Consider the following 56,169-nt stretch of genomic DNA (forward strand, 5'->3'; position numbering starts at 1 on the left):
CGCGGCGATGCCGCACTCGGCCCACGTCCGGCCCAGCGTCGCGGCGAAGGCGTCGTCGCCGCCCGCGACGCCGGCCACCGAGGCGGCCACCAGCGAGGGGTCCACGCCGTCGAGCGCGCGGCGCAGGGCCTGCCCGATCGCCAGGCGGGCCGCCTCAGGGCCGTGCGCGGCCGGGTTGCCGGGGCCGGCGGCGCCGTGCCCGAGCCTGGTGCCGTCCGCCGCGTGCACGGCGGCGCGGGTGGTGGTGCCGCCGGCGTCCACCCCGGCGAAGAGCGTCACCGGACCAGCCGCGCCGCGCCGGGCGCGAGCATGACGGTGGCGCCGCACGCCTGGTACGAGCCGGTCGCCGGGTCGAACGCCTGCGTGATCCCGTCGAGCGTGACCTCCGCCGGCCGGTCGAAGCGGGCGTTGCAGACCAGCCGCCGCTCGCCGTAGTGGCCGATCAGGACGTCGCCGGCGTGCTCGGCCGACGTCCAGCCGGTCAGCTCGGCCGCCACCGGGCGCAGCCAGCGGGTGTTGAGGTCGCGCACGACGCCGTAGCGCTCGGTCGGCACGCCGTCGCCGCCGATGAGCGCCGGCTGGAAGCCCTCGCCGCGCGCCGGGTCGGGCGTCCAGTAGGTGAAGTACTGGATGCCGGTGTACCCGTAGGCCAGGGCGGTGTTGACCTGCCAGGCCAGCTCGGCGGCCGACGGCTCGCGGTGGCCGTCGTAGGCCAGCGTCTGGACGTACATCCAGGCCGGCAGCCCGGCCCTGCGGGCGTGCTCGCGCACGGTGGTCAGGTCGGCGAGGTAGCCCTCGTCGAACCTGCCGGCCAGGAACGGGTACCGGTCGAAGGACAGCACGTCCGGCCGGACGACCCGGGCGAACTCCCCCACGTACGCGTCGTAGGGGCCGGTGGCGTGGCTCGGCAGCAGGTTGGCGTAGGCGAACGCGCCGGCCGCCCGCGCGGCGGCGACCCCGGCCGCCAGCCGCGGGAACTGCTCGGCCGTCGGCTCGTCCATGAGGCTGAGGCCGCGGAAGGAGCGGAACGGGCGGTAGTCCTCGACGACCTGGGCGATCAGCGGCGCCGGGTCCACGTCCAGGTCGCGCATGAGCACCTCCACCCGCGGGTCGGAGGCGACCAGCACGCCGAGCCCGGCCTCCTCGGCGCGGGCCAGGGCGTGCCGCAGGATCACCTGGTCGCCCAGGTAGTTGCCGGTGATGACCAGGTCGATCCCGGCCTCGGCGATCTCGCGGTAGCGGGCGGCCGTCGTCTCGTGGGGCGGGGGCGGCCAGAAGGCGGCGATCGTCAGGCTCACAGCGCGCCCGTCCTGATGCGGCCGGCGTAGCGGGCCACCAGGGCGTCGTTGTGCGCGTCGGAGCCGGGGATGTTGGCCGACAGGTAGACCGGCGGGACCGTGCCGTCCGCCTGCAGCTCGCCGATCGCCTCGGCCACCATGAGCTGCACGATCAGCGCCGAGGTGATCGAGGAGATGCCGCAGACCGGGCCGTGCCCGGTCGTCAGGACGGCGTCCCCGTAGGGGGCCAGGTTGTCGATCACGATGTCGGCCAGCTCGAACAGCCGCTCCCCCGACGGATGCCGCGAGGTGATGGCGGTCGAGTGGGCCAGCGAGGTGATCGCGACGAGCGGCAGGCCGCGCTCCTTGACCAGCCGGGCCATCTCCACGGTCGAGCCGTTGCCGCCGGAGTTGGAGGCGATCACGAACGCGTCGGAGTCCTCCACCGTGTGCAGGGCCAGCACCTGGTGGGCGGTGCGCGGGTCACGCTCGGCCAGCGGGTCGAACGCGCCGGGATCAGCCGAGCCCAGCACCACCGGGTCGCGCAGGGTGAGCCGGTTGGTCGGGATGAGCCCGCCCGCGCGCCCCGCCACCTCCAGCGCCACCGCCTCGGAATGTCCCGTGCCGTAGGCGTGCAGGACGCCTCCGGCGCGCACGGTCGCCGCGACCAGCGAGCCCGCGCGCCTGATGGCGGGCAGCTGCTCGGCCATCAGCCGGTCCAGCCGCGAGCGCGTCTCGTCGGCGAAGGCCATCACAAGATCCATCAAACTGTCCTCAACGGTTCATGCCGGCGGTGAGCCCGGCGACGATCTGGCGCGTGGCCAGGATGAAGAGCACGACCAGGGGGATCGTCGTCATCACCAGGCCGGCGAAGAGCGTGCCCCAGTCGTTCTGGAACTGGCCGAAGAAGTGGGTGAGGCCGACCGGCAGGGTCAGCTTGCTCTCGTCCCGCATCAGGACCAGGGGGTAGAAGAAGTCATTCCAGATCGGCACGAACTGGAAGACCACCACGGTCGCCAGCGCGGGCCGTACCAGCGGCAGCAGCACGTGCCAGAAGGTGGCGAAGGGGCCCGCGCCGTCCAGGGCGGCGGCCTCGTCGAGCTCGTGCGGGAGCTGGCGGAAGAACGCGGTCAGCACGAACACGTTGAACGGCACCGACCCGGCCGCGTAGACCAGCACCAGCCCGGCCAGCGAGTCCACCAGGCCCATGCTCTCCAGCAGGTAGAACAGCGGCAGCACACCCAGGTGGGCGGGCAGCGTCATGCCCGAGACGAAGTAGGCGGCGAACAGCCCGCGCCCCCGGAACTCCCGGCGCCCCAGCGGGTACGCCGCCAGCAACGACACCACCGCGCCCAGCAGCACCGAGCAGACCACGACGATCGCCGAGTTCACCACGTACGTGGAGAAGGAGGCGTCGGTCCAGGCCCTGGCGTAGTTGCCGAGCCCGCTGGGCCAGCCGAGCGGCTGGTCGAAGATCTCGCTGGTCGGCCGGAGCGAGCTGAGCAGCATGACCAGCAGCGGCGACATGGAGAAGACGGCGTAGCCCCACAGCAGGACCCGGATCGCCGCGGCCTTCACGGCTTCCTCCTCAGGACCCGTTCCAGCAGCAGCGTCGAGCCGAAGATGAAGGTGAACATGAAGACCGCCAGCGCCGAGGAGGTGCCCAGCGCGTTGACGTCGCCCGAGGCGAAGGCGGTCCGGTAGAACAGCAGGCCGAGCACGTCGGTCGCGCCCGCGGGGGCGCCGTTGGAGCCGCCCAGGGCGTAGACCAGGGCGAAGGTGCCCATGCTGCCGATGAAGCTGAGGATGGTCACGGTGGCCATGGCCGGCTTGAGCAGCGGCAGCGTGACGCGCCAGAACACCTGCCAGGAGCCGGCGCCGTCGGTCCTGGCGGCCTCGGCGTACTCCTGCGGGATGCCGCCGAGCGCGGCGCTGAACAACAGCATCGGGAAGCCCACCCACTGCCAGCTGGTGATCAGGATGACGGTCGGCAGCGCGGTGCCGGGGTCGCCCAGCCACGGCATCGCCAGGCCCATCGGCTTGAGCAGCGTGTTGACCGGGCCGAAGGCCGGGCTGAGCAGCAGGGTCCACAGGTAGCCGATGACCAGCGGGTTGACCAGGTACGGCAGCGCGAACATGGTCTGCAGGGCCCGCTTGCCACGCCGTACGCGGAACAGCGCCAGCGCGAAGGCCAGGCCCAGCGTGTTCTGCACCAGCATGGTGCCGGCGAACAGCAGGAAGTTGTGCCCGAGCGCCGGCAGCAGCTGGTCCAGGAAAGCGCCGGACAGCAGGTGCGCGTAGTTGTCCAGCCCGGCCGGCTGGTCGCGCAGGGTGCCCTTCCAGGAGAAGAAGCTGTAGGTCAGCCCGGTGAACAGCGGATAGACCACGAACGCCGAGTACAGGAGGAAGGCGGGGACCAGGAACACGTACGACGATCCCCGCCGGGCGGCTAGAGCCATGTGGCCACGCTCTTGTCGAGCTGCTCGGCGGCCTCCTCGGCGCTGATGCGGCCCAGCATCATCTCCTGCAACGCCTTGGAGAACACGGTGGCCGAGGTCGGGTTGCCGTAGGCGAACTCGTTCATGAAGTAGGTGCCGCCGTGCTGGGCGAAGGTGGCGGAGACCTCGTTGAGCAGCGGGTCCTTGGGGGTGACGCCGGGCACGGCGGAGAAGATGCGCAAGGTGTCGGTGTAGAGCTGGCCGTAGTCCTTGGAGGCCAGCCAGGCGGCGAACTTCAGCGCCTCGGCCTTGTGCCTGGTCTTGACGTTGACGCCGTACGAGCCGTCGGTGAAGCCGGGCATGACGCCCTCCCCCTCGGGCGCGGGCGGGGTGAAGACGCCCAGTTCGACGTCCTTGGCGTGCTCGCCGAAGAAGTTCAGCTCCCACAGGCCGCCGGGGAACATGGCCGCCTTGCCGGAGGAGAACAGGATCTGCGCGTCGGTGTAGGAGACGCCGGCCACGTCGTCGGGGAAGTACGGCTTGAGCTTGTTGAGCTGGTCGATGCCCTCGACGAAGCGGGGGTCGGCGAACTTCTTGCGCTTGGCCTTGACGTCGGCGATGAACGCGTCGCCGCCCCAGTGGGCGGTGCCGAAGATGCCGGCCACGATCGGCAGCATCCAGTCGTCCTTGCCGCCGAAGGCGAACGGCACGATGCCCCTGGCCTTGAGCTTGTCGGCCGCGGAGATCATGTCGGCGTACGTCTTCGGCGGGGTGAGGCCGTTGTCGGCGAAGATCTTCTTGTTGTAGATCACCTGGAGGGTCTGGACGGCGAACGGCACGCCGTAGACCTTGCCGTCCTTGTCGCCCTTGGCGTAGCGCAGGACCTTCTCGTCGTAGGCGGCCAGGCCGGGCACGTCCTTGGTGTCGAGCGGGAGCAGCCGGCCGGCCTCGACCAGCGGCTGGAGGTTGGCGCCGGCGCGCAGCCAGGCCAGGTCGGGGCCGCTGTCGCCGGCCAGGCCGGTGGACAGGATGGTGTCGTACTCGGTGGCCGTGGTGAACGAGCGGGCGTCGACGTCGATGCCGGGGTGGAGCTTCTCGTACTCGGCGAACATCTTGTCGTAGTTCGCCTCGGGGCCCCAGCCCCAGACCGAGAGGGTGATCTTGCCGGAATCGGCACTCGTCGTGGCGGAGGGGGCACAGGCGGTGACCGCCATCGCCAAGGCGACAGCGGCGGCGGCAAGGCGCATGGGGACTCCTAGCGTGGGGGCAGGCGGTGCTTGCTGACCGCGTCGGTGGCCGCGGTGAGCAACTGGTCGCTGGTCTCGTGGGTGCGCTGGACGACGCCGATGTAGAGGCAGTCCAGGACGAGCATCTGGGTGTGGCGGGCGGCCACGCCGCCGGCGCGGAAGGGGGTGTCCTGCGCGGCGGTGGTCAGCACGATGTCGGCCACCTCGGCCAGCGGGCTGCGGGGGAAGTTGGTGACCGCGACGGTGGTGGCGCCGCGTCGCTTGGCGATGGCCAGCGGCTCGACCACTTCGGCCGTGGTGCCCGAGTGGGAGATGCCGAGCGCCACGTCGTCGCGGTTGCGCGCGTTGGCGCTGCAGACGGCGCTGTGCACGTCGGTCCACAACGCGCCGGGGCGGCCGATGGCGTGCAGGCGCAGGTGCAGGTCCATGGCCACGCCCGCGCTGCCGGCGACCGCGAAGAAGTCGATGAACCGGGCCCGTACCAGGGCCTCGGCGGCCCGGTCCACGGCCTGGAGGTCGAGTTGGGCCGCCGTCTCCTCCATGGCGCGCAGGTCGCTGGCCAGCAGGCTGCGCAGCACCAGGCTCGCGGGGTCGTCCGGGGAGAAGGCGATCAGGCCCTGCTCGCGCGGGGCGGCGTCGTTGCGGCCCAGTTCGGCGGCGAGCGCCAGCCTGAGCTCGGGGTAGCCGGCCAGGCCGAGCTGCCGGCAGAAGCGGGTGACGGTGGTGAGCGAGGTGCCGCACCGCTCCGCCAGCTCCCCGATGGTCGAGGCGGCCACGGTGGCGGGCTCGGCGAGGATCGTCTCGGCGATGCGCCGGTGGGTGGCCGTGAGGGTGGGCTCGATCCCTCGGATTCTGGCCAGGATCGGTGACATGGGAGGAACCCTCCCGCTTCCCGCAAGGTATGTCAATAGTTCACATTCGACGTCCAATGTTAGAAAATTTCCCTCTTGTGTGACTCGATGGGACTATGTCACTTTCGTGGCCATGCGCAACCTCCTCATGGCGCTGGTGCTCGGCAGCACCAGCCTGCTGCCCGCCCGCGCCGACGCCGTGGACATCCAGTTACTGGCCTTCAACGACTTCCACTCCGGCTTCCCGACCAGCTTCGCCATGACGCCGTCCGGGCCGGTCGAGGCCGGCGGGGCCGAGTACCTGGCCGCCCACATGGACCGGCTCCAGCGCGACAACCCCGACGGCACGCTGCGGCTCTCGGCCGGCGACAACTACTCCTCCAGCACCATGAACGCCACCGCCCTGCACGACGAGCCGGGCGTCCAGGCGCTGAACATGATGCGCCTGGACGCCTCCAGCGTCGGCAACCACGAGTTCGACGAGGGCATCGCCGAGTTCCGCCGGATGGAGAACGGCGGCTGCCACCCGATCGACGGATGCGCGCTGCCCGGCTTCAAGGGCGCCGCGTTCCCCTACCTGGGCGCCAACATCGTCGACACCACCACCGGCAGGCCCGCGCTGACGCCCTACATCGTCAAGGAGGTCAAGGGCGTCAAGGTCGGCATCATCGGCGTCGACTACAAGAACGCGCTCAACGAGGCCCCCGGCCCCACCAAGCCGCTGGAGGGGCGCGACGAGGCCGAGGCGGTCAACACCTACACCGCCGAGCTCAAGGCCAAGGGCGTGCGCACGATCGTCGTCCTGATCCACCAGGGCGGCGGGCAGACCGGCGGCGGCCTGCCCAACGAGTGCAACAACCTGGCCGGGCCCATCAAGGACATCGTGCAGCGGTTCGACCCCGAGGTCGACGCCGTGATCTCCGGGCACACGCACAACCCGTACAACTGCCTGGTCAACGGCATCCCGGTCACGCAGACCTCCGCCCACACGCGCGAGCTCACCAAGGTCGTGCTGACCGTCGACCGGGCGACCGGCAACCCGACCTCCGCCAAGGCCGAGAACATCACCGTCACCCATGACATCAAGCCCGACGCCCGCATCGCCGCCCTGCGCCGCCGGACCGACGAGCAGGCGCAGAAGCTGCTCGACCGGCCGGTCGGCCTGCTCGCCCGCGACCTGACCGCCCAGCGCAACGCCGCCGGCGAGTCCACCGTCGGCCACGCCCTGGCCGACGCCCGCCTGTTCGCCACCTCCGCCGCCGAGAACGGCGGCGCCCAGATCGCCGTCCAGCCGCCCTACGGCGGCGGCATCGGCGGCGACCTGATCGTCAATCCCACCGGCAACGAGATGTCGAACCTGGTGACGCACGGCAAGGCGCTGCGCGTCCAGCCGTTCGGCAACATGCTCGTCACCATGACGCTCACCGGCGCCCAGCTCGAACGGCTGCTGGAGCAGCAGTGGTGCGGCCAGGGCACCGCGCGCGTGCTCGGCGTCTCCCAGGGGCTCACCTACACCTACGACAACGCCAGGCCCGCCTGCGACCGGATCGACCCGGCGAGCATCAAGCTCAACGGCGTCGTCGTCGACCCCGCCGCGAAGTACCGCCTGACCGCCAACTCCTTCATCGCGACCGGCGGCGACGGCTTCTCGGTGCTGACCGAGGGCACCGAGCGGGTGGAGAAGGTCCGCGACATCGAGGCGTTCGAGTCCTACATCCGGGCCAGGAGCCCGCTGCCCGCCCCGGCCCTGAACCGGGTCACCCGGGTGAACTGACCGCCTCCCCCGCTCCCGGCGGGCGCGGCTGCCGGCCGGGTGCACCCGTACGGCGGCGCGGGCGGCCTGCGGATGGAACGGGATGGAACGCCGCGGAACGCCCATGGTCTGAGGCGTCGTCGTCCGACGGCGCCCGGACCATGAGGAGGTCAGATGCAGCTCTCCATCCCGAGGAGGCTCGGCAGACGATCGCGGGCCGTCCTGGTGGCGGCCGTGGCGGCCGCCGCGCTCACGGCAGCCGTCCCGGCCCAGGCGACAGCACAGGCGACAGCACAGGCGGCGCCGCCCGCCACGCACGCCATCGCCTGGGGCAAGGGCGGTTTCGGGCAGCTCGGCGACGGCGGGTACGCCGACCAGCAGCTCCCCGTCAAGGTACGCGCCGAGGAGCAGGGCTTCACCGAGGTCGCCGGCAGCCTCACCCACTCCCTGGCCATCGCGGCCGACGGCTCGGTCTGGGCCTGGGGGCAGAACAACAACGGCCAGCTCGGCGACGGCGGTCACACCGACAGCAACGTCCCGGTCAAGGTCCAGGGCCTGACCGGGGTCGTGGAGGTCGCGGCGGGCTGGGGGTTCAGCCTGGCGCGCACCGGCGACGGCCACGTCTGGGCGTGGGGCGTCAACAACGACGGGCAGCTCGGGCTGGGCGCGTTCGGCGGCTCGTACGCCACCCCGCAGCCGGTCGGCGAGCTGCGCGGCATCACCCACATCGAGGCCGGCTGGTTCCACAGCATGGCGCTGCGGAACGACTTCAGCGTGCTGGTCTGGGGGGACAACTCGCGCGGCCAGCTCGGCGACGGCACGAACGCGGCGAAGGCGAGCCCCACCGTGCTGCCCGGCCTGGGCGGCGAGAGCGGGCCGGTCTACGACATCGCCGCCGGGTTCTCCCACTCGCTGGCCGTCCGCTCCGACGGCACGCTGCTGGCCTGGGGCGCCAACAACTCCGGCCAGCTCGGCAACGGCACCACCTCCGTCACCGCGTCCTACAGCCCGGTGCACGTCGTCGGCAGGTACGGCCAGGTGCGCGCGGTGGCCGCGGGCTGCCGGCACAGCTACCTGGTGGACGGGTCGGGCAACGTGTGGGGCTGGGGCGACAACACCGAGGCCCAGGTGGCCTTCACCGGCGCGCTCGTCAAGCAGCCGCAGCTCGTCCCGGGCCTGTCGGACGTCAAGGACGTCGCCGCCGGGTGCGCCTTCGGCCTGGCCCTGACCGGCGGCGGCGAGGCGTACGGCTGGGGGCAGTACAACTCCGGCCAGACGGGCACCGGCGTCCCGGTGCCGATGCCGCCGAGGCCGAACGCGTGGGGGCCGGGGCTCACGTTCATCGCCGCCGGCGGCGACCACGGCCTGGCCATCCGCAAGACCGGCTGAATCGCGGACGAACCCGCCGCCGATCTCCCGGGTCGGCGGCTCCGAGCCGCCGTGGGTCTTCGGCCACGACCTCAGAGCGCGTACTCCTTGAGCGGGACCGCGTCGTCGGCCTCGTCCGGCATGGGCTCGTCCGGCGTGCCGAAGAACCAGCGGGCCGCGGCCCGGCCGTGCCGCTGGTTGCGCTCGACGTAGTCGCGCAACCGGTGCTCGTAGGCGGCCAGGCCCGTGGCGTGGTCGGGCCCCTCGGCCAGCTCCCCGGCCAGCACGTACGCGCCGATCAGGGCTTGCGAGGTGCCGCGGCCGGAGGTCGGCGCCGCGCAGTAGGCCGCGTCGCCCAGCAGCGTGACCCGGCCGTTGGTCCAGGTGTCCATCACGACCTGGCCGGAGGAGTCGAAGAAGAACTCCTCGGCCTCCCGCATGGCCGCCAGCAGCCGGGGCACCTGCCAGCCCGCTCCCGCGTAGTGCTCGGCCACCAGGCGTTCCTGCTGGGCGCGGTCGCGCCGGTCGTAGACCAGGTCGTCGGCGGCGAACGACAGGCCGACCCGCAGTTCGGTGTTGCCGTGGGCGGTGAAGGCCATGGCGCTGCGGCCGGGGGTGTTGTGCATCAGGCCCGCGTCCCGCAGGTCCAGGATGTTGCCGGTGGTGAACAGCGCGCCGTAGATGCCGAGGCCGCGCACGTAGCGCGACTCGGGGCCGAAGGCGAGCGCGCGCACCTTGGAGTGCATCCCGTCGGCGCCGACCACCAGGTCGAACGCGCGCGGCGCGGCCTTCTCGAACCGCACCCGCACCTCCGCCGCGTCCTGGTCGAGGGCGGTGACGGTGTCGTCGAACAGGTACTCGACGGTGTCGCGGGTGGCCTCGTACAGCACCTTCGTGACGTCGGACTTGAGCACCTCCAGCTCGCCGGAGATCGCGGTGGCGGGCAGCACGGCCAGCGCGTCGCCGGCCTCGTCGACCAGCGTCATGGAGGTCATCGTGGTCGCGTGCCGGCGCATCTCGGCCAGCAGGCCCATGCGCTCCAGCACGCCCAGGGCCGAGCCGCGGAAGTCGATGGCCGCGCCGCCGCCGCGCGGGGCCGGGGCGCGCTCGACGAGGGTGACCTGGTGGCCGTGACGGTTCAGCCAGTAGGCGAGGGCGGGGCCGGCGACGCTGCCGCCGGAGATCAGGATTCGCATCGGGATGTCCTCTTTCGTCGGTGAACGCTCCCCACCGTACGCAGATTTTGGGCAAATGCGCAAGACCATCGTCTGATGCGTACGTGCTAGGCTTCCGGCCATGGGAAATCGCGAAGACCTGCTGGCCGGGGCGCGGCGCTGCCTGGAGGAGAAGGGCTGGGGGCGCACCACCGTCCGCGACATCGCCACGGCGTCGGGCGTGAGCATGGCCGCCATCGGCTACCACTTCGGCTCGCGCGAGGCGCTGCTCAACGCGGCCCTGGTCGAGGCCATGGGCGAATGGGGAGAGCAGGTCGGCGCGGCGCTGGCCGCCCTCCACGACCCCGGCAGGTCGCCCGCCGAGAGCTTCGAGGCGCTGTGGGAGCAACTGGTCGGCTCGGTCAACGAGCACCGCACGCTGTGGCTGGCCAACCTGGAGGCGCTGGTCCAGGCGGAGCACTCGCCGGAGCTGCGCGAACAGCTCGTGGCCGGTCAGCGCGAGGGGCGGCGCGGCATGGCCGCCCAGCTCACCGGGGTGCCGGAGGAGGAGATCGGCGACGGCGAGGTGCGCGCCGTCGGCTCGGTGCAGCTCGCGCTGCTGCTGGGGGTGATGGCCCAGTGGCTCAACGACCCGCAGGCCGCACCCTCGGCCGCCGACGTGGTCGAGGGGCTGCGGGCCATCACCACCCGGTTCGGGCTGGTCGGGTGAGCGCGGCGACGATCCCCCGGGCGGCCTTGGCGATCATCGCCTCCGGGGGCTGGGTGCGGTAGCCGGGGCGGCCTCGACAGCGGGACCGACCTGCTGCGCCGCTCCTGGTTCCCGGCCACCTGCCTGCCGGGCTGCGTCACCCGGTCGCCGCCGGGTTCGTCCTGCTCGGCCTGGCGATGTACGGCCTGGGCCGGTGGATGATCAGGCCGCGACCGTCCGAGCAGGTTTTGACACCCCCTACGGCTAACCGCTATCTATTGGCTAACCGTTAGGGGGGTGGGGCCGTGCAGGACGCGGTGCTGGCGATGCTCGCCAAGGAGCCGTCGCACGGCTACGACCTGCGCGCCCGCCTGCGGCACCACCTCGGCCCGCTGGGCGGGTCGATGAACCCCGGCCAGATCTACGTGACCCTGGCCAGGCTGGAGAAGGCCGGGCTGGTCGCCTGCGAACGGGCCGACGGCCTCCCCGAGCGGCCCGACCGCAAGGTCTACGCGCTGACCCCCGACGGCCAGCGCCGGGTGGCCGCCTGGCTCGCCGAGGTCGGCTGGCCGAAACCGGACCTGGCCGAGTTCCACCTCAAACTCGCCGCCGCCGCCGCGGCCCGGCTGGCCGACCCGGTCGAGCTGGTGGCGGCGCAGCGCCGCGAGCTGCTGCGCCGCCTGCGCGAGGTCCAGCAGGCGGCGCTGGACGAACCGCCCGGATCACCCGCCGGCCTGCTGCTGGAGGGGGTCGTGCTCCGGTTGCGGGCCGACCTGCGCTGGCTGGACGCCTGCGAACGCACCTGGTCCCGGGCCGAAGACGAAGACGAGGGCGCATGATCGTGTTAGGGGCCCGCGGCCTGCTGAAGACGCACGGCCACGGGCAGAGCCGGGTCCGCGCGGTAGACGAGGTCGACCTGGAGGTCCCCCAGGGGCAGACGCTGGCGGTGACCGGCCCCAGCGGCTGCGGGAAGTCCACCCTGCTGCACCTGCTGGGCGGCCTGGAGCGGCCCACCGGCGGCGAGGTGTGGCTGGCCGGCCGGCGCATCGACACGCTGAGCGAGCGAGCCCTGGCCCGCCTGCGACGCCGGTCAATAGGTTTCGTCTTCCAGGCGTTCCACCTGGTGGAGGAGCTGTCGGCGGCCGAGAACGTCGAGCTGCCCGCGCTGCTGGCCGGCCGCTCGCGCCGCCAGGCCAGGCGGCGCGCGGACGCGCTGCTGGACCGGGTCGGCCTCGCCGCCCGCGCCCGGCACCTGCCCTCGCAACTGTCCGGCGGCCAGCGCCAGCGCGTCGCCGTCGCCCGCGCGCTGGTCAACGAGCCGCTGGTGGTGCTGGCCGACGAGCCCACCGGCAATCTCGACAGCGCCGCCACCCTCGACGTGCTGAGGATCTTCGGCGAGCTGCGTTCCGCCGGGCAGACCCTCGTGATCGTCACGCACGACGAGCGGGTGGCGGCCACCGCCGACCGGCTGGTCTCGATGCGCGACGGCATGTTCGTCGACGACACCCACCTGGCCGCCGCCCGCCCGCGGGGGCTGGGCGGCCTGATCGGGCTGGAGGACTGAACGTCATGGGCACCGTCGTGCTCGTCACCCGGCTGGTCCTGGCCGACGTGCGGCGGCACCGCGTCCAGGCCGCGATGTTGCTGCTCGCGGTGACCGTGGCCACCGCGACGATGGCGCTGGGCCTGTCCCTGGGCGACGCCGGCCGGTCCCTGTACGCACAGACCCGCGCGGCCACCGCCGGGCCGGACGTGGTGGCGCTGTCCGGCGGCTCGGGCCGCGCGGCGACCTCCGCCCTGGCCTCGCTGGCCGACGCCCCCGACGTGGTCGCCCACCACGGCCCCTACCGCATCGTCTACGCCGACCTCACCGCGCGCGGCTCGACGTCGTCCCAGGTGGTGGTGCACGGCTTCGCCGAGCGGCCGGGCCCGGTCAACCGGCCGCTGGTGACCTCGGGCCGGTGGGTACGGCCCGGCGGAACCGTCCTCGAACGCGGCTTCGCCACCGCCCTGGACGTCGGGGTCGGCGACCGCGTCACCATCGCCGGCCGGCCGTACCCCGTCGTCGGGATCGCCGTCACCGCGGCCACCCCCGTCTACCCCTGGGCGGCGCAGATCGGGCCGGGCGGCGGCCCCAGCGACTACGCCGGCCTGGCCTGGCTGACCAGCGCGGACGCCCGCACGCTGGCCGCCGCCCGGCGCCTGCCGGTCACCACGGCCATCGACCTCAAGCTGCGCGACCCCGCCGCCACCGAGGCGTTCCGCGACGCGCACCGCGACCCGGAGCTGCCGGTCAACTTCCACTCCTGGCAGTTCACGGCCGAGCAGGACACCGTCATCCTCAAGGACAGCCAGCCGATCCTGGTGGTCGGGAGCTGGCTGCTCAGCTTCCTGGCCGTCACCGGGGTCGCGGCGCTGGCGGCCGGGCGCGCCGCCGCTCAGACGCGCCGGGCCGGGCTGCTCAAGGCCGTCGGCGCCACCCCCGGGCTGATCGCCACCGTCCTGCTCACCGAGTACCTGGCTCTCGCGCTGGCAGGCGACGCCCTGGGGCTGGCGATCGCCCGCCTGACCGCGCCCGCCCTGGCCGCCCCCACGGCCAGCCGGATCGGTGACGCGGCCGAGCTCGGCGGCTCCGTCGTGGTCACCGCGACCGTCCTCGCCGTGGTGGTCGCGGTGCTGTCCACGCTGCGTCCCACGCTGCGCGCCATGCGCACGGCCACCGTCACCGCGCTGTCGGCGACCGCGCGGCCGCCCCGTCACCGGCCCTGGATCACCGCCCTGTCGGCGCTGCTGCCCACGCCGCTCCTGCTCGGGCTGCGCCTGACCGCCCGCCGGCCCGGCCGGGCGGTGCTCCAGGCCTGCTCCACCGCCACCACGGTGATCGCGATGGTCGCCCTGCTGACCCTCCACGTCCAGCCGGAGCGGGGCTACGGCCTGGACGGCTCCTCCGTGCTGCCCAATCTGCGCGGCGAGCACGACCGCCGGCTGATGCTCGCCGTCACCGTCCTGCTGGTCGTCCTCGCCGTCGTGAACACCGTCACGCTCACCTGGACCACCGCCATGGAGGCGCGCGCCACCATGGCCGTCGCCCGCACGCTCGGCGCCACCCCCGGGCAGGTCGCCGCGGGCCTGTCCAGCGCCCAGCTGCTGCCCAGCCTGCCCGGCGCCGTCGTCGGCGTCCCCCTCGGCCTCGGCCTGCTCTCGCTCTTCGCGGCCGGCAACTCGGTGCAGGCCCCCTTGTCGTGGCTGGCCGGCGCCGCGCTGGCCACCCTCCTGACGACCGCGGCGTTCGTCGCCCTGCCCGCCCGGCTGGCGGCCCGCCGGCCGGTGGCCCAGGCACTCAGCGCCGAGACCGCGTGACCGGCCGCGCGGGAACCCGGTGGACGGCTTGCATGATCTGCGGCTAGGGTGTGGCGCGTGTCCGGTCCCGAGGCGTCAAGACGCTAGCCACCGATCGTCGGTGGCTTCTCGTGATGTCCTGCGGCCGCGCCGTCCCTAAGACCGCGCGTCCTTCCGGCATCCGATCACCTTCGTACGGACCGGTTCCTCCCGGCTGTTCCGCCACCGTCGTGGCGTCGAACCCGGGCCTTTCCTCCTCGCGGTAGCGCCCGCGCCTCGTTGTGCCGCCGGCGCGCCGCGTTCCTTCGTGCTGTTTTTGGAGTACCGCTCGTGCCTTTCGCCATCTACGTTCTCGGGCTGGCCGTGTTCGCCCAGGGAACGTCGGAGTTCATGCTGTCCGGGCTGGTTCCGGCCATCGCCGCCGACCTGGGCGTGTCCGTCCCGGCCGCGGGCGCGCTGACGTCCGCGTTCGCCGCGGGCATGGTCGTCGGGGCGCCGCTCATGGCGCTGCTCAGCCTTCGCTGGCCCCGCCGGCAGGCGTTGCTCGTCTTCCTCCTCGCCTTCGTGCTCGTGCACGTGGCGGGCGCGCTCACCACCGACTTCGCCGTGCTGCTGGTCACCCGCGTTCTCGGTGCGCTGGCCAACGCCGGATTCCTCGCCGTCGGCCTGGCGACGGCGGCCGGCATGGCCGCTCCCGACGCCAAGGGCCGGGCCACGTCCGTCCTGCTCGGCGGGATCACGCTGGCGTGCGTCGCCGGGGTGCCCGCGGGCGCCGTGCTCGGCCAGGCGTTCGGCTGGCGGTCGGCGTTCTGGGCGGTGGCGCTGGTGTCGCTGCCGGCTGTGCTCGCCGTCGTGCGGTCGGTGCCGGCCGGCGGGCAGGAGAGCGCCCGTCCGCGGGCCCGGCAGGAGCTGCGGGCGTTGCGCGAGCCGCGCCTGCTGGTCGCGCTGGCGCTGGGCGCGCTGGTCAACGCCGCCACCTTCTGCACCTTCACCTACCTGTCGCCGCTGGTCACCGAGGTGAGCGGCGTCTCCGACGGGTGGGTGCCGGTGCTGCTCGCGCTGTTCGGGCTGGGGTCGTTCGCCGGGGTGACCGCCGCGGGCCGGCTGTCGGACGCGCGGCCGGCGCTGGTCCTGGTCGCGGGCGGGCTCGCGCTGCCGGCCGGATGGGCGCTGTTCGCGGTCGCGGCGGACGTGCCGGCCGCGGCGTTCGTGCTGGTCTTCGTCCAGGGCGCGCTGTCCTTCGCGGTCGGCTCGACCCTGATCGCCCGCGTCCTGTACGCCGCCGCCGCGGCACCCTCGCTCGGCGGCTCCTTCGCCACGGCGGCGCTCAACGTGGGCGCCACCGCGGGCCCGGCGATCGGCGGCGCGGCCATCGCCGCCGGGCTGGGCTACCGGTCGGCGCTGTGGGTCAGCGCCCTGCTGGTGGTCGTGGCGCTCGCCGTGGCGGCCGTCGTCCACAGGTCGCCGGCGAGCGTCACGCCGCGCTGACCGGGGACGGGAAGATGGTCCGGCGGCAGTGACCAGACGCGGTCGCCGGGCCTGCTCTCGTGAATGCGACGACATGCCCGGTGATCGTGTCGCTGTTGCATAGCTTGTCCGGGCTTCAGGGTCGCATATGCGGAAGGTAGGGTGTGGGCTTGTGACGACGTTCCGGATCAGCGAGGCCGCGGCGCTGCTCGGGGTCAGCTCCGACACCGTCCGGCGGTGGGTCGACGCGGGCCGGCTGGCGGCCGAGCGCGACGAGCACGGCCACCGGCGGGTCGACGGCGCCGACCTGGCGGCCTTCGCCCGTGCGCAGATCGAGTCCGACGGCGAGGGCGGCCGCTCCTCGGCGCGCAACCGCTTCCGCGGGATCGTGACCGAGGTGATCCGCGACGCGGTGATGGCCCAGGTGGAGATCGCCGCCGGGCCGTTCCGCGTGGTGTCGCTGATGAGCCGGCAGGCGGCCGACGAGCTGGGCCTGCAGGTGGGGGTGGTGGCGGTCGCCGTGATCAAGTCCACCAACGTCGTCGTGGAGGTCCCCGGTCACGAGCGCGTGGCCAGTCAGGTGTGAGGAGCCCCCCTTGGTGTTCAGGCGTCTTTCGACGATCGCCCTGCCCGTCGCGTTCGCGCTGGCCGGCCTGGCAGGCTGCGGCTCGGGCACGCCGGCCACGTCCGCCTCGTCCGCTCCCGCCGCGTCGGCCGGCCGGGCCGCCGGGCAGGTGACGGTGTTCGCGGCGGCCTCGCTGACCGGCACGTTCACCGAGCTCGGCAAGAGCTTCGAGAGCGCCCATCCGGGAACGACGGTCAGGTTCAACTTCGGCTCCAGCGCCACGCTGGCCCAGCAGATCGTCCAGGGCGCCCCGGCCGACGTGTTCGCCGCCGCCAGCCCGGCCACCATGAAGACGGTCACCGACGCCTCCCTCGCGGGCGCCCCGGCCACGTTCGTCCGCAACAGGCTGCAGATCGCGGTGCCCGCCGCCAACCCGGCCAAGGTCGACGAGCTGAAGGACCTGGCCGACCCCGCGGTGAAGGTGGCGCTCTGCGCCGAGCAGGTGCCGTGCGGGGCCGCCGCGGTCAAGGCGCTCGGCGCGGCCGGCCTCAAGGTCACGCCGGTGACCCTGGAACAGGACGTCAAGGCCACCCTCACCAAGGTGCAATTGGGCGAGGTGGACGCCGCGCTGGTCTACCGGACCGACGTGATCGCCTCCGGCGGCAAGGTGACCGGCATCGACTTCCCCGAGGCCGCCCAGGCGGTCAACGACTACCCGATCGCGGCCCTGGCCAAGGCCCCGGCCGGCGCCCTGGCCAAGCAGTTCGTCGACCTGGTGCTGTCCCAGCAGGGCAAGGACGTCCTGGCCAGGGCCGGTTTCGAGGCCCCGTGACCGCCCGCCTCCGGCGTCCGGGCCCGGCGGACCCGCCCGCCGGGCGTCCGGCCGCGGGCCGTGAGATCTCCGGGCGGGCGCCGTGGATGCTGGTCGTGCCCGCGCTGGCGGGGCTGGCGTTCCTGGTGCTGCCGCTGGCCGGGCTGCTGATCCGGGCCCCCTGGTCCACGCTGCTCCGGCGGCTGGCCGAGCCGCACGTGCTGGAGGCGCTGCGGTTGTCGCTGCTGTGCGCCACCGTCGCCACGGTCTTCTGCCTGCTGCTCGGCGTGCCGCTGGCCTGGCTGCTGGCCCGGGTGTCGTTCCCGGGGCGGCGGCTGGTGCGCGCGCTGGTCACCGTGCCGCTGGTGCTGCCGCCGGTGGTCGGCGGCGTGGCGCTGCTGCTGGTGCTGGGGCGGCGCGGCCTGGCCGGGCAGTGGCTGGAGTCCGCCTTCGGCGTCACGCTGCCGTTCACGACGGCCGGGGTGATCGTCGCCGAGGCGTTCGTCGCGATGCCCTTCCTGGTGATCAGCGTGGAGGGCGCGCTGCGCGGCGCCGACCAGCGCTTCGAGGAGGCCGCCGCGACGCTCGGCGCCTCCCGCTGGACGGTGTTCCGCCGGGTGACGCTGCCCATGGTGATGCCGGGCGTGGTGGCCGGGGCCGTGTTGTGCTGGGCGCGGGCGCTGGGCGAGTTCGGGGCGACGATCACGTTCGCCGGCAACTTCCCCGGCACCACCCGCACGATGCCGCTGGCGGTCTACCTGGCGCTGGAGACCGAGCCGGAGGCGGCGATCGTGCTCAGCCTGGTGCTGCTGGCCGTCTCGGTGGTCATCCTGGCGAGCCTGCGCGACCGGTGGGTGAGCGCGCCGTGACCCTCGACGCCCGGCTGGTGGTCACCCGGCCGGCCTTCACCCTCGACGTCTGTCTGCGGGTCGCCGCCGGCGAGGTGGTGGCGCTGCTCGGCCCCAACGGCGCCGGCAAGACCACCGCCCTGCGCGCCCTGGCCGGGCTCACCCCGATGACCGGCGGGCACATCAGCCTGCGCGGCGCGCCGCTGCACACGCTGCCCGCCGAGGGCCGCCCGATCGGCATGGTCTTTCAGGACTACCTGCTCTTCCCGCACCTGTCGGCGCTCGACAACGTCGCCTTCGGGCCGCGCTGCCAGGGCGTGCCCAAGGCCGAGGCCCGCCGGACGGCCGCCGCCCTGCTGGAGCGGGTCGGGCTCGCCGCCCACGCCGCCCCCACGCCGCGGCGGCAGTCCGGCGGGCAGGCGCAGCGGGTCGCCCTCGCCCGCGCGCTGGCCGTACGGCCCGAGCTGCTGCTGCTGGACGAGCCGCTGGCCGCGCTCGACGCCCACACCCGGCTGGAGATCCGCTCCCACCTGCGCCGTCACCTGGCCGACTTCGCGGGCGCGACCGTGCTGGTCACCCACGACCCGCTCGACGCGATGGTGCTGGCCGACCGGCTGATCGTCATCGAGCACGGCACGGTCGTGCAGGAGGGCCCGCCGGCCGAGGTCGCCCGCCATCCGCGCACCGACTACGTGGCCCGACTGGTCGGGCTCAACCTCTATCGCGGCGTGGCCGAGGGCGTGCGGGTCAGGGTCGGCGAGGTGCTGCTGCACACGTCGGAGGAGCTCGACGGGCCGGCGTTCGTGGCCTTCCCGCCCGCCGCCGTGGCGTTGTACCGCAGCCGCCCCGACGGCAGCCCGCGCAACCTGTGGCACGCCCGGATCGAGGGCATCGAACGGCACGGCGACAACGTGCGCGTGCACCTCGACGGCCCCCTGACGGCCTTCGCCGACATCACCCCCGCCGCCGTCGCCGACCTCGACCTGACCCCCGGCCAGCGGATCTGGGCCTCGGTCAAGGCCACCGAGACGCACGCCTACCCGGCCTGAACGCCGGCGAGCCGAAGGGCCTTGCCGTTTCAGGAGTGCCGGCCGTCCTGGGACGGGTCGACGTACGTGATCTCCTGGATGGCGGCGACGTCGGCGAAGCCGGCGATCGTCAGGACGGGTTCGAGCACCGGGTTGGCGACGAGCCGGATCCGCGCGGCGTGCGTGAACAGCACGGTCAGGCCCGCGCTGTCCAGGTACTCCACCTCGCTCAGGTCGACCAGCACCATGCTGTCGCCGGTTTCGGCCAGCGCCTCCTCCAGGGCCCCGGCGTTGCTCATGTCGATCTCGCCGGCGGCGGCCAGGACCCGGGTGCCGTCCGGCCGCGTCGAGGCAGCAAGGGTCAGAGGGGTGGTCATGAGCTGATCCTCGCTTGCATGTCGACGGTGGTTCCGGCCGCGCCGGGTTCGATGGTGACCTCGTTCATCAGGGCCCGCATGAGCGCCACGCCCCGGCCCCGGTGCGGGTTCGCCTCCGGCTCAGGCGGCTTCCAGCGGCCGGTGTCGGCGACGGTGAGCCGCAGGTCGCCGGGGGTCGCGACGGCCCGCAGGCGGATCGTCCGGCCGGGGGCGTTGCGGTGGCCGTGCTCGATCGCGTTGGCGCACGCCTCCCCCGCCGCCACGAGCACGTTCTGCGCCAGCAACGGGGTGAGCTGGCAGCGGGCCAGCCACTCCCGCAGCGCCGAGCGCACGGGGGCGAGCTGGCTCGACTCGGCCGGGAAGTCCATCTCCAGCGGGGCGGGCTGGCGGTAGAGCAGCAGCGCGACGTCGTCGTTGAAGCCGCCGTCCGGGGTGAGGGACGACATGACGTCGCCGGCCAGCTCCTCGATCGGGGTGGACCGCCCGACCTGGACGGCGGTGCTGGCCTCGCCGATGCCCGCGGTCAGCGGACGCCGCCGCCGCTCGACCAGCCCGTCGGTGTAGAGCAGCAGGGTGGACCGGGGCGGCATGGTGCACCTGGCCTCGGTGCGCCCGCGGGCCGACCGTACGGCCAGCGGGGTCGAGCGGCCGCCCTCCAGCAGCTCGGTGCTGCCGTCGGCGTGGGCCAGGATGCCGGGGGGATGGCCGGCGCTGGAGTAGACGAGGTCGCCGGTGGCGGTGTCCAGGACGCCGCAGAAGACGGTGGTGCACTTGGCGCCCGGGATGAGCGCGGCGAACCGGTCGAGCGCGGTGAACACCTGGGCGGGCCCGGCGTCCTGGAGCAGCAGGGCCCGGCACGCGCTGCGCAGCTGTCCCATGACGGCCGCCGCCTCCAGCCCGCGCCCCACGCAGTCGCCGACGACGATCCCGATGCGCTGGCCGGACAGCGGCACGATGTCGTACCAGTCGCCGCCGACCTCCAGCGGGCGGCTGGCCGGCTCGTAGCGCACGGCGAAGCCGCTGGGCAGCCGGGACGGGCCGAGGATGGCGCGCTGGAGCGCCACGGCCGCCTCGCGCTGCTGGTCGAGCTGGTGCACCCGGTGCAGGGCCTGGCCCAGGTGGCCGGCCAGCAGCGCCAGCAGGGTCTGGTCCTCCTGGGTGAACGGCCGGTTCTGGCCCAGGTCGATCCAGACGGCGAGCAGGCCCTCGGGGTGGTCCAGGGTGATGCCGGCCCCGTCCGTCTCGGCGGCGACGGCCCGCAGGGGCGGCTGCTCGCGCAGGCCCGTGAGCCTGGCCCGCACCTGTTCCGGCAGGTCCTGCCAGGCCGGGCCGGACGGCGCGGTGACCACGCCGCGCGAGGCGTCCTCGTCCCAGACGACGGCTGCCACCTGGCGGGCGTGCCAGACCTCCTGGAGGGCGTCAAGGCCGCCGGCCAGGGCGTCGTTCAGGTTGTCGGCCTGCGAGACGCGCAGGCCGAGCGCGGCGAGCGCGCTCTCGCGCTGCACGAGGTAGTGCTCGGCGGTCACGTCCCGCAGGGTGCCCACGACGCGGCGCCGCCGGGTGTCGGGGTCGGTGACCGAGTTGAACGTGACCGCGACCCACACCTGGTGCCCGTCGCGGTGGGTGACGGGGATGACCGCGCTGCCCCTGCCCTCGCCGACGAGCCGGCCGAACGCCTCGGCGACCAGGCCGTGGGCCTGCGGGTCGCGCCGCTCGTCCGGCCACCAGGGGTGCCGGGGCCGGTAGGGCAGGCCGTCGGGGCCGTAGCCGAGGATGTCGGTGAACGCCGAGTTGATCTCGATCACCGCGCCGTCCTCGTCGGTCACGAAGAACGCCTCCTGCAAGGAGTCGATCATGGCGTTGCGCCAGCGGGCGTGATGGTTGCGCAGCCGCGCCAGCTCCACGTTGGCCCGTGCCCGCGCCAGCAGCTCGGCCGCGGAGAACGGCTTGACCAGGTAGTCGTCGGCGCCCGCCGCCAGGCCCTCGATCGAGGCCTCCTGCCCCGCGCGCGCCGACAGCAGCAGCACCGGCACGCCGGCGGTGCGCGGGTCGGCCCGCAGGGCCGCGACCAGGGCCAGGCCGTCCAGGCGCGGCATCATCACGTCGCTGACCACGAGGTCGGGCTCCTCGGCGTGCACGGCGTCCAGCGCCTGGAGACCGTCGCCGACGGCGGTGACGTGGTAGCCGGCGCCCTTGAGCAGCCGGGCCAGGTACTCGCGCATGTCCCGGTTGTCGTCGGCGATCAGCACCCGGGCCGGCGGGCCGCCGCTCGGCCCCGGCGCGCCGCCGCCGTCCGCCGAGACGTCCGAGGACGTGCCCGCGCCGGTGACGTCGTCCTCGGGCAGCCAGCGCAGCGCCTCCTGGACGAACGGCTCGGCGCCGGACGAGACCGGCTCCGCCGGGCGGGCCGGCACCAGGCTCCCGGCCGGGAGGTGGTCGGCGCCGAAGGGCAGCCGGATGGTGAAGGTCGTGCCCTTGTCCTCGGCGCTCTCGGCCGTGATCGTGCCGCCGTGCAGGCCGACGAGCTCCTGGACGAGGGCCAGCCCGATGCCGCTGCCCTCGTTGGAGCGCGAGCGGGCGCTCTCGATGCGGTGGAACCGTTCGAACAGCCGCGGCAGCTCCTCGGCCGGGACGCCGATGCCCGTGTCGGAGACGGTCACCACGGCCTGCCCGTCGCGCACGCCCACCTGGACGGCGATCGAGCCGTCGAAGGTGAACTTCAGCGCGTTGCTCAGCAGGTTGAGCACGACCTTCTCCCACATGGTCCGGTCGATGTAGACCGGTTCGTCCAGCGGCGGGCAGTCCACCTCGAAGGACAGGCCGGCCTTGTCGACCGCCGAGCGGAAGACGCTGGCCAGGTCGGCGGTCACCGCCGCCAGGTCGACCGGCTCGTAGCGGGCCTGCATGCGGCCGGCCTCGATCCGGGAGAAGTCGAGCAGCGTGTTGACGAGCCGGCCCAGGCGCAGGGCGTTGCGGTGCACGACCTCCAGGTCCTGGCGCACCTCGGGGGCGGCCCCGGCCAGCGTGTTCCGCAGCTCCTGCACCGGGCCCATGATCAGGGTGAGCGGCGTGCGGAACTCGTGGCTGATGTTGGAGAAGAAGACGGTCTTCGCCCGGTCGAGCTCGGCCAGTTCCTCGGCCCGCCGCTGCTGGGCCTGGTAGCTGCGGGCCGAGGAGATGCCGGTGGCGACGTGCCCCGCGGCCAGCTCGACGAACCCGCGGTATCCGTCGTCCAGGGCGCGGTAGCGGTTGAGCGCGGCCACCAGGAACCCGTACGGCATGCCTCCCTGCTGCAGCAGCGGCATCACCAGCGCGTGCGTGGGCGGCTCCGGCCAGTCCCCCGGCGGCAGCCCGGCGTACGGGGCCGCGTCGAGCGCCACGAGCGCCGGCTCGCCGCGGGCCGGGGCCTGGACCGGCCAGACCGCGTCCGGGTCGCCGGGCGGGAGGACGGCCGGGGCGGCCGGATGCCCGGCGGGCAGTCCGGTCGAGCCGGCCAGCCGCGCCCGGCCGTCGCCGTCGAACAGGTAGGTCAGGGTGAAGGGCAGGTCCTGAAGGTTGCGGCCGAGCTGGCGGCAGGCGAAGGCGAGCATCTCCTGCTCGGTGCGGACCACGCTGGGGTCGGAGCCGAGATCGCGCAGGGTGGCCATACGGCGTTCGCCGATGACCCGCTCGGTCTCCTCGCTGACCACGCAGAGCATGCCGACCACCGAGCCGTGGTCGTCGCGCAGCGGGCTGTAGGAGAAGGTGTGGTACGTCTCCTCCGGGTAGCCGGCCCGCTCCAGGAACAGCAGCAGCGCCTCGTCCCAGGTCGCCTTCCCGGTGGACAGGACGGCGTCGATCCGCGGGCTGATGTCGTCCCAGATCTCCGCCCACACCTCGCGGGCCGGCCGGCCCAGCGCCCACGGGTACTTCTGGCCCAGCGTGTCGCGGCGGTAGGCGGCGTTGCAGAAGAACGTCAGCTCCGGCCCCCACGCCATCCACATGGAGAACCGGGACGACAGCAGGATGCTGACCGCCGTCTGGAGGCTCTGCGGCCAGTGCTCCGGAGGGCCGAGCGGGGTGGCCTCCCAGTCGACGGCGGCCAGGTCGCGGCCGACCTCGTCGTCCACGGTGAAGATCCCGGCACCGGCCGCCGCCGGCCGCCGCTCACCGTGGTCGTCGTGTGTCATCCGGCTTCCCCCTTGTTCGCTGCGGGCGCGTCTACCCCGCCTCGCGCCGGTGATGCGGCCGCGGCCGTGGACCAGCAGGTCAGATATCACCTCGACCGTAGGTAGAATAGGGCAAATGACTCCGGGGGTCGGCCCTCCGCCCCTGCTCGGCGCCTGTGCCGGCGGAGCGAGCGGAAGGAGCCGGACGTCAGCACCGCCGATGACACGCACCGCGGGGCGGCCCTCCAGCGGCACGAACTCCCCGCCGTGCCGGGCCAGGCGACGCTCGACCGGGTGGCCTCGCTGGCGGCGCGCATGTTCCACGCCCCCATGGCGACCGTGACGTTCGCCGGCGACGAGGGGGTGCGCCGGATGGCCGCCCACGGCCCGTTCCCCGGCGGCTGCGCGGAGAGCCTGTACTCCGCCGTGCTCGCGCGGGGCGAGGTGTGCGTGATCCCGGACGTCACGGCCGACCCGGCGACGGCCGCCGATCCGCCCGGCGGGACCGGCGTGCGCTTCTTCGCGGCGGCCCCGATCACCGTCCCCGACGGCAGCTGCGTGGGCAGCGTCAACGTCATGGACGTCCGTCCCCGGCAGGCCGCCGACGAGGACGTCAGCGCTCTGCGGGACCTGGCCGCCCTGGTCACGGACGAGCTGGAGCTGCGCCTGGCCGCCTCGCGCACCCTGGCCACCGAGCGCGGGCTGCGCGCCGACGCCGAGCGCCTGGCGCGCACCCTGCAGCAGACGCTCGTCCCGCACACCCTGCCGGAGGTGCCGGGCCTGCGCGCGGCCGCCGCCTACCATCCCGTCTCGGTGGACGAGGTCGGCGGCGACTTCTACGACCTGTTCCCGCTCGACGGCAACCGCTGGGCGTTCTTCCTCGGGGACGTCTGCGGCAAGGGCGCCGACGCGGCCGTGCTGACCTCGCTCGTCCGCTACACCCTGCGCGCCGCCGCCGTCTACGACCCCGACCCGTGCGCGGTGCTGGCCAACCTGGACGCGGTCCTGCAGCAGGAGCACGCCGGTCAGGTCATGCCGCCGCCGTACTGCACGGCGGTCTTCGGGGTGCTCGACCCGGTGGACGGCGGCTTCGAGGTCACCCTGGCCGGCGGGGGACATCCGCCCTCGCTGGTGGTGCGCGCCGCGGGCGCGGTCGAGGCCGTCCATCCCGAGGGCGGGCAGCTCATCGGCATCCTGCGCGACCCGTACTTCGCCCAGGTGAGCACCCGTCTGGGGCCCGGCGACGCGCTCCTGCTCTACACCGACGGCCTGACCGAGGCGCGCACCGGCACCGGGGCCAGGCTCGACGAGGAGGGCCTGGCCGCCTACCTGGCCGCCGCCGCCCCCACCAGCGCCGACGGCCTGCTGGCCACGGTGCACAAACTGATCACGACCCTCGGCGACGGCGTGTCGGACGACACCGCGGTGCTCGCCCTGTCCGTCCCCGCCCGCTCGACGGGCGTCTCTTCTGAGGAGCCCCAGTGCAGCACGACCACGGTCTGACCATCACCTCCCAGCCCCCTTCGGGGCGCATCCGCATCCTCGCGGTGGCCGGCGACCTCGACCACCACACCTCCCCCCGCCTGCACGAGGCCCTGGACGAGCTCGGCCTCGCGCCGGGCGACGGCCTGGTGATCGAGATGTCGGGGCTGCGGTTCTGCGACTCCACCGGCATCTCCGTGCTGGTCAGCGCCCATCAGCGGGCCCAGGACGCGGGCGCCGGCCTGGCGCTGGCCGGGCTCAGCCCGGAGATCGAGCACCCGTTCAAGATCATGGGGCTGACCCGTCTGCTGTCCTTCCACGACAGCGTCGACAAGGCCGTCGCCGCCCTGCAGTGAGGCCCTAGCTGGTGGCCCGCCAGGCGAGCGAGAGGCCGGTGGCCGCCCGTTCGGTGCGGATCTCCATCATGGTGCCCAGGATGGTGGCGTGGTCGGACACCACAGGAACGCCGTCGGGCGTGTAGGTGATCCGGGTGCTGACCAGCACGGCGCTGCCCTCGGGCTCGTGCAGGCGGCGCGCGGCGGCGGCGTCGAGCAGGCCGGGCCCGACCACCTCCGAGGCGCGGGCGACCGCCACCCCCGCGTCGGCGAGCGCCGCGTAGAGGGAGACGGCGGCGAAGTCGCGGTCGCGGATCTGGTCGGCCACCGGCCTGCGCACCCAGGACACCTGATGGACGGCCGGCCGCCCGGCGAACTCGCGCACCCGCTCCAGCCGCAGGGCCGTGTCGCCGGGACGCAGCCGCAGCTCCGCGGCGATCCGCTCGGGGGCCCGGCGCATCGCCCGTCCGGCCACCACGGTCCGCACGTCGTGACCCTGTTCGCGCAGGTCGTCGGCCAGGCTGCGGAGCGAGCCGAGCTGGTAGGCCAGGTGCGGCGGAGCCACGTACGTGCCCTTGCCGGGCCGCTGCACGATCAGGTGCTCGTCGCTGAGCTCACGCAACGCCTGGCGCAGCGTCATGAGGGTGACCCCGTAGGAGGCGCTCAGCTCCCGTTGCGGAGGCAGCGCCTCGCCGGGGGCGTAATGGCCCGACCGGATCTTCGCGGCGAGGTCGGCGGCGATGGCGCGGTATCTCGCCTCGTGCCCGGCGTCGGGGGTCATCGTGGTGCGTCACTCCTGGTCGAGGGCCTTTCGCAGGGTCGCGACGAAGGCCCGCAGGTCGTCCGGCCCGGCGCCGTCGAGCACCCGCCGCATGACCGCGGCGCCGACCACCACTCCGTCGGCGTGCCGGCCGGCCTCCCGCGCCTGGTCAGGCGTGGAAATGCCAAATCCTAGCAAGATCGGCCGATCGGTGCTGCGTCTGAGCCGCGCGGTGAGCTCCGCCGCCGATTCCGCCAGCGTGGCCCGCTCGCCGGTGGTGCCCATCAGCGACACTGCGTAGACGAATCCGCGGCTGCGGCGCGCGATCTCGGCCAGCCTCGGCTCCGGCGTCGCCGGCGAGGCCAGCAGGACCAGGTCGATCCCGGCGGCGGCGGCCACGTCCGCCAGCTCGTCCGCCTCGTGCACCGGCAGGTCGGGCACGATCAGGCCGTCGACGCCGGCCCGCCGGAGCGCCGCGCAGAACGCCTCGGGCCCGTCGTGCAGCACGAGGTTGTAGTAGGTGCTGGCGATCAGCGGCACGCCCACGTCCCGCACGTCGGCCAGGTCGGCGAGGATCCGGCGGGTGCTCGCCCCCCTGGCCAGCGCCGCCTGGCTGGCCTGCTGGACGGTGACGCCGTCCAGCGTGGGGTCGGAGAAGGGCAGGCCGACCTCGACGGCGTCCGCGCCGGCCGCGGCGAACGCCCGCAGGTAGCGCGTCCAGCCGGGCGTGATGCCGCCGGTGACGTACGGCATGAGCAGGGCACGGCCGCTGTCCCGGCGGGCCCGCAGGTGGCGCTCGACCGCGCCGGGGGTCAGGATGTCGGTCACAGCAGCTCCTTCAGGGCGGAGACGTCCTTGTCGCCCCGGCCCGACAGCGTCATCAGGACGGTCGATCCGGCGGGCAGCTCGCCGCCGGCCGCGCGGATCACCCAGGCCAGGGCGTGCGCCGATTCGAGCGCCGGGACGATGCCCTCGGCGCGCGCCAGTCGCAACGCCGCGGCCACGGCCTCCTCGTCGGTCACCGTGACGTACCGGGCCCGGCCCAGTTCGCGCAGGTGGGCGTGCTCGGGGCCGACGCCCGGGTAGTCCAGCCCGGCGGCGACGGAGTGGGCCTCGACGATCTGGCCGTCGTCGTCCTGGAGGAACAGCGAGCGGCAGCCGTGCAGGACGCCGAGCCTGCCGCGGGCCGCCCCGGCGCCGCCCTCCGCCTCGACGCCGACGAAGCGCGCCGTGGTGCCGGCGAAGCCGGCGAACGTGCCGGCCGCGTTGGAGCCGCCGCCGACGCACGCGACGACATGGTCCGGCACGCCGGTCGGCTGGCCGGCCGCGAACTGGGCACGCGCCTCGTCGCCGATGACCCGCTGGAACTCCCTGACCATCCACGGGTAGGGGTCCGGCCCGACGACCGAGCCGACGCAGTAGTGGGTGTCGCCGGTGACGCCGACCCAGTGCCGCATGGCCTGGCTGGTGGCGTCCTTGAGGGTGCGGCTGCCCGTGGTGACCGGGACGACCTCGGCGCCGAGCATGCGCATGCGGAAGACGTTCAGGCTCTGCCGCTCGATGTCGCGCTCGCCCATGAAGACGGTCGCCTCCAGCCCGAGCAGCGCGGCGGCGGTCGCGGTGGCCACGCCGTGCTGGCCCGCTCCCGTCTCGGCGATCAGCCTGCGCCGTCCCATCCGCCTGGCGAGCAGCGCCTGGCCCAGCACGTTGTTGATCTTGTGGGAGCCGGTGTGGGTGAGGTCCTCGCGTTTGAGGAGGAGGCGCACGCCCAGCTCCTGTGACAGCCGGCGGGCCGGGGTCAGCGGGGTCGGCCGTCCGGCGTGCAGCGCGAGCAGTTCGGTCAGCTCGCCGCGGAAGCCCGGGTCCGCCCACGCCTGCCGGAACGCCTCGTCCACCTCGCGGCACGCCTCCACCAGGGACTCCGGCGCGTACCGGCCGCCGTACCCGCCGAACCGGCCGCGGGCTCCCGGCTCGCCCATCAGCCCGGCCGCCGGCGCGGGCTCGCGCAGTGGCGTCGCTTCTCGCATCCTGCTCACCTCGTTCTATAACTCTTACAAGAGTTCTATAACAGTGAGTGTGGCATGGCGACGCCCCGCCGCGCCACCCCCGGCCCGACTACGTCGCGCCGAACGGGGAATCTGGCACGTTCGAGCCGAGGAGACCGTGATGAGCACTGAGCAGCAGAGCCAGGACGTGCGTCACGCGTGGGTGGACGACGTTCCCGTGGCCTGGATCGAGCCGCCGGCCGGCGCGGGCGGAGCCACCGTGGCGTTGTGGCTCCCGCACCTGGGCGGCGACACGCGAGCCTGCCTGCCCGCCATGCGCGAGCTGGCCGGGCAGGGCATGGTCGCCGTCAGCCTCGACCCGTGGCGGCACGGCCGGCGCGGCGGCGAGAGCCCTGAGCAGCTGGCCGAGCGCGTCCTGGGCGACTTCCGCCAGGAGATGTGGCCGCTGCTGGGCCGTACGACGGTGGAATGCGTCCGAGTCCTGGACTGGGCGGCCGCGGAGCTCGGCGCGGGACCCGGCGCGGTCGCGGGCGGGGTGTCGATGGGCGGCGACTGCGCGGTGGCGCTGGCCGGGCTGGACCACCGGGTACGCAGAGCGGCGGCCGTCGCGGCCACCGCCGACTGGACCCGTCCGGGCATGTGCGCGCTGGACGACCCGGCCCGCCTCCTGCCGCAGGGACACGCGGGCCGCCATGCCCAGTGGTGGTTCGACCGGCTGAACCCGCTCACCAACATCGGCGCCTACGCCCACGGACCGGCCATCGCCCTCGAGTGCGGTGCCGACGACAGCCACGTGCCGCCCCAGGGCGCGCTGCGCTTCCGCGAGACGATCGAGCACGTCTACCCGCGGCACGCCGGCCGGATCAGGGTGACCGTGCACCCCGGAGCGGGCCACCTGGACGCGGCCCGGGACCCTGAGCTGACGCGCCGGTGCGTGGCCTGGCTCGCCCAGCCCGACGACCGGTCCGACAGCTAGCCCGACAGCCAGCCCGACGGGCCGCCCGACAGTCAGTCCGACGGGCCGCCGTAGCCGCGGTCGAGCCGGTGCGGCGCTTCACCCCGGATGGCGGCTTTACGCCGGATCCGGCGCTTCACGCCGGATCGGCGCTTACTCCGGATCGGCGCTTACTCCGGATCGGCGCTTACTCCGGATCGGGGCCTTACGCCGGATCGGCGGCGGGGGCGGCGTCGAGGAGACGGGCGGCGAGGGCGCGGACGTGCCGGACCAGCTCGGGCGGCTCGTGCACCTCGAACGGCACGCCGAGCTGCGCGACCCACATCGCCAGCTCGTCCAGCGAGTGCGACCCGGCTGACAGGACGCAGGAGCCGTCGCCGACCGGCTCGACCACCGCCATGGTCGGCGGCATCCGGGCGGCGACGACGTCCGCCGGCGCCCGCACCGTGAACCGCCCCTGGTAACGGTAGGGATCGACCGAGATCCGCTCGGAGACGTAGCGCACGAGGTCGGCGGCGGGCGGCTCCCTGGGCGTGAAACGCGGGCCGTTCGGGCTGTGCAGCCGCAGCCGGTCGACGCGGAACGTGCGCCAGTCCGCCCGGCCGGTGTCCCAGGCCACCAGGTACCAGCGGCGACCCGAGTTGACCAGCCGGTACGGCTCCGCGGCACGGCGATCCGCGACGCCGTCGTGGGAGCGGTAGTCGAACCGCAGGCTCTCCCGCCGGCGGACCGCCGCGGCGATCGCCGTGAGCGCGGCCGGGTCCACCGCCTCCGCCGCCCCCGCCAGCGGTACCGTCACCGAACGCAGGTCGCCGACGCGGTGCCGGAGCCGGGCCGGCAGCACCTGTTCGAGCTTGGCCAGCGCCCGCACCGAGGTCTCCTGGATGCCGGTCACGCCGGAGACCGCCGCCGTGCCGAGCCCGATGGCGACCGCGACCGCCTCCTCGTCGTCGAGCAGCAGCGGCGGTACCCCGACCCCGGCGCCGAGCCGGTATCCGGCCGTGCCCGGGGTGGCGTCCACGACGTAGCCCAGGTCACGCAGCCGGTCGACGTCGCGGCGGACCGTGCGGGGCGAGACGCCGAGCCGTTCGGCCAGCTCTGCGCCCGACCACTCCCTGGGCGTCTGCAACAACGACAACAGACGCAACAACCGCGCCGACGTCTCCAGCATGCCGCCCATCCTAGGACTGAAGCTGTCCTAGCCCCTTCCTACAGTCATGGACATGAACGACGACCCGCGCATCCGCCCGTTCCGCATCGACATTCCGCAGGCCCAGCTGGACGACCTGCGCGCCCGGCTGGCGGCGACCCGCTGGCCGGACGAGCTGCCCGGCGTCGGCTGGTCCTACGGCGTCCCGGTGGGCTACGCGAAGAAGCTGGCCGAGTACTGGCGCACCTCGTTCGACTGGCGGGCCGCCGAGCGGCGGCTCAACGCCTTCGAGCAGTTCACCACCCCCATCGACGGGCAGAACGTGCACTTCCTGCACGTCCGCTCCCCCGAGCCCGGCGCGCTGCCGCTGATCGTCACACACGGCTGGCCGGGCTCGGTCGCCGAGTTCATGAACGTCATCGGCCCGCTCACCGACCCGGCCGCCCACGGCGGCGACCCGGCCGACGCCTTCCACGTCGTCGCCCCCTCGATCCCCGGCTTCGGCTTCTCCGGCCCCACCACCGAGCCCGGCTGGGACCTGGAGCGCGTCGCACGGGCGTGGGCCGAGCTGATGGACCGCCTCGGCTACGACCGGTACGGCGCGCAGGGCGGCGACAGCGGCTCGGTGATCTCGCCGATGCTCGGCCGCGCCGCGCCCAGGAACGTCGTGGGCGTGCACGTCAACGGCGCGCTCGGGTTCCCCAGCGGCGACCCGGCCGAGCTCCGCGAGCTCGCCCCGGACGAGCTCGCCCGCCTCGGCCAGTACCAGGACCAGGACCGGGCCGGTTACGCGATCATCCAGGCGACCCGGCCGCAGACCCTCGCGTTCGGGCTGCACGACTCCCCCGCCGGGCAGCTGGCCTGGATCGTGGAGAAGTTCAAGGAGTGGACCGACCCCGCCCGCGAACTGCCCGAGGACGCGGTGGACCTCGACCAGTTGCTCACCGACGTGAGCGTCTACTGGTTCACCGGGACCGCCGCCTCCTCCGCCCGCCTCTACAAGGAGGGGCAGAAGGGCTGGGGCGCGGTGGCCGAGTACTCCGGGCTGCCGCACGGCGTCGCCGTCTTCCCCGGGGACGCCGGGGTGCGCCGGATCGCCGAGCGCGAGCACAACGTCGTGCACTGGTCGGAGTTCGACCGCGGCGGCCACTTCGCCGCCATGGAGGCCCCCGACCTGCTCGTCGAGGACGTCAGGACCTTCTTCCGCCCCCTGCGCTGACTCCTCGGCCCGCGCCGTGTCGCCCGTGGTCAGTCGGTCCGTGGTCAGTCGGTCCGTGTCGCCCGTGGTTCGGGGGCGGGGGCTCGTTGTGCGAGTTCGGCGGCGACCGCTCGTTCCCGTAGCAGCGCGGCCTCGGCGCGGGCCGCGTCCAGTTCGGCCCGTACGTCGGCCAGACGCATGCGCTCCAGCCGCAACTCCCCCAGCAGCTGGTCGCGTTCACCGGCCGCAGCCGCGGCCCGCGCCTTCTCACGGGCGTGTTGTCTGCGCTCCTTGGCCAGCGCCGCGGCGGCCTCTTCCTCGGCCGACGCCAGCCTCCGGGCCAGGTCGCCCGCCTCGGCCGCGGCCTGGGCGGCCTCCCGTTGCGCGACCGCCCGGTCCCGTTCGGCCTCGGCGGCCGCGCGTTCGGCGCGTTCTGCCCGCTCAACGGCTCGCTCCCGCTCCTGCGCGGCCGCCTCCTCCCTGGCCGTGGCTGCGATCACCGCCCGCTCGGCCAGCTCGCGCGCCCGCCCGGCCGCCGCCGCCTCCTCCCGGGCGCGGTCTCGCTCCTCCCGCGCCCGGTCCGCCTCCAGCCCGGCCTGTACGGCCTGCGCCCGCGCCTCCTCGGCCCGTTCCTCGGCCGCCTCCGCCTGCTCGGCCAGCTCCTGGACGACCTGATCCCGGGTCTGCTCGGTCAGCTCCGCCTGGCGCGAGGCCTCCTTCACCCGCCGTTCGGCCTGCTCGGCCCGCCGGACCGCCCTCTCGGCGGTCTGCAACGCCTGCCGTTCGGTGCTGGCCGCCTCGCGCAACGCGGCCAGGGCCTGCTCGCGGGCGCGTTCGGCGTCCTGCAGCGCCGTCTCGCGCTCGTTCTCGGCCTCCTCCAGCCGGGCTCGCATCTCGGCCGTCTGCCGGCGCGCGTGCTCGGTGGCCTCACGGGCCAGGCGTACCTGCTCGAAGGCCTGCTCACGTTCGGTGCGGGCGATCGCCACGCGCGTGTGCGCCTCGGCCTGGACGGCGCTCAGCTTGGCCTCGACCCCGGCCGGGCTCAGCTCGTCGGACAGGGCCTTGGCCAGCGGCTCGATGGCCGCGAGCAGCCCGGTCTCCATCCGGTCGTACAGCTGCTCGGCCCTGGCCAGCGCGCCTTCCAGCCCGGGGGTGGCCCGCCGCAGCTCGCGCTCCCGCTTGGCCGCCGCCTGGCACCCCTTCTCCGGACAGTACGACTTCGGCCGCCCGCGCCCCGGCCGCTGCTCGATGGGAGCTCCACAATGCTTGCAAGGCGTCACCACGCCGACCTCCGCAGTCACGGCGACACCCTAACATTTTCCAATTTCTGGAAATTCAAATCCAGAAATTGACCATGAGCATGGGAGGTCGGGACGAAGTCGCCATCGCGGCGACAACGAGAGGGACGGGACCTCGTCGCCGCAGGTCAGCGCCCTACCCGCGTGATCGACCGGGCGTCCCCATCGTGCGCCCACCGCGGCCGCGCCGCATCCGGCCCGCCAGACGGACACGCAGCGTCTCCGGCGTGTCGCATCCTCCACGTCTCCGCCGCTCGCCAGAATGCCGGGCCGCACCGACAGTTCGTTCCTGTCCCCCACCGTGCCTGCGCGTCCGCCGCCGTGCCGGGCACGAGGATCAGCTCCGCGTTCTCGCGCCGTCAGCCACAGGACGATGACCAGCTCGTGTGACCCGCGCACCCGCCCGCGTCAGGCCCAGCGCCACGCCGCACCGCAACGCCGCCGCAAGAAGGGACAACCGGGCGGTGTCCACCGGCCCGCACGGCGCCCACCGGCCTCACGCCGCACGGCGCCGTGCCACTCCTTGACGGCGAGTAGTTCGATGGCCAGCGAGCAGCCACCGCCGGCGTTCGTCCCGGCACGAACAAGGCACGGTCACGCCTCCGAGGTCATGGCGGCGTTCGTTTCCCCGGCCTTGGACCAGCCTGTTGTGACGTCGATCACAACCTGTCACACGCGCGAAGGGGGTTCCGTCTTAGAGCGCATGACGAACACGGAACGCACCACCGCACTGATCACCGGAGCCAACAAGGGCCTCGGCCTCGAAGCCGCCCGCCGCCTCGGCACACTCGGCTGGACGATCTTCCTCGGTTCCCGCGACGAGGGCCGCGGGCAGGCCGCCGCCGCCCGGCTGGCCGAGGACGGCATCGACGTGATCATGATCCCCTTGGACGTGACCTCCGACGCGTCGGTGAACGAGGCCGCGCGGCTCGTCCGCGAGCACACCGACCACCTGGACGTGCTGGTCAACAACGCCGGCGCGCCGGGAAACGCCGTCCCGCCCGCGGACGCCACGGCCGGCGAGATCCACGCCGTCTACGACACCAACGTCTACGGCCCCGTCCGGGTCACCCACGCCTTCCTGCCCCTGCTCCAGGCCGCCGAGAACCCGCGGGTGGTGATGGTGTCCAGCGGCGGCGGCTCCTTCGCCGTCGTCACCGATCCGGACCAGCCCATCTCGAAGATGCACGAGCTGGCCTACAGCTCCTCCAAGGCGGCCCTGAACATGATCACCGTCCGGTACGCCCATGCGCTCCCGCACATCAAGTTCAACGTCGCCACCCCCGGCGAGACCGCCAACCACAAGTTCGCCGCCACCGACATGAACCGTCACACCGGCCTGCTGACGGTCACCGAGGGCACGGACTCGATCGTCCGGCTCGCGACCCTGGGCCCCGACGGCCCCACCGGCGTCTTCGTCGACCGCCTCGGCCCGATCGCGTGGTGACCTCCGTGCACCACCGGACCCGCCCGCCTGGTCACGACGAGGTCCAGCCGCACGGCTACCCTGCTGGGCGTCGTACGCAAGAAGAACCCCAGGACGGAAAGGCCGAGCAGATGAGCCGCGGGACAGGAGCCGACGGGACCGACCCCCTGCCCCGGGCGGAGGAGCCGGACGTGACCGGTTACCGGCCGCTGCTGTTCTCCATCGCCTACGGGATGACCGGTTCCGTGGGCGACGCCGAGGACATCGTGCAGGACGCGTTCCTCGGCCTGACCAGGGCGCGCAACGCGGGGACCGTGATCAGTGAGCCGAAGGCGTACCTGACGACCGCGGTGACGCGGCTGGGCATCGACCACCTGCGCTCGGCGCGGGTGCGACGGGAGACGTACGTGGGCGAATGGTTGCCCGAGCCGGTCGTGGCGCACACCGGCGAGCCGGGTCCGGCCGAGCACGCCGAGCTGGCCGACTCGTTGTCGATGGCGTTCCTCGTGCTGCTGGAGTCCCTGTCGCCGGTGGAGCGGGCGGTGCTCATGCTGCGCGAGGTGTTCGGGTACGGCTACCAGGACGTCGCGCGGATCACCGGCAGGACCGAGGTGAACTGCCGGCAGATCCTCACCCGCGCCAGGCAGCGCGTCGCCGCCGGGCGGCAGTCCCGCGACACCGTGCCGACCCAGGCGCGGCGGGCGACGGGCGAGGAACTGGCCCGCAGGTTCTTCGACGCGGCCGACGGCGGCGACCTCGACGCGCTGCTCGGCATGCTCGCGCCCGACGTCGTCCTGCACGGGGACGGCGGCGGCAAGGCGCAGGCGATGGCCAGACCGGCGGCCGGGGCGCCCCGGGTCGTCAAGATGCTGGTCGCGGGGCTGCGCCGGGTCCGCGCGCTCGGCGTCACGGTACGGACGGCCTGGGTCAACGGCCGCCCCGGCGCGGTCATGTACGACGCCGAGGGACGCGTGGCGGGCGTGGTCGAGCTGGACGTCGCCGACGGCGTGATCCAGGCCATCCACTCGGTGGTCAACCCGGACAAGCTCGCCCATCTGGGCCCGGTCTCCGACGTCGCCCGCCTCCCGAAGAAGTGAGCCGGGCCAGGCGGCGGCGGTGCAGCGGCGGGCCGGCTGGGCGAAGGCGTCCTTGAGCCCGGCGGGGCCGACGACCTCGATGCCGTCGTCGAACCTGCGCCCCCGGCCGGTCGCGGCGCATCTGGGGCAGCGAGAGCAGGCGTGCCGAGGTCTTCTGCTTGTTTCTCATGATGGCGTAAGAAGAGGCCACAACCTGACCGCTTCCTCCGCCAGCATGGGCACCGCACGAAAAGGAGCATCCTGAGACACGGGAAGAGGAGATGACCGTTCTGAGCACCCGGGCGCTCAACCGCGCCACGCTCGCCCGCCAGTTGCTGCTGGACCGCGCCGGCCTGCCGGTCCTCGACGCCGTCGCGCACCTGTGCGGCCTGCAGGCGCAGGAGCCGCAGGAGCCCTTCACCGGGCTCTGGTCACGGCTGCGCGCCTTCGACCCCGCCACACTGTCGGGCCTGCTGACCGGCCGGGACGTGGTGCGCACCCACCTGATGCGGCGCACCGTCCACCTGGTCACCGCCGCCGACGTCCTGGCCTGGCGGGCCCGGCACGACGCGATGTTGCGCCAGCGGGTGCTCGGCGTCTACCGGCGTGAGCTGGCCGGGGTGGACCTCGACGAGCTCGCGGCGGCCGGACGGGCGGTGCTGGCCGACGGCGAGCCGCGCTCGATGTCGCAGCTCGCGCGGGCGGTGGCCGGTCGCTGGCCTGGTCCGGGGCCGCGGGCGCTGGGCGAGATGCTGGTCGCAGCGCTGGTCCCGATGGCGCAGCTCCCGCCGCGCGGGTTGTGGCGGACGCGGGCGGGCGTGCGCAACCTGCCGCTGTCGTCCTGGCTGGGGCGGGAGGTGGACCCGCCGTCCGCCGACGGCTGCGACCCCGTGGGGCAGGCCCTCGTACGGCGTTACCTGGCGGCGTACGGCCCCGCCGCCACGGCCGACCTGCGCGCCTGGTCCGGCCTGGCGGGCCTGCCCAGGGCCGTGGCGGCGGTCCGCGAGGAACTGGTCGCCTTCCGGGACGAGCGCGGCCGCGAGCTGCTGGACCTGCCCCGCGCGCCGCGCCCCGACCCCGGCACGCCCGCCCCCGTACGGTTCCTGCCGGCCTTCGACAACGCGGTCCTCGGCTACGACGACCGCGGCCGGATCATCGACCGCGAACACCGCGGCCTGTCGGTCGCCGGCGCCCGGATGGTCCTGGTGGACGGCCGGGTCTCGGCCACCTGGACCGTCGAGGACGACACCGTGCTGGTCACGCCGCTGCGCGGCCTCTCCCCGGCCGAGCGGGCCGCCGTCGCCGAGGAAGGAGGCGCCCTGGCGTCGTTCCTCTCCGACGGTGCCGGCGACCGCACCCGGATTCTCGGGTACTGAGTAGATCCCCATAAGCTCGGCCATACTGTCAGGACCGCGGGCGTCCCTGGTGACGAACAGGACGGCGGGTAGGAGGTGGGCAGGAGAGGAGCCGACATCATGAACGTGCCCGAGCACGACGCCGGGCCGCACCGGCCGCAGAACGGACGTCCCCGCGGGCTGAGCGACCTGACCCACGCGGGCGCGTACGTCGTGGACGACCGGGGCCGGATCGTCGAGGTCGCCCCGCGCACCGAGGCGCTGCTCCGCCGTCCCGCCGCCGACCTGCTCGGCGCCGACGCCCACGACCTGCTCCACCGCGGCCCGCGCGGCGAGACGCTGCCGCGCAGCCGGTGCGCGATGCGACGCCCGCTCATCACCGGCGGCACCTCCCAGGGCGAGCGGGAATGGCTGGCCCGCGGCGACGGCTCCCTGCTGCCGGCCTCCTGGCTGGTCACGCCCTGCCTGCTGGCCGACGGCAGGACCGGGGCGCTGGTGCTCTTCCACGACGCCGACGAGCCCGGCGCGCAGGTCCCGGAGCCCGAGCACGGGACGTCGATGTCCGAGCTCGACCGGCTGGCCCTGCTGGCCGAGACCACCACGACGCTCACCTCCAGCCTCGACGTGGACGAGACGTTGCGCCAGCTCGTCCGCCTGGTGGTGCCGCTGCTCGCGGACTGGGTGGTGGTGGACCTGCTCACCGAGCACGGCGGCGTGAACCGCGCCGCCGTCGTCCACCACGAGGACGGCGTCCTGGTGCACCACGAGGACCTGGAGGGGCCGATGCCCGCGGTCCCCGAGGAGTCGCCGATGCCGCTGTCGCGGGCCTTGCGCGGGGTCACTGCGACGCTGGCCGGGCCGGAGACCTACCAGGGCGCGCCCGACTCCGGCATCGCGGTCTTCCAGCAGGAGCTGTTCCGCAGGACCGGCATGCACTCTGCGGGCATCGCGCCCATCCGCGGCGTGCGCGAGGTGGTCGGGGCGCTGACGCTCGGCCGCGCCGAGCGGTCCGGCGCGTTCACCACCGCCGACCTGCTGCTGGTGGAGGACATCGCCCGGCGCGCCGGCCTCGCCCTGGACAACGCCCGCCTGTACGAGCGGCAGCGCCGGGTCGCCGAGACCATGCAGCGCCATCTGCTGCCGCGCCTGCCGTCGGTGCCCGGCCTGGAGATGAGCGCCCTCTACGTGCCCGCCCCCCGCGCCTCGCAGGTCGGCGGCGACTGGTACGACGCCTTCACCATGCCCGACGGCGCCACCGCCCTGGTGATCGGCGACGTGGTCGGCCACGACCTGGAGGCCGCCGCCGGGATGGCCCAGGTCTGCAACATGCTGCGCGCCTACGCCGGCGCCGAGCAGGACCGGCCCAGCGCCATCCTCGACCGGCTCGACCGCGCGGTGGTGCGCATGGCGCAGGCCACCATGGCCACCGTCGTCCTGGCCCGGCTGGAGCACACCGACGACGGCCGCTGGGTGCTGTGCTGGAGCAACGCGGGCCATCCGCCGCCGCTGCTGGTCGAGCGCGACGGCCGCACCCGCTTCCTGGAGGAGGGCCAGGGCCTGCTGCTGGGCACCGGCATCCGCGGTGTGCGCGCCGACGCCGTCGTGGAGCTGCCGCCGGGGTCCACCCTCGTGCTCTACACCGACGGGCTGATCGAGTCCCCCGGGCATTCCCTGGACGAGGGCCTGGCCCGCCTGAGCCGGTACGCCGCCTCCCACACCCACCGGCCGCTGAACGCGCTCGGCGACATGCTGCTGGAGCGGGTCCGGCCCGAGGACAACGACGACGACGTCGCCATGCTGACGCTGCGCGTGCCGCCGCGCGTCACGGCCCCGGACGACCTGCGCGGCGGCGTGCTGGACGGCGATCGGGGCCTGCCCGCGATCTGAGGAGCGGCGCCCGTCACGACCGTCCGTGCCGCACGCCGGGGCAGACGTCCCGGTAGGGCACGTCCTTCAGGTGCCGCTGCCACTCCTGCGGGCTCATCGTGCGGCCCGCGCGCTCGCACACCAGGCGGGCCACGGACTCGGCGCCCACCGGGATCCGGATGATCGTCCCTGAGGCGTTGCCCGAGACGTACAGGGTCTGGTCGTCGGCGCTGAAGGCCAGCCGGTCCAGGATGCCGATGGGGAAGGAGCCGATCCGCTCCCGCGAGCCGACGTCCCAGACCTGGACGGTGTACACGTCGTCGAACGTTTCCCCGATGGACCTGCCGATCAGCGCGAGCAGCGAGCCGTCGTGGCTGAACAGCACGGTCTCGACCTGCCCCCGGGCGGCCACGCGCAGCGCGGGCGGCAGCTCGCGGCCGGTGGCGACGTCCCACAGCTCGACCGTGGCCGAGCCGAGGGCGAGCACCTGCGCGGCAGGGCTGAGCGCGATCGCCAGGCCCGACCGGTTGAAGCCGGGGCCGACGGCCTTGCCGGTGCGCAGGTCGTAGACCTTGCCGGTGGCGGTCACCACCGCCGTGCCGTCGCGGGTGGCCACGATGGTCTCGGTGACCGTGGCCAGATGGTGCCGGGCGAGCGTGCGGCCGGTGCCGGCGTCGAGGACGACCAGCTCGTTGCGGGCGTCCCGCTCGCTCTGCTCCTTGAGCGACAGCACCAGCCGGCGGCCGTCGGGGGTGAACGTCTTCGACAACACGAACTGCGTGCGCGGCACGGCGTGGCGCCACAACCGGCGGCCGGTGGCGACGTCCCAGAGGGCCGCCGAGGAGTCCGCGCCCTCGGCGGCCAGCCGGGCGCCCGCCGGGTCGAACAGCTGTCCGGTGACGCCCGCGCTGCCGGCCATCGGCAGGCCGAGCCGGACGCCGTCCCACACGCGGACCGGCCCTGAGTCCTTGGTGGCGGCGGCCAGGCGGCCGTCCCGGCTGAAGGCGTCCAGCTCGTAGCCCTGCGGCAGCCGGGTGGAGGGCAGGCGGGAGGTCAGGTCGGCGGTGATGGTCGAGTTGTCGATTACGTACCGGACGGTGTGGCCGTCGGCCTCCAGCCAGACGTCCTCGGGCTCGCCCTCGGCCCGGTAGAGGGCCAGCTCGTCGCCGTCGTCCGCGTCGAGCAGGTGCAGGGTCCGGCCCTCGACGGCCAGCATGCGGCGGCCGTCGGGGCTCATCCGCAGCCGGCCGTTCAGCGTGTCGTCCAGGGCCGACTCCTGCCAGAACGGCTGGTCGGAGTCGGGCACCTTCCTGGCGGTGGCCAGGTCGAAGGCGGCGATGTCGCCGTTCGCGCACAGCAGCCGCCTGCTGTCCGGCGTGAAGGCCACCACCGGCCCGCACGCCTTCGGCAGGCGGGTGTCCACGGTGAGGCTGGGCAGGCGGATCACCTTGAGCCCGCCCTGGTTGGGGCCGACGCCCGCGATGTAGGCGCCGGAGGGCGCGATCGCCGGAGCGACGCCCGACTCCAGGTCCGGGGTGTAGGACGCGCCGGTCCTGGTGTCCCACAGGAACTCCAGGGTGGTCTCGCGCATCACCGCGGCCAGGTTCTCGTTGCCGTCGAAGGTGACGTGCACGCCGGGGCTGCCCTCGCCGATGCGGTGCTCGCGCAGCTTGGCGCCCGTCCTGGCGTCCCAGGCGTAGGCCGTGTCCCTGCTGACCACCACCAGCGTGCGCCCGCTCGGGCTGAGCGCCGCCGCCGACGGCAGCGCCTCCAGTCCGCGCGGCCACCGCCAGAACGCGGTCTGCCGGCCGGAGGGCACGTCGTAGACCCGGACGCCGTCCTCGCCGGCGATGGCCCGCACGCGCCCGCCGGCCGCCGACGCCGACGCCGAGACGCCCTTGGCGCCGGGGTCGCGGAAGACGGCGCTCTCCGGCATCGTCAGCGAGGTCGTCAGGCTGCGCCGGGTGCCGGGGCCGGGGGCCAGCCGCCAGCCCGCCACGCTGAGCAGCATCGCCGTGGCCGGGTCGCTCGTCCGCAGCCGGTCGGCCTCGGCGGCGGCCTGCCGCCCGACCGCCTGGTCGCGCTGCCGGCCCGCCAGGAGGCTCTGCTCGGTCACCTGCCGGCCGCGCAGCACGGCCAGGCCGCCCGCGGCCAGCGCCACCACCAGCAGCCCGGCCAGCGCGGCCGTGGTCAGGCGTCGGCGGCGCACGCGCCGCCTGGCCAGGCCGGTGCCCGCGGCCAGGAAGTCACGTTCGAGAGGGGTCAGCGTGATGTGCCTGCGGCCGGTGGCGGCCCAGGTCAGCGCCTGGTCCAGGCGGCTGCCCTGGAGCAGGTCGCCGTCCTTGCGGCCGTTGCCGGCCCACTGGCGGGCGGCGTCGCTGAGCTGGCCCAGCACGGCGAGCCCGTCGCGGTCGCCGTCCACCCAGACGCGCAGCCGCGGCCAGGCGCGCAGCAGCGCGGGACGTGACAGCGCCACCGCCTCGTCCTTCTGCGTCACCAGGTAGGAGAACACCTGGAGGATGTGCTCGATCGCCTGCGTCTCCCGCTCGGAGCGGCCGGCGAGCAGGTCCTCCTTCAACGCCCAGCGCACGGCCTCGTGCCCGTCCTCGGTGACCGTCACCAGGCGCAGGAACACCTCGGCGGCCAGCTCGCGCTCCTCGGGCGCGAGCGCGCCGTAGGCGTCCTCGGCGATCGTGCCGAGCGCCGGGTCGGCCTGCTCGGGCACGTGCACGCCCCTGGCGGCGCGGCTGCCCGCCGTCAGCAGCCCGCGGGTGTCGGCGCTGTTGCCGCTGACCAGGGCGAGCAGCAGGTCGCGGGCGGTGGGACGGGCCGCCGGATCCTTCTCCAGCGCGGCCGACACCAGCGAGGCCAGCCGGGGCGGCAGCCCGCTCAGGTCGGGCTGGGCCGACAACACCCGGTGCATGACCCCGCCGAGGTTGTCGGCGCGGAAGGGGTCGGCGCCCGTGGCGGCGAACACGATGATCGCGCCCCAGGCGAACACGTCGGCGGGCGCGCCCGCCCGCTGCCCGGTGAACACCTCGGGCGCCATGTACGTGGGCGTGCCGGCCACCTCGCCGGTCCTGGTCAGCGACATGTCCGCGGTGCGCGCGACGCCGAAGTCGATCACCCGCGGGCCGTCGGCGCCGAGCAGCACGTTGTCCGGCTTGAGGTCCCGGTGGATGACGCCCGCGTCGTGCACGGCGGTCAGGGCGGTGGCGATCGCCGTGGCCAGCCGGTGCAGGTCGTCCCCGGCGAACCGGCGCCCCTGCTCGACCGCCCGGCGCAGGCTCGGGCCCGGCACGTACTCGCTGACGATGTACGGCCTGCTGCCCGACAGGTCGCAGTCGAGCACCCGCGCCGTGCAGAACGACGCCACGCGCCCGGCCGCGGCCGCCTCCTTGGCGAACCGCTCGCGGCCGGCCGGGCTGTCGGCCATGTGCAGGACCTTGAGCGCGACCCGGCGGCCTTCGGGGTCGTAGGCGTCGTACACCACGCCCTGGCCCCCGGACCCGAGCCGTCCGGCCAGCCAGTACTGCCCTATGCGCTGCGGTTCTCCGGCGTTCGACGCTTCCACGGCGTGTTAGATGCCCTCCCCGGTGGCAAAGTTCCCCTCGCGCAGGTAGGCGTCCAGCGCGCCCGCTGCGGTGAGCATGGCCAGGCCCCTGGCGGTGAGCCGGTCGTGCCAGTCGCGCAACGTCGCCTGCAGGGGTTCCATGCCGCCCGCCGCGCGCACCTGGTCCAGCACCTGCCGGATCTGCTCCAGCCCGTAGCCGCCGCGCCGCAGCTGGTGGGCCAGCAGCACGTCGCGGACGTCGGCGGCGGTGTAGACCCGGTAGCCGGTACGCGGGTCGCGCCGGGGCACGGTCAGCCCGGCCCGCTCCCACTTGCGCAACGTCGCCGGTTTGATGCGCAGCCGGCGGGCCAGCGGGCCGATGAACGTCACGCCGGGCTCCGCCTCGCGCGGCGGCGCCAGGTCGCGCAGCGCGCGTTCGACGGCCTCCAGCGTGCCGCGGTCCTCGGCGAGCTGGGCGTGGCCCTCGTCGATCAGGCGCAGCGCCGCCGCGAGGCCGCCGCCGTTCACGGCCCGCATGATCGCGGTCGCGGTGGCGTGCCCGTGGGCGGGGACCAGCGCCAGGAACGTGCGCAGCGCCGCCGCGTGGCGGGGGGTGTAGACGCGGTAGCCGTGCGCGGAACGCTCGGACGGCGGCAGGATGTCCGCGTCCTCGTAGTTGCGCACCGCCTGCGTGGACAGGCCGTGCGCGCGCGCCAGATCGATGGGCCGCATGTTGAGGGTATGCCTCCCTGCCCGCCGGTGGATCGGCCAGAAGTTTACACTAGAAGTTCAACGATACGGTTGAAGGCATGACGACCTCGATCCGGGACGCCGTCCAGGCGTTCACCGGCGGCGCCCTCACCGCGCTGCTGCGCCCCGGCGTCCGCGTGCTCGGCCTGGGCGAGCCCACGCATGGCGTCGAAGCCTTCCTGGAGCTGCGCAACGAGCTCTTCCGTCACCTCGTCGAGCACGAGGGCTACCGGTCGATCGCCGTCGAGAGCGACTGCCTGGCCGGCCTGACCGCCGACGCGTACGTCACCGGCGGCGACGTCACCCTCGACGAGGCGATGAGCCGCGGCTTCAGCCACGGGTTCGGCGCCTCGCCCGCCAACCGCGAGCTCCTGCGCTGGATGCGGGCCCGCAACGAGCGGGGCGCGCCAGGCGACCGGCTGCGCTTCGACGGCTTCGACGCCCCGGTGGAGATCACCGGCCCGGCCGCCCCGCGCCCGGCCCTGACCGCCCTGTACGACTACCTGGCCCCCCACCTCGACCTGCCCCTGACCCGCGAAAGGCTGGATGAGCTGCTCGGCCCCGACGAGCGCTGGACCGACCCGGCCGCCCTCACGGACCCGGCCCGCTCGATCGGCGGCGCGCCGGAGGTCGCGGAGCTGCGCCTGATCGCCGACGACCTCTGCGTGCTGCTCACCGCGCACGCCCCGCACCTGGCGGCCGTCACGTCCGGCGACGACCGGTGGCGCGCCGGCCTGCACGCCCGCGCCGCCGCCGGGCTGCTGCGCTACCACGCCGGCATGGCCGACCCCTCGCCGCGCCGGCTCGGCGCGCTCATGGGCCTGCGCGACGCGATGATGGCCGGCAACCTCGACGCGATCGTCCGGCGCGAGGAGCGCCGGGGCCCTACCCTCGTCTTCGCCCACAACCGCCACCTGCAGCGCGACGAGAGCCGGTGGCGGTTCGCGGGCGAGGAGCTGCGGTGGTGGAGCGCGGGGGCCGTGCTCGCCGCGGGTGTCGGCGACCGGTACGCCTTCGCCGCCTCGACCTTCGGCTCCCGCGGCGCCGACGTCCCGGCCCCCGACACCCTTGAAGGCATCCTGTCGGAGGTGTGTGACGCCCGCGCCGTCGTCGATCCCCGCCGCCTGGCCGGGGCGCTCGACCGCGGGCCGGCGCCCCGCGTCCCGGTGGACCACACCTACCTGGCCCTCGACCCCGCCACCGTCGGCCAGGCGGACGCGATCGTCTTCCTCAAGGAGATCTGAGGCCCGGCATTGTTGTTTATTGCGTTTGGCGAATGATGTCCTCCGGGCGAATTCTTTTTACCTGGCGACGCCGGCCGTGCGCTCGTTAAAGTCGAGGTGACGTCAGAGTCCACGAAGCCCCCGACCAGAGGACTGAGCTGATGAACTGCGGTCACTGCGACAGCCCGAATTCGCCCGATTCCCTGGTATGCGCTAATTGTGGCCGTCATTTCCAAGGTGATCGCCCGGCCGCGACGGAAGTCACGCGATATCTCTGCATCGCCATGATGCTCGACGCGAAAGTGCGTAATTCCACCATTCGCTCGATTCTTCATGACCGCTTCCGGGCCGTCGCCCAGTCCCCCGGCGTCGACCTGGCCACGATGCTCAAGTACGGCCTGATGGCCCAAAGGCGCCAGCAGGTGCGTGACGCCGTGCTGGCCGTGCTCGCCTTGGCCACGCTGGCCCTGCTGTCCAGCCCGCTCGTCCTGCTCCCGATCTTCCTGGCCTGGCTCGTCGTCTTCGCCGAGCTCTACGACGCCCACGAGTCGGTCATCCTGACCAGGCTGACCCGCCACTCCTTCGACCCGGCCGAGGCGCCGCTGCCCAGCTCGCCCGCGCTGCGCGACCATCTGGTGGACATCGCCGACCGCGGCGCCGGGAACGTCACGGTGTTCGCCGACTACTCCCCCTTCGTCGGCTACGGCAGCCGGATCAACAACTGGTCGTTCACCATGAACGTCGCCAAGGCCCGGCCCGGCGAGACGGTCGTGCCCTTCGCGGTCGGCGAGCTCTACGACCGGGTGGCCGCCGAGATCGCCGCCCTCGGCCTGCCCGGTCTCACCGTCGGCGACAAGCTCTTCGTCAACGGCCTCGACCTGCGCTACGAGACCGACCCCGAGCTCCAGGCCGCCGTGCTGCCCGACGCCCTCCTGCCGCCCGTGCCGACGGTGAGCGAGAGGTTCATCCACCAGCTGCGCGACAACCCGCGCACGCGGGCCCGCCCCTATCTCACGGTGAGCGTGACCGGCTGGGAGGGCGAGGTGGTGATCTCGATCTTCCTGCGGTTCGTGCTGCTCGCCGAGAAGGGCATGATGTTCACCGAGGCCGGCTACTCGCTGCTGCCGCCGCTGCGGGAGGCCTACCGCGAGGTCGACCGGCTGGTCAACTGCGCGCCCTCGGAGCGGATGGCCCGCATCGCGCTGTCGGCCCTGCGGCGCACCGCCGCGGCGCTGGTGCTGGCCCTGCCCAACACCCTCGCCGCGCTCTCGGAGCCGAGAAGGCGCAGGCGGCAGCAGAAGGCCAGCATCAAGGCCATCCGCGGCCACACCTTCAACTACGGCGCGGCCTACAACCCCCGCGAGCACGCCACCGACCACCTCTACCACCGCTACTTCCAGCAGCTCGACAAGGAGATGTACGTCAAGGCCGCCGAACAGCGCATCATGGACGCCGTCGCCGACTTCCTGGAGGAGCACAACGTCGACGTGAGCGACCTGCGCGAGCGCCAGACGACCATCCTGAACAACGGCATCTTCGTCACCGGCCAGGCCCAGGTCACCGGGGCCAGCATGGCGGCCGGCACGGGCGCGGTCGCGCGGATGGAGAGCCGCATCAGGCAGGGTGTCGGCCAGGCCGCCGCGGCGGCGCGTCCCGACCCCGCCGGTCGCCGGCAGGTCTAGGAGACAGCCTTCGACCGGCCGCCGTGCTGCGGCGGCCGTAGGTCAGGCGCCGCAGCAGGACCTCCATCGGGCCCCGGCGGCCTGCGCGCTCCAGCCAGTTCGCGAGGACGATCGACACGGCGCCGACCGCGAGGGCGGTGCCGAAGGCGGCGGCGAAGCCCACGTCGTCGGACAGGCCCAGCGTGAACGGGTAGAACAGCACGAGGAACACCGCTGACTGGAACAGGTAGAAGGTCAGGGAGCGCCGGCCGAGTGCGGCGAGTGCGGCGGTGAGGGGGCCGATGCGGGAACGTGTCGCGATGAGCCCCATGAGGGCAGCCAGGCCGATGCCGCCGGCCTGGCCGGTGACGGTGTGCGCGAGCACGGCGACCCAGGGCGCGGGGGGCGTCCACGCGCCGGACAGCAGCAGGGCCCCCGGAAGCCGGCCGTCCAGCACAACACCGAGTCCCGGGCGCGCACGAGCGGGACGAGCAGCAGCAGCGTCAGCCCGTACACCGCGATGATGTCCAGCGGCACGAGCAGTCCGTGCACGAAGCCGATGACGATCAACCATCGGCCCCGGCGCCGCAGGAGCCTCCTGAGCGAGTCCCAGTCCCCGCCCCTGGCCTGATGCCGGTGGGCGATTTGGCCCAGCGCGTAGCCGAACATCAACACGAACATCGGCCGGGCCTGGTTGTGGGCGAGCAGATGATCGAGGAACGCGGCCACGCCGTCGAGCACCCCGAAGGCCGTGCCGGTGGCCAACACCGGCGCGTGCGCCACCGCGATCGCCAGCAACATCACGCCCCGGGCCAGGTCCGGCGCCAGGGACCGGCCGGTCGCCGTCGTGGCGGTCACGGCGCTCACCCGACCCGCCGCAGGGCACGCTCACGGCGTGCCGCCACCGACGAGCCGGACTCCCCGCGTGCCATCCGCCGCAGCACGACCGGCGCCACGAGCACGCCGAGCACCGCCCAGGCGCCCAGCACGCCGGCGGTCTCCAGCTGCCGCCACGACTCGCCGATCTCGACGGCGGCCGCCGAGTCAGGCAGCAGGGCCGACCGCATGCCGAGCCCCATCCAGTAGACGGGGAAGATCTGGGCGAGCCCCTGCAGCCACTCGGGCAGTGCGGTGATCGGGTAGAAGATGCCGGAGATGCCGATCAACGCCAGGAACGGCAGCTGGACCAGCCCCTGGGCGCGTGCGGTGGTGAACACCGAACCCAGCACCGCGCCGATCGGCAGGGTCGCGACCAGGCCGAGCAGCAGCACCCAGGCCAGGCCGGGCCAGGAGTCCGGGCCGATCCGCAGGCCCTCGACGAGGAGCGCGGCGGGCACGAGGAAGATCACCAGGTCGGCCAGCAGACCGCCGGACACCGAGATCACCTTGCCGATCAGGTAGGCGGGCATCCCGTGCGGGGTGGCCTTGGCGCGCAGCAGCGTGCCGTCCTCGCGGTCGGCGGTGAGCTGCTGGCTCATGCCGATCATGCCGGTCGCGGCGTTCATGCCGAGGATGCCGGGCAGGGCCAGGGCGCCGAGCGGGAGGGCGCCGACCGACAGGTCCCGGATGAAGAACAACGTGGCCACCATCAGGGCGGGCCACAGGAAGTGGGAGAACAGCTCGGCGCCGTTGGTGAACGACTGCCGCAGCTCGATCAGGCCCCGGGACCAGCCGGCGCGCAGGACGGTCGCGTTCACCGGGCCGCCTCCTCGGCCTCGCGCACCAGCGCCAGGTACGTCTGCTCCAGCGAGGCCCGGTGGACCTCCAGCTCCTGGATCTCGTCACCGTGGCGGGCGAACAGCTCGCGGGCGAACGCGGTCGAGTCGGGCGTCGTCTCGGCGTACCGCCGCCCGTCGCGCATCCAGCGCACCTCGTCCTCGCCGGCGATCCGCCGGGCCAGCTCGGCGGCGGTGCCGTCGGCGACGATCCGGCCGCCGTTCAGCACGAGGATGCGGTCGGCCAGCTTCTCGGCCTCGTCCAGGTCGTGGGTGGTGAGCAGGACGGCGGTCTCGCGGGCCTCGGCCAGGTCGCGTACGAGGTCGTGGAAGTCGGACCTGGCCTGCGGGTCGAAGCCGGTGGTCGGCTCGTCGAGGAACAGCAGCTCGGGACGCCCCACGAGGCCGATCGCCACGTCGAGCCTGCGCCGCTGCCCGCCCGACAGCGTCCTGAGCTTCCTGCCGGCGTGCTCGGTCAGGCCGACCCGCTCGATCAGCTCGTCGGGGTCCCAGGGCCGCGGGATGCCGGGGACGGCGTAGGGGGCGTAGTAGCCGCCGAGGTGGGCGAGGAACTCGCGCACCCGCCATTTGCCGTGGTCGCGCCAGGACTGCAGCACGATCCCGAGCCTGGCCCGCCACCGCTCGTCGCCGTGGGTGGGATCGGCGCCGAGCACCGAGACCCGCCCCTGCGACCGGATGCGGAAGCCCTCCAAGATCTCGATCGTGGTGGTCTTGCCCGCGCCGTTGGGCCCCAGTAAGGCCACGACCTCGCCGTGGCGGGCCTGGAACGTGACGTCGTGCAGGACGTCGAGCGGGCCGTAGCGCATGCGCAGCCCGTCGACGTCGAGCACGAGACCGTCGCTCTTCGTCATGAGATGACCTCTCTTCGTGATCGGATGACCCCGCGCCTGAGCACCCGCCGGCGCGAGGGCATGACGCGTCGCGGCCCGAACGGGGCCGGAGCGCGGGAACGGGGGGGCCGGTTACCAGCTGTCGCGCGTGAGCGTCTCCTCGACGCGATCGATCAGGCCGGCCCGGTCGACGCCGGCCAGGGCGAGCGCGCGCGGCACGGTGCCGACGCCGGCGGCCAGGACTCCGCGCAGCAGATGCGCGGGGCGCAGGTCCTTCTTGCCCTTGGCGGCGGCGAAGCCGCGTTCGAGCGCGAGCCGGGCGGAGGCGCCGAGCTTGGGATGATCCTTGGCGTGGCGGACGGGTTCCGGCAGGCCGTAGGAGGCGAGGGACACCCCGGCCACGCCGAGGCTGTGCTCGAACTCCCGGTCCAGCGCATCTCTGATCGCCTGCCGCCGGAGCCCCGTGGCCGTCAGCACGCGGTGTGCGGCGGTGCCCTCGATCGCGGTGATGGCCAGCAGGAGGTGGTGGGCCTCGGTGGCGGCGGAGCCGTCCGCCCGCGCCTCGGCCGCTCCCCGCGCGATGATGTCGTTGATGTAGTGGTCGATCGCGCTCACCGTAGTCTCCTCGGCATCGCGCCGGCGGCGATGAGCCGCTTGGCGTGCTTCTTGTGGACCGCCTGGCGGGTGACGCCGAGCGCCTCGGCGACCTGCGGCCAGCCCCACCCGGCGCGCACGGCCTGCTCCACGGCGGCGTCCTCCAGCTGGTCGGCCCGGCGCCGCAGCGCCACGACCGCCGCGAGCGCGTCGGCGGGCCCCTGGGGCACGGGTACGTCGTCTACCGGCATATAAGCAACCCTAGTTGACTAATCGACGTTGGTCAACCGTGGTTGCTTATCGCCTGCGGAGTCCGACGATGTAGGTGGCGGTGAGCGCGACGGCGCGGTCGTCGTCCTGCGCCAGGGCGGCAAGGGCACGTGACGCGGTGGCTCCGGGGATGTCGGCGAGCGCCTGCGTCAGCCGCCGGCGCGCGGACGGCTCGGCGCCAGGCCGGGTGAGGCGGTCCACGAGCCCGGCGGCGATCGGGTCCGCCGCTCCGGGGCGGCCCGCCAGTGTGCTCAGGGCGTCGGCCGCGTCGACGTCGTTCGTCCCCTCGACGATCATGTCGATGAGGGTGGGGATGGCCTCGTCCACGCCGCGGGCCCCGAGCGCCAGGGCCGCGTAGCGGCGGACCACGACGTCGGGGCTGGTCAGGGCGTCCCGGAGCAGGGCGGTCGCCGCGGCGTCCGGCAGCTCGGCGATCGACTGGACCGCGCGCTTGCGCACCTCGGCCGCCGGCGCGTGCAGGCCCTGCGCCAGCAGCGCGGCGGCGTCCTCGCCCGACTGCGCCAGAGCCCATCGCAGGGCTCCGGCGACGTGCGGATCGCTCTCGCCCAGCGCCGCCTCGACGAGCGCTTCCACCGGGACCTCGGCGACCGAGGACAGGGCCGCGCTCTGGCGGCGGCCGGCGTTCTTCGAGCCGAGCGCCTGCAGCAGGGAGACGACCTGGAGCACGTCGTCCCAGCCGGCGGGGTCGGCGGCGTCGATCCGGCGCAGCCGCGTGAGCAGCTCCGTTTCGGCCGCGATGCGTTCCCGGGTGCGCCGGATGAGGTCCTCGACGAGCCCGGACGGCGTGAAGCCGGGATCATCGAGCGCCCGGCCGACGTCACGCAGCGACAGGCCCAGCGACCGCAGGCTCTCGATGTGGAAGATCCGCTGGATGTCCGCGCCGGAGTACTCCCGATAGCCGGCGTGGCTGCGGCCCGTCGGGCGCACCAGGCCGAGCGCGTCGTAGTGGCGCAGCATGCGGGCGCTCACCCCGGACCGTCGCGCGACGTCGCCGATCAGCACAGCCCATCATCCCTCCTGGCCGCCGGCGCCGAGGGCCACGACGCGCTTCGCCTCCTCGATCGCGAACTCGAATCCGGCCTCCGGGTCGCGCAGCAGCCGTTCCGTGGCCCCCGCGTGCGTGCGCACGCCGGGATCCGGGTCGGCCATCGCGGCCCGCAGCACCGGCTCGACCACCTCGCCGAGCGCGACCAGCGCCCGGCTGAGGCTCAGCTGGGTCTCCCGTCGGCCGCGCCCGAGCTGTGTCGACAATACTTCGGCCAGTCCGGGCTTCTCTTCCTCGGGGGCCAGCAGCACCGCGGTCCGCCAGGCGCTCCGCGCCACCTCGTCGTCGGCGTCGGTCAGCAGCTGCCGGGTGATCGCCGGCCACGCCCGCCGGTCGCCGATCTTGGACAGCGTGTGCAGCGCCTGGCTGCGTGCCTGCGCGCGCTCCGAACGCAGCTCGCCGAGCAGCCGCGGGACCGTCAGCTTCGCCGGATGGCGGGTGAGCGCCCAGGTGAGCATGTCGCGCACGTGGAACTCCGGCTCGACCGCGCAGCGCTCGACGAGCGCGCCGACGAGGCGCGGGTCGGGCGTCGTGCCCACCGCCAGGGCCGCCCGCAGCCGTACGGACGGGTCGCCGGCCGCCAGCCCCGCGACGGCGCCGGTCGTGTCCGGGTCCTGTTCCTGCCTGGTCATCGGGACCACCTCCTCGGCGACCAGTGAAGACCTTGTCACAGTGTCAAGGTCAAGCGGCCGGGCCGGCGCGGTCAGTCACGCGGCGCGGTGACCGCGTGCTGCCGTTCGGGCTCCAGGTGCATCGGGCGTTCGTGGAAGCCGCCCTGCGCGCTCCGCACGATCACGCCGCTCTCCGGCCCGTGCTCCAGGTCGTGCCGGTCCTGGAGCCGCAGGCCGAGGCAGAGCCGGTGGGTCAGCCAGAAGGCGACGACCGGGCCGAGGAGGACGGCGTACCTGAAGAAGATCGTCACGGCCTCCACCGAGAGGTGGAACTGGTGGGCGAGCTGGTCGTTGGCCGCGGCGGCCCACAGCAGGCCGTAGAAGGCGACCCCGGCGGCGGCGACGGCGGTCCGCACGGGCGCCTCGCGCGGCCGGTCCAGCACGGCCGGGCCGGTCACCTCGGCGGCCAGGCGGCTCCTGCTCTTGGGCCGGCCGAGCGCGTCCCGCCGGCCGAGCCGCCCCAGGACGAGGCGCTCGGCCAGCGGGTAGCCGGCCAGGGCGGTGAAGAACACCCCGGGGACCACCAGCGTGGGCACCAGGACCGCCAGGCTGAGCGTGTACCCCCCGATCGCCAGCTCCCAGCCCGGCATGATCCGCAGAGCGCCGTCGAGGAAGCCCATGTACCAGTCGGGCACCGAGCCGGCCGAGATCTGGCCGGGCCCGGCCGGGCCGTACAACCAGATGGGGGCGATCTGGAAGGCCAGGCCGAGGATGACCAGGACCCCGATCGTCGTGCCCGCCATCAACGGGCGCACGCTCGCGCGCGCCGGGACCGGCGCGGCGAACCGCGAGTGCCCGTGCCGCCGCACCAGCCGTTCGCGGGCGGCGAGCAGCGCCACCATGGCCGCCGGGATCAGCAGCACGTGCGTCCAGTACATGGTGGGGATGATGCTGTCGCCGGGGAACCCGGCGCCGAAGAGCAGCTGCGCGCCGTACGACCCGACGACGGGAATCGACAGCAGCACCGACTGGATCAGCCACAGGCTGCCGCCGGAGAGCATGTCGTCGGGCAGGATGTTGCCGGTCTCTCCCGCGGCCATCCCGAGCGGCAGCAGCGTCACCCAGATCAGCCACTGCGGCACGCGCGGCCGCCGGAACGCGCCGGTCAGGAACATGCGCAGCAACTGCATCGCGACCGCCGCCACGAACACCAGGGCCGACCAGTGGTGCACCTGCCGGACGAAGAGCCCGCCGCGCACCTCCAGGCTCAGCCGCATGGTCGAGTCGAACGCCCTGCTGACCGGGACGCCGCTCAGCGGCGTGTACACGCCGTGGTAGAGCACCGGGGACATGTCCGGGTCGAAGAACACCATGAGGAACAGCCCGGTCACCACCAGGACGGCGAAGGACCAGATCGCCACCTCGGCGAACATGAACGACCAATGACCGAGCCCCGACGACTGACGTTTCCGCACCGATGAGCGCATCGGATCCTCCTCGTTTCGCCTTCGCCTTCAAGACGAGATCGGCGGCCGAGATGTGACGTCGAGGAGGGTGAGTTACGTCATAACGGCTCGTTCCCGGAGCGACGGGCTGGGCCGGGACAGGGGGATGGACGGCGGTCGAGGGAGTGTGCACCTTTCGTGCCTGAATCCGCTGGTGTCATCGGTTTTGTCAGGGGCAAGGGGTGGAGGACGCGGGGGCGTCAGCAGATTGGGGCCGCCTGCGGCGCATGCATATTCCACCACAACCTGTGTTAGGACGCATGATGACCGACAGATTCGCCCGTGCGCTCGGGTGGGCCAGCCTCGCGCTGGGCGCGGCGCAACTGGGGGCACCACGGGCCGTGACCCGCCTGTGCGGCGTCGACGACGCCCCGGGGGCCACGGCCGTCGCCAGGCTCGTCGGCGGGCGGGAACTCCTGCACGCCGCGCTGTTGCTGGGCGCCAAGAGCCCCGCCCGGTGGGCATGGACCAGGGTCGCCGGCGACACGATGGACCTCGGCGTCCTGGGCAGGGCCGCCGCCAACCGCACCGGCGCCCGCCGTGCCCGCGCGCTGGCCGCGCTCGGCGCGGTCGCCGGGATCACCGCCCTGGACGCCGCCTGCGCCCGGCGCGGCACCGCCAGGACCAAGGGCCCGCTGCAGGTGCGCGCCTCCATCACCATCAACAAGCCGCGCCAGGAGGTCTACCGCTACTGGCGCGAGTTGGAGAACCTGCCCTCCTTCATGGTCCACCTGGACTCGGTGCGCACCATCGACCAGCGCCGCTCCCGCTGGAAGGCCAAGGGCCCGATCGTCGACCTGGAGTGGGAGGCCGAGATCATCGACGAGCGGGCGGGCGACCTGATCGCCTGGCGGACCGTGCCCGGCACCGGCGTATCCACCGCCGGCCTGGTCAGCTTCACCGACGGCCCCGGCGGACGCGGCACCGTCGTGGACGCCTCCCTGGAGTACGGCGCGCCCGGCCGCAAGCTCGCCGCCGCCGTCGCCCGCATGTTCGGCGAGCACCCCGAGCAGCAGGTCCGCGACGACCTGCGCCGCTTCAAGCAGGTCATGGAGACCGGCGAGGTGCTCCGCTCCGAGGGCAGCCCCGAGGGCCACCGCGCCCTGCGCCAGCTCCACCAGCGTCCCGCACAGCCGATCGGAGGACGGGCATGAAGGCCAACGTGTGGGCGGGCCGCAACCACGTGGAGATCCAGGACGTCCCGGACCCGCAGCTCCTCAACGCCCGCGACGCGATCGTCCGCGTCACCTCCACCGCGATCTGCGGCTCCGACCTGCACCTCGTGGACGGCTACATCCCGACCGTCAAGAAGGGCGACGTGCTCGGCCACGAGTTCATGGGCGAGGTCGTCGAGGTCGGCCCGGGCGTGCACAACCTGCGCGTCGGCGACCGCGTCGTGGTGCCGTTCCCGATCGCCTGCGGCGCCTGCTTCGCCTGCCAGGACGGCTTGTACTCGGTGTGCGAGAACTCCAACCCCAACGCCGGGATGGCCGAGAAGCTGATGGGCCACGCGCCCGCCGGCATCTTCGGCTACTCCCACATGCTGGGCGGCTTCCCCGGCGGGCAGGCCGAGTACGTGCGCGTCCCGTTCGCCGACGTCGGCCCGATCAAGATCGAGGACGACCTGCCGGACGAGAAGGTGCTGTTCCTGTCCGACATCTTCCCCACCGGCTTCATGGGCGCGGAGATGTGCGACATCAAGCCGGGCCAGACGATCGCGATCTGGGGCGCGGGGCCGGTCGGGCAGTTCGCCGCGGCCAGCGCGTTCCTGCTCGGCGCCGACCGGGTCATCGTCATCGACCGCTTCCCCTACCGGCTGCAGCGGGTCCGGCGGACCGGCGCCGAAATTCTCAACTACGAGGAGGTGAACGTGCTGGAGGCGCTGCGCGACATGACCGGCGGACGCGGCCCGGACGCCTGCATCGACGCCGTCGGCATGGAGGCCCACCACCCGACCCCGGCCATGTACGCCTACGACCGCACCAAGCAGGCCACCCGGATGGAGACCGAGCGCCCCTACGTGCTGCGCGAGGCCATCATGGCCTGCCGCAACGGCGGCGTGGTCTCCGTCGTCGGCGTCTACGGCGGATTCGTCGACAAGTTCCCGATGGGCACCGTCATGAACCGGTCGCTGACCATCCGCACCGGCCAGTGCCACGTGCAGCGGTACACCGCCCCGTTGCTGGACCGGATCCGCGCGGGCGAGATCGACCCGAGCTTCGTCATCTCGCACCGGATGCCGCTCAGCGAGGCGCCGCACGCGTTCGACCTGTTCAAGCACAAGCAGGACGAGTGCAACAAGGTGGTCCTCACTCCGTAGGCCGGCTCTCGCGGCCCGCAGCCGGTCCCACTCGTCCTCCGCGGCGGCCCGCCGCTCCGCCAAGGTGGCGGAGCGGGACGCCCGGCGACGATGAGCCGCTGTCGCGGCAGTGGCCCACCGTCGGGCTCACCCCTTCACCGCTCCGCCGAGCAGCCCGGAGACGAACTGCTTCTGGAAGACGAAGAAGATGAGCATCAGCGGCAGCGTGGCCAGCAGCGCGCCCAGCATCAGGCCCGAGTAGTCGACGCGGGTCAGCCCGGTGAGGTGGCTGAGCGCGACCGGCAGCACGTACTTCTCCTCGCTGGTGAGCATGAGCAGGGGCCAGATGAAGGAGTTCCACTGGCTCATGAACGTGAAGATGACCAGCGCGCCGAGCTGCGGCCGGACCACGGGCAGCACGATCCGGTAGAAGATCCGCAGGTCTCCGGCCCCGTCCAGGCGTCCGCTCTCGATGAGCTGGTCGGGGAAGTCGAGGAAGGCCTGGCGCATGAGGAAGATGCCGAACGAGTTGGCCAGGAACGGGATGACGATCGACTCGTAGGAGTCGACCCAGCCGATGCTGGCCATCATCTGGAACAGCGGCACCAGCAGCACCTGGAACGGGATCATCATCGTCGCCAGGATCACCGCGAGCAGCAGGCCGCGCCCGCGGAAGCGGTACTTGGCCAGGCCGTACCCGCCCATGGCGCTGACCAGCACGGACAGCGCGGTGTAGACGAGGGCCGTGCCGAGGCTGTTGAGCACCACGCGGGAGAAGCCGATGGTCTCCTCCAGCGACCGCAGGTTGTCCAGCAGGTGGTCGCCGGGCAGGAACGGAGGCGGGCTGCGGAACAGCTCGGACGTGTCGTGCGTGGAGGCGACGAACATCCAGTAGAACGGCGCGACGCTGACCACCGCGCCGGCCGCCATGAGCAGCCGGAGCAGCAGGCGTTTCATGACTTCTCCTTCCCGAACCACTTGAACTGGGCGTAGGAGAGCACCCCGATGAGCAGCACCACCACCCAGGCCATCGCCGCGGCGTAGCCGAAGTCGAACTGCTTGAAGCCGACCTGGTAGAGCAGCAGGATCGGCGAGGTGGTCGCGTCGTCGGGGCCGCCGTCGGTGAGCAGCTTGTTCTCGTCGAACAGTTGCAGCGTGCCGATCGTGGAGGTGATCGAGCAGAAGAGGATCACCGGCTTGAGCTGCGGCACGATCACGCTGACAAAGGACCGCAGCGGCCCGGCCCCGTCGATGGAGGCGGCCTCGTACTGCTCCTTGCCGATCGCCTGCAGGCCCGCCAGCAGGATGATCATGTTGTAGCCCGTCCACCGCCAGGTGATGGACGCGATCAGCGCCACCCGCGCCCAGGCCGGGTCGTCCAGCCAGGCGATCTCGGCGCCGAGCAGCTGGTTGACCATGCCGCCGTCGGTGCGCAGCAGCACCCGGAAGACCACCGCGTAGGCGACCAGCGTCGTCACGGCGGGCAGGAAGTACGCGATCCGCAGCGTGGCGCGGAAGCGCAGCCACGACTGGTTGAGCACGTACGCCAGCGCCAGCGCCAGCGCGATCATGATCGGGACCTGCACGACCAGGATCAGCCCGACGTTGACCAGGGACTGCAGGAACCTGTCGTCGTGCAGGAGACGCTGGTAGTTCTCCAGGCCGGCCCATTCGGCCACGCCGTCCTCGGTCCGCTGGAGGCTCTGCCAGAGGCTGGCCCCGAGGGGGTAGGCGAAGAAGAGCGCCAGCAGCGCGGCGGCGGGCCCCGCGAAGATCCAGGGGAC

General features: G+C 73.6%; 50 protein-coding genes (2 of these 50 cut by a window edge). 23 read left to right on the forward strand and 27 right to left on the reverse strand.

Going from position 1 to position 56,169, the window contains the following annotated elements; genetic code table 11:
• The 7 genes in view from AB0J71_RS20070 to AB0J71_RS20100 are tightly spaced (at most 10 nt apart) and all read right to left on the reverse strand, a layout consistent with a single transcriptional unit that may run on beyond the window.
• On the reverse strand, positions 1-279 hold the 5' end (the start) of the coding sequence (locus AB0J71_RS20070; protein ID WP_352325780.1) for a BadF/BadG/BcrA/BcrD ATPase family protein. 711 nt of this gene lie to the left of the window's left edge; the window shows 279 of its 990 coding nt (coding positions 1-279); the start codon lies at positions 277-279; its stop codon lies beyond the left edge, outside the window.
• A complete protein-coding gene (locus tag AB0J71_RS20075; RefSeq protein WP_364415376.1) occupies positions 276-1,298 on the reverse strand; it encodes a hypothetical protein in 1,023 nt (340 codons plus the stop codon). The genes AB0J71_RS20070 and AB0J71_RS20075 overlap by 4 nt, the downstream gene beginning before the upstream one ends.
• A complete protein-coding gene (locus AB0J71_RS20080) occupies positions 1,295-2,041 on the reverse strand; it encodes an SIS domain-containing protein (protein ID WP_364415378.1) in 747 nt (248 codons plus the stop codon). Before AB0J71_RS20080 ends, AB0J71_RS20075 begins: the two co-directional genes overlap by 4 nt.
• A gap of 10 nt (positions 2,042-2,051) precedes the next feature.
• Positions 2,052-2,855: a carbohydrate ABC transporter permease gene (locus AB0J71_RS20085; RefSeq protein WP_352325783.1), complete on the reverse strand. Its 804-nt coding sequence runs from the start codon at positions 2,853-2,855 to the stop codon at positions 2,052-2,054.
• On the reverse strand, positions 2,852-3,736 hold the full coding sequence (locus AB0J71_RS20090; protein WP_364415381.1) for a sugar ABC transporter permease: 885 nt from the start codon (positions 3,734-3,736) through the stop codon (positions 2,852-2,854). Before AB0J71_RS20090 ends, AB0J71_RS20085 begins: the two co-directional genes overlap by 4 nt.
• Complete coding sequence (locus AB0J71_RS20095) at positions 3,727-4,962, reverse strand: extracellular solute-binding protein (RefSeq protein WP_364415383.1); 1,236 nt, start codon at positions 4,960-4,962, stop codon at positions 3,727-3,729. The genes AB0J71_RS20090 and AB0J71_RS20095 overlap by 10 nt, the downstream gene beginning before the upstream one ends.
• An 8-nt stretch (positions 4,963-4,970) precedes the next feature.
• Positions 4,971-5,834, reverse strand: a complete 864-nt coding sequence (locus tag AB0J71_RS20100) for a MurR/RpiR family transcriptional regulator (RefSeq protein WP_364390288.1) — start codon at positions 5,832-5,834, stop codon at positions 4,971-4,973.
• A 112-nt stretch (positions 5,835-5,946) separates the two neighbouring features.
• Here AB0J71_RS20100 and AB0J71_RS20105 point away from each other — a divergent pair, with 112 nt between their 5' ends.
• Together AB0J71_RS20105 and AB0J71_RS20110 are read left to right on the forward strand one after the other, a co-directional pair.
• Positions 5,947-7,587, forward strand: coding sequence for a bifunctional metallophosphatase/5'-nucleotidase (locus tag AB0J71_RS20105; RefSeq protein WP_364390286.1), 1,641 nt, complete (start codon positions 5,947-5,949; stop codon positions 7,585-7,587).
• 153 nt (positions 7,588-7,740) lie between these two features.
• Positions 7,741-8,955: a hypothetical protein gene (locus tag AB0J71_RS20110; RefSeq protein ID WP_364415385.1), complete on the forward strand. Its 1,215-nt coding sequence runs from the start codon at positions 7,741-7,743 to the stop codon at positions 8,953-8,955.
• A 71-nt stretch (positions 8,956-9,026) separates the two neighbouring features.
• On the opposite strand, the gene AB0J71_RS20115 is transcribed toward AB0J71_RS20110, so the two are convergent.
• Entirely contained in the window at positions 9,027-10,130 is a 1,104-nt protein-coding gene (locus AB0J71_RS20115) for an FAD-dependent monooxygenase (RefSeq protein WP_364415387.1), read from the reverse strand.
• Positions 10,131-10,230: 100 nt separating this feature from the next.
• On the opposite strand from AB0J71_RS20115, the gene AB0J71_RS20120 reads away from it, so the two are divergent.
• The 9 genes from AB0J71_RS20120 to AB0J71_RS20160 all read left to right on the forward strand — a co-directional run bounded on the left by AB0J71_RS20120 (position 10,231) and on the right by AB0J71_RS20160 (position 18,876).
• The gene (locus AB0J71_RS20120; RefSeq protein WP_352327743.1) at positions 10,231-10,818 is read left to right on the forward strand and encodes a TetR/AcrR family transcriptional regulator; all 588 of its coding nucleotides are present in this window, start codon (positions 10,231-10,233) and stop codon (positions 10,816-10,818) included.
• 284 nt (positions 10,819-11,102) lie between these two features.
• The gene (locus AB0J71_RS20125; protein ID WP_352327744.1) at positions 11,103-11,636 is read left to right on the forward strand and encodes a PadR family transcriptional regulator; all 534 of its coding nucleotides are present in this window, start codon (positions 11,103-11,105) and stop codon (positions 11,634-11,636) included.
• Positions 11,633-12,361, forward strand: coding sequence for an ABC transporter ATP-binding protein (locus AB0J71_RS20130; RefSeq protein WP_364415389.1), 729 nt, complete (start codon positions 11,633-11,635; stop codon positions 12,359-12,361). The genes AB0J71_RS20125 and AB0J71_RS20130 overlap by 4 nt, the downstream gene beginning before the upstream one ends.
• 5 nt (positions 12,362-12,366) lie before the next feature.
• On the forward strand, positions 12,367-14,157 hold the full coding sequence (locus tag AB0J71_RS20135) for an ABC transporter permease (protein ID WP_364415391.1): 1,791 nt from the start codon (positions 12,367-12,369) through the stop codon (positions 14,155-14,157).
• A gap of 309 nt (positions 14,158-14,466) precedes the next feature.
• Positions 14,467-15,624, forward strand: a complete 1,158-nt coding sequence (locus tag AB0J71_RS20140; RefSeq protein WP_352327747.1) for a Cmx/CmrA family chloramphenicol efflux MFS transporter — start codon at positions 14,467-14,469, stop codon at positions 15,622-15,624.
• 151 nt (positions 15,625-15,775) lie between these two features.
• Positions 15,776-16,189 carry a helix-turn-helix transcriptional regulator gene (locus AB0J71_RS20145; RefSeq protein ID WP_352327748.1) on the forward strand — a complete coding sequence of 138 codons (414 nt, stop codon included), beginning with the start codon at positions 15,776-15,778 and terminating at the stop codon, positions 16,187-16,189.
• A gap of 10 nt (positions 16,190-16,199) precedes the next feature.
• Entirely contained in the window at positions 16,200-17,000 is an 801-nt protein-coding gene (modA, locus tag AB0J71_RS20150) for a molybdate ABC transporter substrate-binding protein (RefSeq protein ID WP_364415393.1), read from the forward strand.
• An 86-nt stretch (positions 17,001-17,086) separates the two neighbouring features.
• Positions 17,087-17,848 (forward strand): ABC transporter permease, encoded by a 762-nt coding sequence (locus AB0J71_RS20155; protein ID WP_352327750.1) that lies wholly within the window; start codon positions 17,087-17,089, stop codon positions 17,846-17,848.
• Positions 17,830-18,876 (forward strand): ABC transporter ATP-binding protein, encoded by a 1,047-nt coding sequence (locus AB0J71_RS20160; protein ID WP_364415395.1) that lies wholly within the window; start codon positions 17,830-17,832, stop codon positions 18,874-18,876. The genes AB0J71_RS20155 and AB0J71_RS20160 overlap by 19 nt, the downstream gene beginning before the upstream one ends.
• A 29-nt stretch (positions 18,877-18,905) precedes the next feature.
• On the opposite strand, the gene AB0J71_RS20165 is transcribed toward AB0J71_RS20160, so the two are convergent.
• Together AB0J71_RS20165 and AB0J71_RS20170 are read right to left on the reverse strand one after the other, a co-directional pair.
• Positions 18,906-19,232: an STAS domain-containing protein gene (locus tag AB0J71_RS20165; RefSeq protein ID WP_364415397.1), complete on the reverse strand. Its 327-nt coding sequence runs from the start codon at positions 19,230-19,232 to the stop codon at positions 18,906-18,908.
• Positions 19,229-23,401, reverse strand: coding sequence for a SpoIIE family protein phosphatase (locus AB0J71_RS20170; protein WP_364415399.1), 4,173 nt, complete (start codon positions 23,399-23,401; stop codon positions 19,229-19,231). Before AB0J71_RS20170 ends, AB0J71_RS20165 begins: the two co-directional genes overlap by 4 nt.
• Positions 23,402-23,647: 246 nt before the next feature.
• Between AB0J71_RS20170 and AB0J71_RS20175 the strand changes: the two genes are divergently transcribed.
• Positions 23,648-24,883, forward strand: coding sequence for a GAF domain-containing SpoIIE family protein phosphatase (locus AB0J71_RS20175; protein ID WP_364415401.1), 1,236 nt, complete (start codon positions 23,648-23,650; stop codon positions 24,881-24,883).
• Positions 24,862-25,218: an STAS domain-containing protein gene (locus AB0J71_RS20180; protein WP_352326015.1), complete on the forward strand. Its 357-nt coding sequence runs from the start codon at positions 24,862-24,864 to the stop codon at positions 25,216-25,218. Before AB0J71_RS20175 ends, AB0J71_RS20180 begins: the two co-directional genes overlap by 22 nt.
• A gap of 4 nt (positions 25,219-25,222) precedes the next feature.
• Here the strand turns inward: AB0J71_RS20180 and AB0J71_RS20185 are convergent, their stop codons facing one another.
• From AB0J71_RS20185 to trpB, 3 genes are read right to left on the reverse strand one after another with little or no spacing between them, the layout of a single operon-like run.
• Positions 25,223-25,978: a GntR family transcriptional regulator gene (locus tag AB0J71_RS20185; protein ID WP_352326013.1), complete on the reverse strand. Its 756-nt coding sequence runs from the start codon at positions 25,976-25,978 to the stop codon at positions 25,223-25,225.
• A 9-nt stretch (positions 25,979-25,987) separates the two neighbouring features.
• Positions 25,988-26,785, reverse strand: a complete 798-nt coding sequence (gene trpA / locus AB0J71_RS20190) for a tryptophan synthase subunit alpha (RefSeq protein WP_364415404.1) — start codon at positions 26,783-26,785, stop codon at positions 25,988-25,990.
• Positions 26,782-27,984: a tryptophan synthase subunit beta gene (gene trpB / locus AB0J71_RS20195; RefSeq protein WP_364415407.1), complete on the reverse strand. Its 1,203-nt coding sequence runs from the start codon at positions 27,982-27,984 to the stop codon at positions 26,782-26,784. Before trpB ends, trpA begins: the two co-directional genes overlap by 4 nt.
• A gap of 139 nt (positions 27,985-28,123) precedes the next feature.
• On the opposite strand from trpB, the gene AB0J71_RS20200 reads away from it, so the two are divergent.
• Positions 28,124-28,939, forward strand: a complete 816-nt coding sequence (locus tag AB0J71_RS20200) for a prolyl oligopeptidase family serine peptidase (protein WP_364415409.1) — start codon at positions 28,124-28,126, stop codon at positions 28,937-28,939.
• Between the two features lie 184 nt (positions 28,940-29,123).
• Here AB0J71_RS20200 and AB0J71_RS20205 read toward each other — a convergent pair whose 3' ends face one another.
• On the reverse strand, positions 29,124-30,089 hold the full coding sequence (locus AB0J71_RS20205) for a WYL domain-containing protein (RefSeq protein WP_352326008.1): 966 nt from the start codon (positions 30,087-30,089) through the stop codon (positions 29,124-29,126).
• 52 nt (positions 30,090-30,141) lie between these two features.
• Here AB0J71_RS20205 and AB0J71_RS20210 point away from each other — a divergent pair, with 52 nt between their 5' ends.
• A complete protein-coding gene (locus AB0J71_RS20210; RefSeq protein ID WP_352326007.1) occupies positions 30,142-31,287 on the forward strand; it encodes an epoxide hydrolase family protein in 1,146 nt (381 codons plus the stop codon).
• Positions 31,288-31,331: 44 nt separating this feature from the next.
• On the opposite strand, the gene AB0J71_RS20215 is transcribed toward AB0J71_RS20210, so the two are convergent.
• Positions 31,332-32,567: a hypothetical protein gene (locus tag AB0J71_RS20215; protein ID WP_364415411.1), complete on the reverse strand. Its 1,236-nt coding sequence runs from the start codon at positions 32,565-32,567 to the stop codon at positions 31,332-31,334.
• A gap of 700 nt (positions 32,568-33,267) precedes the next feature.
• Between AB0J71_RS20215 and AB0J71_RS20220 the strand changes: the two genes are divergently transcribed.
• The 4 genes from AB0J71_RS20220 (at position 33,268) to AB0J71_RS20235 (ending at position 38,308) form a co-directional block, all read left to right on the forward strand.
• Positions 33,268-34,011 (forward strand): SDR family NAD(P)-dependent oxidoreductase, encoded by a 744-nt coding sequence (locus AB0J71_RS20220; RefSeq protein WP_364415413.1) that lies wholly within the window; start codon positions 33,268-33,270, stop codon positions 34,009-34,011.
• A 170-nt stretch (positions 34,012-34,181) separates the two neighbouring features.
• A complete protein-coding gene (locus AB0J71_RS20225) occupies positions 34,182-35,087 on the forward strand; it encodes an RNA polymerase sigma-70 factor (RefSeq protein WP_352326002.1) in 906 nt (301 codons plus the stop codon).
• A gap of 260 nt (positions 35,088-35,347) precedes the next feature.
• Positions 35,348-36,442, forward strand: a complete 1,095-nt coding sequence (locus tag AB0J71_RS20230; protein ID WP_364415415.1) for a winged helix DNA-binding domain-containing protein — start codon at positions 35,348-35,350, stop codon at positions 36,440-36,442.
• A 99-nt stretch (positions 36,443-36,541) separates the two neighbouring features.
• Positions 36,542-38,308: a SpoIIE family protein phosphatase gene (locus AB0J71_RS20235; RefSeq protein ID WP_364415417.1), complete on the forward strand. Its 1,767-nt coding sequence runs from the start codon at positions 36,542-36,544 to the stop codon at positions 38,306-38,308.
• Positions 38,309-38,321: 13 nt separating this feature from the next.
• Here AB0J71_RS20235 and AB0J71_RS20240 read toward each other — a convergent pair whose 3' ends face one another.
• On the reverse strand, positions 38,322-41,861 hold the full coding sequence (locus AB0J71_RS20240; RefSeq protein ID WP_364415419.1) for a serine/threonine-protein kinase: 3,540 nt from the start codon (positions 41,859-41,861) through the stop codon (positions 38,322-38,324).
• Positions 41,862-41,867: 6 nt separating this feature from the next.
• On the reverse strand, positions 41,868-42,572 hold the full coding sequence (locus AB0J71_RS20245; RefSeq protein WP_364415421.1) for a TioE family transcriptional regulator: 705 nt from the start codon (positions 42,570-42,572) through the stop codon (positions 41,868-41,870).
• 77 nt (positions 42,573-42,649) lie between these two features.
• Here AB0J71_RS20245 and AB0J71_RS20250 point away from each other — a divergent pair, with 77 nt between their 5' ends.
• Positions 42,650-43,834, forward strand: a complete 1,185-nt coding sequence (locus AB0J71_RS20250; RefSeq protein ID WP_364415423.1) for an erythromycin esterase family protein — start codon at positions 42,650-42,652, stop codon at positions 43,832-43,834.
• A 281-nt stretch (positions 43,835-44,115) separates the two neighbouring features.
• Positions 44,116-45,495: a hypothetical protein gene (locus AB0J71_RS20255; protein WP_352326935.1), complete on the forward strand. Its 1,380-nt coding sequence runs from the start codon at positions 44,116-44,118 to the stop codon at positions 45,493-45,495.
• Here AB0J71_RS20255 and AB0J71_RS20260 read toward each other — a convergent pair.
• From AB0J71_RS20260 to AB0J71_RS20295, 8 genes are all read right to left on the reverse strand, one after another.
• Positions 45,428-46,048, reverse strand: coding sequence for a DUF418 domain-containing protein (locus tag AB0J71_RS20260; protein WP_364415425.1), 621 nt, complete (start codon positions 46,046-46,048; stop codon positions 45,428-45,430). The genes AB0J71_RS20255 and AB0J71_RS20260 overlap by 68 nt on opposite strands.
• A 289-nt stretch (positions 46,049-46,337) precedes the next feature.
• Positions 46,338-47,171 carry an ABC transporter permease gene (locus tag AB0J71_RS20265; RefSeq protein WP_364415427.1) on the reverse strand — a complete coding sequence of 278 codons (834 nt, stop codon included), beginning with the start codon at positions 47,169-47,171 and terminating at the stop codon, positions 46,338-46,340.
• Complete coding sequence (locus AB0J71_RS20270) at positions 47,168-48,061, reverse strand: ABC transporter ATP-binding protein (RefSeq protein ID WP_364415429.1); 894 nt, start codon at positions 48,059-48,061, stop codon at positions 47,168-47,170. Before AB0J71_RS20270 ends, AB0J71_RS20265 begins: the two co-directional genes overlap by 4 nt.
• A 111-nt stretch (positions 48,062-48,172) precedes the next feature.
• Positions 48,173-48,655 carry a Clp protease N-terminal domain-containing protein gene (locus AB0J71_RS20275; protein ID WP_352326930.1) on the reverse strand — a complete coding sequence of 161 codons (483 nt, stop codon included), beginning with the start codon at positions 48,653-48,655 and terminating at the stop codon, positions 48,173-48,175.
• Positions 48,652-48,885 (reverse strand): hypothetical protein, encoded by a 234-nt coding sequence (locus tag AB0J71_RS20280; protein WP_364415431.1) that lies wholly within the window; start codon positions 48,883-48,885, stop codon positions 48,652-48,654. The genes AB0J71_RS20275 and AB0J71_RS20280 overlap by 4 nt, the downstream gene beginning before the upstream one ends.
• 46 nt (positions 48,886-48,931) lie before the next feature.
• Positions 48,932-49,927 (reverse strand): HEAT repeat domain-containing protein, encoded by a 996-nt coding sequence (locus tag AB0J71_RS20285; protein ID WP_364415433.1) that lies wholly within the window; start codon positions 49,925-49,927, stop codon positions 48,932-48,934.
• A gap of 6 nt (positions 49,928-49,933) precedes the next feature.
• A complete protein-coding gene (locus AB0J71_RS20290; protein WP_364415515.1) occupies positions 49,934-50,602 on the reverse strand; it encodes a HEAT repeat domain-containing protein in 669 nt (222 codons plus the stop codon).
• A gap of 71 nt (positions 50,603-50,673) precedes the next feature.
• A complete protein-coding gene (locus AB0J71_RS20295) occupies positions 50,674-52,068 on the reverse strand; it encodes a cytochrome b N-terminal domain-containing protein (protein WP_364415435.1) in 1,395 nt (464 codons plus the stop codon).
• 278 nt (positions 52,069-52,346) lie between these two features.
• On the opposite strand from AB0J71_RS20295, the gene AB0J71_RS20300 reads away from it, so the two are divergent.
• Positions 52,347-53,240, forward strand: coding sequence for an SRPBCC family protein (locus tag AB0J71_RS20300; RefSeq protein ID WP_364415437.1), 894 nt, complete (start codon positions 52,347-52,349; stop codon positions 53,238-53,240).
• Complete coding sequence (locus AB0J71_RS20305) at positions 53,237-54,406, forward strand: zinc-dependent alcohol dehydrogenase (protein WP_352324787.1); 1,170 nt, start codon at positions 53,237-53,239, stop codon at positions 54,404-54,406. Before AB0J71_RS20300 ends, AB0J71_RS20305 begins: the two co-directional genes overlap by 4 nt.
• Positions 54,407-54,532: 126 nt before the next feature.
• Here the strand turns inward: AB0J71_RS20305 and AB0J71_RS20310 are convergent, their stop codons facing one another.
• Both AB0J71_RS20310 and AB0J71_RS20315 read right to left on the reverse strand, forming a co-directional pair.
• On the reverse strand, positions 54,533-55,342 hold the full coding sequence (locus AB0J71_RS20310) for a carbohydrate ABC transporter permease (RefSeq protein WP_364415439.1): 810 nt from the start codon (positions 55,340-55,342) through the stop codon (positions 54,533-54,535).
• Positions 55,339-56,169: the 3' portion of a sugar ABC transporter permease gene (locus AB0J71_RS20315; RefSeq protein WP_352324784.1), read on the reverse strand. The gene runs 21 nt beyond the window's last position; 831 of the gene's 852 nt are visible here — the last part of the coding sequence; its start codon lies off the right edge, out of view; the stop codon is at positions 55,339-55,341. The genes AB0J71_RS20310 and AB0J71_RS20315 overlap by 4 nt, the downstream gene beginning before the upstream one ends.

The sequence above is a fragment of the Nonomuraea sp. NPDC049637 genome (genome assembly GCF_040675235.1).
Lineage (GTDB): Bacteria > Actinomycetota > Actinomycetes > Streptosporangiales > Streptosporangiaceae > Nonomuraea.

Coding starts and splice junctions, on each gene's coding strand:
- AB0J71_RS20080 (WP_364415378.1), bottom strand. CDS start 2,041: ATGGATCTTGTGATGGCCTTCGCCGACGAGACGCGCTCGCGGCTGGAC.
- AB0J71_RS20090 (WP_364415381.1), bottom strand. CDS start 3,736: ATGGCTCTAGCCGCCCGGCGGGGATCGTCGTACGTGTTCCTGGTCCCC.
- AB0J71_RS20095 (WP_364415383.1), bottom strand. CDS start 4,962: ATGCGCCTTGCCGCCGCCGCTGTCGCCTTGGCGATGGCGGTCACCGCC.
- AB0J71_RS20100 (WP_364390288.1), bottom strand. CDS start 5,834: ATGTCACCGATCCTGGCCAGAATCCGAGGGATCGAGCCCACCCTCACG.
- AB0J71_RS20105 (WP_364390286.1), top strand. CDS start 5,947: ATGCGCAACCTCCTCATGGCGCTGGTGCTCGGCAGCACCAGCCTGCTG.
- AB0J71_RS20110 (WP_364415385.1), top strand. CDS start 7,741: ATGCAGCTCTCCATCCCGAGGAGGCTCGGCAGACGATCGCGGGCCGTC.
- AB0J71_RS20115 (WP_364415387.1), bottom strand. CDS start 10,130: ATGCGAATCCTGATCTCCGGCGGCAGCGTCGCCGGCCCCGCCCTCGCC.
- AB0J71_RS20120 (WP_352327743.1), top strand. CDS start 10,231: ATGGGAAATCGCGAAGACCTGCTGGCCGGGGCGCGGCGCTGCCTGGAG.
- AB0J71_RS20130 (WP_364415389.1), top strand. CDS start 11,633: ATGATCGTGTTAGGGGCCCGCGGCCTGCTGAAGACGCACGGCCACGGG.
- AB0J71_RS20135 (WP_364415391.1), top strand. CDS start 12,367: ATGGGCACCGTCGTGCTCGTCACCCGGCTGGTCCTGGCCGACGTGCGG.
- AB0J71_RS20155 (WP_352327750.1), top strand. CDS start 17,087: ATGCTGGTCGTGCCCGCGCTGGCGGGGCTGGCGTTCCTGGTGCTGCCG.
- AB0J71_RS20165 (WP_364415397.1), bottom strand. CDS start 19,232: ATGACCACCCCTCTGACCCTTGCTGCCTCGACGCGGCCGGACGGCACC.
- AB0J71_RS20170 (WP_364415399.1), bottom strand. CDS start 23,401: ATGACACACGACGACCACGGTGAGCGGCGGCCGGCGGCGGCCGGTGCC.
- AB0J71_RS20185 (WP_352326013.1), bottom strand. CDS start 25,978: ATGACCCCCGACGCCGGGCACGAGGCGAGATACCGCGCCATCGCCGCC.
- trpB (WP_364415407.1), bottom strand. CDS start 27,984: ATGCGAGAAGCGACGCCACTGCGCGAGCCCGCGCCGGCGGCCGGGCTG.
- AB0J71_RS20200 (WP_364415409.1), top strand. CDS start 28,124: ATGAGCACTGAGCAGCAGAGCCAGGACGTGCGTCACGCGTGGGTGGAC.
- AB0J71_RS20205 (WP_352326008.1), bottom strand. CDS start 30,089: ATGCTGGAGACGTCGGCGCGGTTGTTGCGTCTGTTGTCGTTGTTGCAG.
- AB0J71_RS20210 (WP_352326007.1), top strand. CDS start 30,142: ATGAACGACGACCCGCGCATCCGCCCGTTCCGCATCGACATTCCGCAG.
- AB0J71_RS20220 (WP_364415413.1), top strand. CDS start 33,268: ATGACGAACACGGAACGCACCACCGCACTGATCACCGGAGCCAACAAG.
- AB0J71_RS20230 (WP_364415415.1), top strand. CDS start 35,348: ATGACCGTTCTGAGCACCCGGGCGCTCAACCGCGCCACGCTCGCCCGC.
- AB0J71_RS20235 (WP_364415417.1), top strand. CDS start 36,542: ATGAACGTGCCCGAGCACGACGCCGGGCCGCACCGGCCGCAGAACGGA.
- AB0J71_RS20245 (WP_364415421.1), bottom strand. CDS start 42,572: ATGCGGCCCATCGATCTGGCGCGCGCGCACGGCCTGTCCACGCAGGCG.
- AB0J71_RS20250 (WP_364415423.1), top strand. CDS start 42,650: ATGACGACCTCGATCCGGGACGCCGTCCAGGCGTTCACCGGCGGCGCC.
- AB0J71_RS20260 (WP_364415425.1), bottom strand. CDS start 46,048: ATGGTTGATCGTCATCGGCTTCGTGCACGGACTGCTCGTGCCGCTGGA.
- AB0J71_RS20270 (WP_364415429.1), bottom strand. CDS start 48,061: ATGACGAAGAGCGACGGTCTCGTGCTCGACGTCGACGGGCTGCGCATG.
- AB0J71_RS20280 (WP_364415431.1), bottom strand. CDS start 48,885: ATGCCGGTAGACGACGTACCCGTGCCCCAGGGGCCCGCCGACGCGCTC.
- AB0J71_RS20290 (WP_364415515.1), bottom strand. CDS start 50,602: ATGACCAGGCAGGAACAGGACCCGGACACGACCGGCGCCGTCGCGGGG.
- AB0J71_RS20295 (WP_364415435.1), bottom strand. CDS start 52,068: ATGCGCTCATCGGTGCGGAAACGTCAGTCGTCGGGGCTCGGTCATTGG.
- AB0J71_RS20300 (WP_364415437.1), top strand. CDS start 52,347: ATGATGACCGACAGATTCGCCCGTGCGCTCGGGTGGGCCAGCCTCGCG.
- AB0J71_RS20305 (WP_352324787.1), top strand. CDS start 53,237: ATGAAGGCCAACGTGTGGGCGGGCCGCAACCACGTGGAGATCCAGGAC.
- AB0J71_RS20310 (WP_364415439.1), bottom strand. CDS start 55,342: ATGAAACGCCTGCTGCTCCGGCTGCTCATGGCGGCCGGCGCGGTGGTC.